The sequence below is a fragment of the Peribacillus sp. TH16 genome, from assembly GCF_016651095.1.
Lineage (GTDB): Bacteria > Bacillota > Bacilli > Bacillales > DSM-1321 > Peribacillus > Peribacillus butanolivorans.
On sequence record NZ_JAEKEM010000002.1, the window covers coordinates 2,018,504 to 2,076,174 of the forward strand.

At 35.7% G+C, this 57,671-nt stretch carries 42 protein-coding genes and 2 pseudogenes (2 of these 44 running past the window's edge); 11 read left to right on the forward strand and 33 right to left on the reverse strand.

The genetic code is table 11. The features are described from left to right. Positions 1-523, forward strand: partial view of a GDYXXLXY domain-containing protein gene (locus JFV29_RS09825; RefSeq protein ID WP_201182865.1) — the 3' portion only. The gene continues 17 nt to the left of window position 1, outside the view; only the last 523 of its 540 coding nucleotides appear in the window; its start codon lies beyond the left edge, outside the window; it ends in the stop codon at positions 521-523. Between the two features lie 101 nt (positions 524-624). Here the strand turns inward: JFV29_RS09825 and JFV29_RS09830 are convergent, their stop codons facing one another. The 4 genes from JFV29_RS09830 to JFV29_RS09845 all read right to left on the reverse strand — a co-directional run bounded on the left by JFV29_RS09830 (position 625) and on the right by JFV29_RS09845 (position 3,919). Beyond that, complete coding sequence (locus JFV29_RS09830; protein WP_201182867.1) at positions 625-1,104, reverse strand: C40 family peptidase; 480 nt, start codon at positions 1,102-1,104, stop codon at positions 625-627. Between the two features lie 213 nt (positions 1,105-1,317). Next, a complete protein-coding gene (locus JFV29_RS09835; RefSeq protein ID WP_053344448.1) occupies positions 1,318-1,590 on the reverse strand; it encodes a phage holin in 273 nt (90 codons plus the stop codon). Positions 1,591-2,145: 555 nt separating this feature from the next. After that, entirely contained in the window at positions 2,146-3,135 is a 990-nt protein-coding gene (locus JFV29_RS09840) for a zinc-dependent alcohol dehydrogenase family protein (RefSeq protein WP_201182869.1), read from the reverse strand. 169 nt (positions 3,136-3,304) lie between these two features. Then, entirely contained in the window at positions 3,305-3,919 is a 615-nt protein-coding gene (locus tag JFV29_RS09845; RefSeq protein ID WP_201182872.1) for an undecaprenyl-diphosphatase, read from the reverse strand. A 449-nt stretch (positions 3,920-4,368) separates the two neighbouring features. Here JFV29_RS09845 and JFV29_RS09850 point away from each other — a divergent pair, with 449 nt between their 5' ends. Both JFV29_RS09850 and JFV29_RS09855 read left to right on the forward strand, forming a co-directional pair. Next, positions 4,369-4,878 (forward strand): DoxX family protein, encoded by a 510-nt coding sequence (locus tag JFV29_RS09850; RefSeq protein WP_201182874.1) that lies wholly within the window; start codon positions 4,369-4,371, stop codon positions 4,876-4,878. A gap of 452 nt (positions 4,879-5,330) precedes the next feature. Next, a complete protein-coding gene (locus tag JFV29_RS09855; RefSeq protein ID WP_201182876.1) occupies positions 5,331-5,573 on the forward strand; it encodes a hypothetical protein in 243 nt (80 codons plus the stop codon). A 66-nt stretch (positions 5,574-5,639) separates the two neighbouring features. Here JFV29_RS09855 and JFV29_RS09860 read toward each other — a convergent pair whose 3' ends face one another. Both JFV29_RS09860 and JFV29_RS09865 read right to left on the reverse strand, forming a co-directional pair. Further along, positions 5,640-6,827: an LL-diaminopimelate aminotransferase gene (locus JFV29_RS09860; RefSeq protein ID WP_201182878.1), complete on the reverse strand. Its 1,188-nt coding sequence runs from the start codon at positions 6,825-6,827 to the stop codon at positions 5,640-5,642. Between the two features lie 73 nt (positions 6,828-6,900). Continuing rightward, positions 6,901-7,797: a TIGR01777 family oxidoreductase gene (locus JFV29_RS09865; RefSeq protein WP_201182880.1), complete on the reverse strand. Its 897-nt coding sequence runs from the start codon at positions 7,795-7,797 to the stop codon at positions 6,901-6,903. A gap of 393 nt (positions 7,798-8,190) precedes the next feature. Here JFV29_RS09865 and JFV29_RS09870 point away from each other — a divergent pair, with 393 nt between their 5' ends. The 4 genes from JFV29_RS09870 (at position 8,191) to JFV29_RS09885 (ending at position 12,566) form a co-directional block, all read left to right on the forward strand. Continuing rightward, positions 8,191-9,777, forward strand: a complete 1,587-nt coding sequence (locus JFV29_RS09870; protein ID WP_201182882.1) for an S-layer protein — start codon at positions 8,191-8,193, stop codon at positions 9,775-9,777. 509 nt (positions 9,778-10,286) lie between these two features. Beyond that, positions 10,287-11,111 (forward strand): amino acid ABC transporter substrate-binding protein, encoded by an 825-nt coding sequence (locus tag JFV29_RS09875; RefSeq protein ID WP_053344440.1) that lies wholly within the window; start codon positions 10,287-10,289, stop codon positions 11,109-11,111. Continuing rightward, the gene (locus JFV29_RS09880) at positions 11,095-11,799 is read left to right on the forward strand and encodes an amino acid ABC transporter permease (RefSeq protein ID WP_201183503.1); all 705 of its coding nucleotides are present in this window, start codon (positions 11,095-11,097) and stop codon (positions 11,797-11,799) included. The genes JFV29_RS09875 and JFV29_RS09880 overlap by 17 nt, the downstream gene beginning before the upstream one ends. A gap of 29 nt (positions 11,800-11,828) precedes the next feature. After that, a complete protein-coding gene (locus tag JFV29_RS09885; RefSeq protein WP_201182884.1) occupies positions 11,829-12,566 on the forward strand; it encodes an amino acid ABC transporter ATP-binding protein in 738 nt (245 codons plus the stop codon). Between the two features lie 173 nt (positions 12,567-12,739). On the opposite strand, the gene JFV29_RS09890 is transcribed toward JFV29_RS09885, so the two are convergent. Next, positions 12,740-13,909, reverse strand: a complete 1,170-nt coding sequence (locus JFV29_RS09890) for an MFS transporter (protein WP_201182886.1) — start codon at positions 13,907-13,909, stop codon at positions 12,740-12,742. Positions 13,910-14,435: 526 nt separating this feature from the next. Here JFV29_RS09890 and JFV29_RS09895 point away from each other — a divergent pair. Further along, positions 14,436-15,137, forward strand: coding sequence for a response regulator transcription factor (locus JFV29_RS09895; RefSeq protein ID WP_201182888.1), 702 nt, complete (start codon positions 14,436-14,438; stop codon positions 15,135-15,137). A 5-nt stretch (positions 15,138-15,142) separates the two neighbouring features. After that, a complete protein-coding gene (locus tag JFV29_RS09900; protein ID WP_201182890.1) occupies positions 15,143-16,573 on the forward strand; it encodes a sensor histidine kinase in 1,431 nt (476 codons plus the stop codon). Positions 16,574-16,653: 80 nt separating this feature from the next. Here JFV29_RS09900 and JFV29_RS09905 read toward each other — a convergent pair whose 3' ends face one another. The 13 genes from JFV29_RS09905 to JFV29_RS09960 all read right to left on the reverse strand — a co-directional run bounded on the left by JFV29_RS09905 (position 16,654) and on the right by JFV29_RS09960 (position 30,170). After that, the gene (locus JFV29_RS09905; RefSeq protein ID WP_201182892.1) at positions 16,654-17,007 is read right to left on the reverse strand and encodes a YxeA family protein; all 354 of its coding nucleotides are present in this window, start codon (positions 17,005-17,007) and stop codon (positions 16,654-16,656) included. Positions 17,008-17,012: 5 nt separating this feature from the next. After that, positions 17,013-18,932 (reverse strand): ABC transporter permease, encoded by a 1,920-nt coding sequence (locus JFV29_RS09910; RefSeq protein ID WP_201182894.1) that lies wholly within the window; start codon positions 18,930-18,932, stop codon positions 17,013-17,015. Beyond that, positions 18,919-19,686 carry an ABC transporter ATP-binding protein gene (locus JFV29_RS09915; protein WP_201182896.1) on the reverse strand — a complete coding sequence of 256 codons (768 nt, stop codon included), beginning with the start codon at positions 19,684-19,686 and terminating at the stop codon, positions 18,919-18,921. Before JFV29_RS09915 ends, JFV29_RS09910 begins: the two co-directional genes overlap by 14 nt. A gap of 134 nt (positions 19,687-19,820) precedes the next feature. Then, entirely contained in the window at positions 19,821-20,306 is a 486-nt protein-coding gene (locus tag JFV29_RS30315; RefSeq protein WP_242486808.1) for a hypothetical protein, read from the reverse strand. Further along, positions 20,291-20,944, reverse strand: coding sequence for a VanZ family protein (locus tag JFV29_RS30320; RefSeq protein WP_242486809.1), 654 nt, complete (start codon positions 20,942-20,944; stop codon positions 20,291-20,293). Before JFV29_RS30320 ends, JFV29_RS30315 begins: the two co-directional genes overlap by 16 nt. 517 nt (positions 20,945-21,461) lie before the next feature. Continuing rightward, positions 21,462-21,752 (reverse strand): DUF3817 domain-containing protein, encoded by a 291-nt coding sequence (locus JFV29_RS09925; RefSeq protein WP_098176115.1) that lies wholly within the window; start codon positions 21,750-21,752, stop codon positions 21,462-21,464. Between the two features lie 309 nt (positions 21,753-22,061). Further along, positions 22,062-22,745, reverse strand: a complete 684-nt coding sequence (locus JFV29_RS09930) for an RraA family protein (protein ID WP_201182898.1) — start codon at positions 22,743-22,745, stop codon at positions 22,062-22,064. Positions 22,746-22,819: 74 nt separating this feature from the next. Beyond that, positions 22,820-24,118 carry a CitMHS family transporter gene (locus JFV29_RS09935; protein ID WP_201182900.1) on the reverse strand — a complete coding sequence of 433 codons (1,299 nt, stop codon included), beginning with the start codon at positions 24,116-24,118 and terminating at the stop codon, positions 22,820-22,822. Positions 24,119-24,276: 158 nt separating this feature from the next. Further along, positions 24,277-25,230, reverse strand: a complete 954-nt coding sequence (locus JFV29_RS09940; RefSeq protein ID WP_201182902.1) for a hydroxymethylglutaryl-CoA lyase — start codon at positions 25,228-25,230, stop codon at positions 24,277-24,279. A 1-nt stretch (position 25,231) separates the two neighbouring features. Further along, entirely contained in the window at positions 25,232-26,440 is a 1,209-nt protein-coding gene (locus JFV29_RS09945) for a CaiB/BaiF CoA transferase family protein (RefSeq protein ID WP_201182903.1), read from the reverse strand. Between the two features lie 275 nt (positions 26,441-26,715). Continuing rightward, complete coding sequence (locus JFV29_RS09950; RefSeq protein WP_201182905.1) at positions 26,716-27,492, reverse strand: IclR family transcriptional regulator; 777 nt, start codon at positions 27,490-27,492, stop codon at positions 26,716-26,718. Between the two features lie 257 nt (positions 27,493-27,749). Continuing rightward, positions 27,750-28,814 carry a C45 family autoproteolytic acyltransferase/hydolase gene (locus tag JFV29_RS09955; RefSeq protein WP_201182907.1) on the reverse strand — a complete coding sequence of 355 codons (1,065 nt, stop codon included), beginning with the start codon at positions 28,812-28,814 and terminating at the stop codon, positions 27,750-27,752. A gap of 1,032 nt (positions 28,815-29,846) precedes the next feature. Continuing rightward, positions 29,847-30,170, reverse strand: a complete 324-nt coding sequence (locus tag JFV29_RS09960; protein WP_242486810.1) for a LysM peptidoglycan-binding domain-containing protein — start codon at positions 30,168-30,170, stop codon at positions 29,847-29,849. A 106-nt stretch (positions 30,171-30,276) separates the two neighbouring features. Here JFV29_RS09960 and JFV29_RS09965 point away from each other — a divergent pair, with 106 nt between their 5' ends. Beyond that, entirely contained in the window at positions 30,277-31,668 is a 1,392-nt protein-coding gene (locus tag JFV29_RS09965) for a hypothetical protein (RefSeq protein ID WP_201182911.1), read from the forward strand. Between the two features lie 193 nt (positions 31,669-31,861). Here JFV29_RS09965 and JFV29_RS09970 read toward each other — a convergent pair whose 3' ends face one another. The 5 genes and pseudogenes from JFV29_RS09970 to JFV29_RS09990 form a co-directional block, all read right to left on the reverse strand. Further along, entirely contained in the window at positions 31,862-33,283 is a 1,422-nt protein-coding gene (locus JFV29_RS09970) for an amino acid permease (protein ID WP_098176109.1), read from the reverse strand. Positions 33,284-33,332: 49 nt separating this feature from the next. Continuing rightward, a complete protein-coding gene (locus JFV29_RS09975; RefSeq protein ID WP_201182913.1) occupies positions 33,333-34,094 on the reverse strand; it encodes a dimethylarginine dimethylaminohydrolase family protein in 762 nt (253 codons plus the stop codon). Positions 34,095-34,260: 166 nt separating this feature from the next. Then, positions 34,261-35,877 (reverse strand): M20/M25/M40 family metallo-hydrolase, encoded by a 1,617-nt coding sequence (locus JFV29_RS09980; protein WP_201182915.1) that lies wholly within the window; start codon positions 35,875-35,877, stop codon positions 34,261-34,263. 79 nt (positions 35,878-35,956) lie between these two features. Next, a pseudogene (locus tag JFV29_RS09985) lies at positions 35,957-36,444 on the reverse strand (hypothetical protein). A gap of 7 nt (positions 36,445-36,451) precedes the next feature. After that, positions 36,452-37,336, reverse strand: a complete 885-nt coding sequence (locus JFV29_RS09990; protein ID WP_201182917.1) for a dimethylarginine dimethylaminohydrolase family protein — start codon at positions 37,334-37,336, stop codon at positions 36,452-36,454. A gap of 146 nt (positions 37,337-37,482) precedes the next feature. Here JFV29_RS09990 and JFV29_RS09995 point away from each other — a divergent pair, with 146 nt between their 5' ends. Next, positions 37,483-38,223: an IclR family transcriptional regulator gene (locus JFV29_RS09995; RefSeq protein WP_053344420.1), complete on the forward strand. Its 741-nt coding sequence runs from the start codon at positions 37,483-37,485 to the stop codon at positions 38,221-38,223. A gap of 374 nt (positions 38,224-38,597) precedes the next feature. Here the strand turns inward: JFV29_RS09995 and JFV29_RS30975 are convergent, their stop codons facing one another. The 8 genes and pseudogenes from JFV29_RS30975 to JFV29_RS10035 all read right to left on the reverse strand — a co-directional run. Then, a complete protein-coding gene (locus JFV29_RS30975) occupies positions 38,598-38,903 on the reverse strand; it encodes a thioesterase domain-containing protein (protein WP_201183505.1) in 306 nt (101 codons plus the stop codon). Positions 38,904-38,917: 14 nt separating this feature from the next. After that, the gene (locus JFV29_RS30980; protein WP_201182919.1) at positions 38,918-39,349 is read right to left on the reverse strand and encodes a thioesterase II family protein; all 432 of its coding nucleotides are present in this window, start codon (positions 39,347-39,349) and stop codon (positions 38,918-38,920) included. 27 nt (positions 39,350-39,376) lie between these two features. Beyond that, positions 39,377-42,247 (reverse strand): non-ribosomal peptide synthetase, encoded by a 2,871-nt coding sequence (locus JFV29_RS10010; protein ID WP_201182920.1) that lies wholly within the window; start codon positions 42,245-42,247, stop codon positions 39,377-39,379. Between the two features lie 29 nt (positions 42,248-42,276). Continuing rightward, positions 42,277-49,995: an amino acid adenylation domain-containing protein gene (locus tag JFV29_RS10015; protein WP_342366528.1), complete on the reverse strand. Its 7,719-nt coding sequence runs from the start codon at positions 49,993-49,995 to the stop codon at positions 42,277-42,279. A 54-nt stretch (positions 49,996-50,049) separates the two neighbouring features. After that, on the reverse strand, positions 50,050-53,172 hold the full coding sequence (locus JFV29_RS10020) for an amino acid adenylation domain-containing protein (RefSeq protein WP_446728241.1): 3,123 nt from the start codon (positions 53,170-53,172) through the stop codon (positions 50,050-50,052). A gap of 45 nt (positions 53,173-53,217) precedes the next feature. Continuing rightward, positions 53,218-54,770 (reverse strand): annotated as a pseudogene (locus JFV29_RS31650) (condensation domain-containing protein); the annotation flags it as partial. A 26-nt stretch (positions 54,771-54,796) separates the two neighbouring features. After that, positions 54,797-55,063 (reverse strand): phosphopantetheine-binding protein, encoded by a 267-nt coding sequence (locus tag JFV29_RS10030; protein WP_190270362.1) that lies wholly within the window; start codon positions 55,061-55,063, stop codon positions 54,797-54,799. 11 nt (positions 55,064-55,074) lie between these two features. Beyond that, on the reverse strand, positions 55,075-57,671 hold the 3' end of the coding sequence (locus JFV29_RS10035) for a non-ribosomal peptide synthetase (RefSeq protein WP_201182928.1). The gene runs 4,942 nt beyond the window's last position; only the last 2,597 of its 7,539 coding nucleotides appear in the window; its start codon lies off the right edge, out of view; it ends in the stop codon at positions 55,075-55,077.

Genomic DNA, 57,671 nt, shown 5'->3' on the forward strand with positions numbered 1-57,671 from the left:
CTTCCGACCGCTCATCGTATTTTCCATTCCAATCTTGATTCTTTTAGTCTTGGCGATTCCTCCCGTCTGGACTACCATGACCGGAGAGGAAATCAAAATCAAAACCGCCCCAGTCGACCCGACGGACCTGTTCCGGGGCAGCTATGTGGCTCTGAATTACGAAATAGAGACCGTTAAGCCTTCACAACTTGATGACTCTGTTATTTCTGAGTTTAAAACAAGAAATATGGGTGATTATAAAAAGGTATATGTACGACTAAAACAAAGCAGTGATGGTCTATATAAAGTCGATTTAGTAACGAAAGAAAAACCCAGCAAAGGTGTTTATCTAAAAGGAGAATTAGAAATTCCTTATGACTTAAAAAGAGCTACAACTGTTCAGATTAGATACGGCCTAGACAATTATTATGCATCCGAAGAAAAGGCTAAGGAAATGGAAACAGACGCTTTGGCTAAACCTTCAGTTGCTATAGTAAAGGTTAGAAATGGTAATGTTGTATTAACAGATATTATCATTGAGTAAGTGTTTTTCAACTATCCTAGACTAGCAAAAAGAGCATCAGATTTTCGATGCTCTTTTTTGCTAGTCATATTATAAAGTATCCGTTATGAATATCAGAGCTTTTACTTAATGACCCGTTTAGCCCCAATATATCGATCTTTCCAATACTTGTCGCTCATTTTAACTACCTTTACACCTTTTGTTGTGGTTCCCACAAAAGTACCTTTTCCATTATAGATACCCACAAATGATACTTTTCCTTTCGTGCCAGTTGCATAGAACACTAAGTCGCCTGTTTTTAAGTCTTTTTGCTTCACGGCTTTACCGGTTTTATACTGTTCTGCACTTGTTCTCGGAATTTTCATTTCTGTCGCTGCATTTTTATAAACATACTGAGTAAGCCCGCTTGCATCGAATCCTTTTGGTGTCGTCCCACCATATTTATATGGGCTCCCCACCTGCTTCTCCGCTAAGGCGGCAACCTCATCACCATAGTTGATTGATGCTGATGCATTAGCTGGACCGAAAATAAATGCTGCAACCAATGCTACAAGTGAAACAATTGCTACAATCCATTTTGAAACTGGTAAACTAAGACTCATTCTTTTTCCTCCCCAATCTGTAAATGAAACACAATTTTAAATATATGATGAAGTTTAGATTTGATTCCTAAAATCCTTTTTTATTTCTACCACCTTCGTTTATTCACCATAAATTCTCTATATAAAAAACAAAAAAACCACATGTTCCGTTACATAAAATAAACGGTGACATCTGGTTTCTTCTACATTTTTAGTAGAAAAAGGTTCGTCCAATTACTTAGGTTCCTCATATTTCCGAGCCTCATCACTGTCGCTTAGACCTTTAGTAGTATGATCAACCACACCGCCGACCCCAAAGAATGTAAGCGCAATAAAGTTAATAATCCCCATCGCCCCATTCAGTGCATCATCGGTAATGGTAAAACCAATCGGGTGGATAAAGTTATTAATGAACGCTGCAACCATTTGCGTTAATATTAAAAGCCCAGGGAGAAGAACTGTAAAAATAAACGTCGGATTTTTAAAACGCACTTTCCAGTTGATCATTGCTATGCCCCTTATTTATATTAAGCCCACTTCAGTTCATAAAATAGTACGGACTTGCTATATTTTATGTAGCTTGTCCTTCTAGCGTTCGGGAATCCTATGAAATTAATATATCGCTTTATACTTTGATTTCCTTACTTATAATTTAAAGAAAAATTGATAACAGAAAGTAATCTATAACAATGCGCATTTTATAGGCAAAAGGGAGAAAGATAGATAAAGCAGATAATAATAGTAGGTTTGAAATAAAGTTTGATAATTTCATTACTATTAACCTTTATAAACGTACAAAAGAAAAAGCATGTTTTGAAAAAAGACTGGTCAAATCATGCTCTTAACTTATTTAATCAAATGATACTTTTATTAATACCTTTTCCATACTTCTTAATGAACGTACGCACCCGACTGTACTTTAAATAAATATTACGAAATAGAAAACTAAAAGTAAAACTTCTTTTTTTCCTTTTCTCAAAGAACAATCCCACTATTTTTTCAAAAAAACGATCTTATTATTAAAAACTGCCGGATTTATAGTTAAAGAAGAAAAATTAGTAGCTAACTGGATAAAAAAATCTTCCCTCTATTACTCATAGGGGATTCTGTTACACGAATAGCTTCCTGTACTTCCTGTAGGCCATAGTGAGAGTCTGGCATCATAAACCTCAACTTTTTATCGTTTATAAAATTTATCAAAAGGTTAAAAGTTTCTTGCCAAGTTTGTACTGATACCTGTTGATTCCAATGCCGAAGATGAAACATTTTAACATTCACTTTTGTCCTATTTGAAATTTCCGCCCAATTTACAGGCTTTCCTGATAAAAGCCCAATAGTTAATAACATTCCATTTGGTTGAACACAAAAAGCTAGCTCTGAACCATCTGTTCCACCCACAGAATCAATAGCAGCGTTTGCGCCACGTCCATTCGTTAATTCCATCACGGTATTATGTAATGATCTATCCGAAGTATTGATTACATAAGAAGCTCCAAGTTTAAGTAGTTCTTCCGTATATTTATTGTTTCTTGTTACAGCAATCAACTGAAAACCGAGAATCTTGGATAACTGAGTAAAGATACGGCCAATAGAAGATCCGCAAGCATTCACGATTAATACATCATCCGGTTTCAATGCTAATACTTCTGTACAGGTAAGCCAAGCTGTTATCGGATTTATATATAATTGTGCTGCAATATAATCCTCAATGGAACGAGGTATAGGAACTGCCAACTCCGCAGATGTTCTAACATATTCTTGCCAAGTTCCTTCACCACGCAGAGGCAGAACACGCTTACCTATTAGTTCTTGAGAAACTGAAGGGCCCACCTCTTCTACAATACCAACCCCTTCATAGCCAGGAATGGAAGGTAAAGGGATTCGATGAGAATATACCCCACGAATTGGTAGCAAGTCAGATGGGTTAATAGGGAGAACTTTCATACGCACAAGGATTTCTCCATTAGCAGGTCGTTGAATGTTTTTACTTTCAACTTTCAATACGCTTTGCGGGCTTCCAAATTCATAGAATTTAATACATTTTGCTTCCAAAATAATAAGTCTCCTTAACTAAAAAATCTCATCTATATTTATAATATCACCTTTCACTAACCTGCCCTGTTCGTGACATAAGAAAAAGAGCTGCCGAAGCAACTCTCTTATTGAAGTAAAGCACCAGTTAGTTGAAACTTATTCATAAATTTTAAAATGTTATTATTTCTTAAATATCCTTAGATTTTTTTCCCTTCGATTTAGTTAAAGGAGATATAACCAATTGTTCGCATTTCTCATAAACCCCTAATAATTTCAGAGTCAAGCGTAACTTAGGAACAATAAGGTAAACAATTGAGCCTGAAATGATGCTTATAATAGCTCCTGCTAGTACATCTGCTGGATAGTGGACACCGACCCAAATACGAGAATAACCAACAAGGAAAGCCGGTATGACCCATAAAAACCACCATCCTCTTTTGAACATCCAAAAGGATACACAAAATGAGAAAAACAATATTGTATGGTCGCTTGGAAAAGAATTATCAACTGCTTTTTCAATTAATTTATTAACATTTGTCAACTCAGCAAATGGTTGATTATTGGAATGAAATTTTCCTGCTATCTTCCCGATTATTTCAGCAAATATAAAAGTAATGGTTGCACAAAGGACCATCATTCTACTCTTTTTATTTTGAGTAAACCAAATTACAATAACACCAAAAGCTAAGAAAAACACCATATACTCAGCAATGAAAATCATAGCAGGATTTAAGTATGTGTATTGTTTCCCTAAATCATTAATCATTCTAAATAAATTAATATTCAGTTCTAAAAAACTCATTTCATACCACCTTTTTCCTCTTTTTCTTAAATCTTAAAAGAGGGAGAGATAAATCGCCATCGATTAACCTAACAGTTTAAGGTTCACATCTTACAATTTTGTCATATTTTTGTAAGGTGGTTTAGTATTCGCATTATAGCGTTATTCTTCGGGATTGAGTGGTTAAATAACAATAATATTAGCTAGCTTCGAAATTGGGATCATCTGATGGTAATTTCAATAGAGAACTCCAATAAATTGCTGTTTACTGAGACAACTTCAACAATTGGATCAATAGCATTTTTGAATAACCGAAGAGTCTTACTGAATCCTCAGATTTACTTCCGATTGTAGAAGGAGGTTCATTATATATTCTTAATACATTTTTAATATAATTGATAATGAAAATCATTTTCGATGATGTTATTATATTCCTTAGTACTTATTATTTTGAAATACTGGAGGAAAACATGATGATTGATGCTCTAAGACAAAACAAAAACATTTCTATACTCTTAGCTGTATTACGTGTATATATCGGATATACGTGGATTATGGCTGGTTGGGGGAAGATAGCAAGTGGACAGTTTGATGCTTCTGGCTTTTTACAGGGTGCTCTAGCTAACTCAACAGGAGAACACCCGGCTGTTCAAGAATGGTGGGTGGTATTTCTAAAAAATATAGCGATTCCTAATATAGAGGTATTTAACCTCTTAGTACCTTGGGGAGAACTATTTGTAGGTGTAGGTTTATTAATCGGTTGTTTTACAAAAACAGCAGTGTTTTTTGGAATAGCGATGAACTTTTCTTATATGTTTAGTGGTACTACAAGTACCAACCCACAACTTGTTTTATTGTCAATGTTTATCCTAGTTTCTGCTATGAATGCAGGAAGGTATGGGGTAGATGGTTTGATTATGCCAACTCTTAAAGAAAAACTATTTGCTAAAAAAACAAGAGAGATAAAAAATGCTGCTTAGTTTTTTAATACGTAAATTCGAAAGATCGCCAGTATAGGCGGTCTTTTTTGCATTCTTCTTGTTGAACTCCCTCAGTTAATTAAGTATTTCTTACGAATGCTAGCTTATTCGCAGGATTTCACCACTAGATAGAGTAAGAATGAGTGAATAAAATATCATAATGAAAGGGAATTGGTACAAAGCTTTTACAGAAGCTAATTCAAGAATTACAAGGGTTATCGCAAGTTATTGCCGATGTTGAAATAGGAAACTAAGTCGGAGAAAATTACTATAAAGCTAAAGGATTTAAACGTTTCGAAGAGTTTGATGAGGACTTTATAGACACAAGCTAAGAACCAAACGAATGGCTTTAGAAATCTAATAAAAATGCACCATTTCACATTTTCCAGAAAAGTGTAAAATTAAACGAAACTTTTGTACGCTATACTCGTAATCAAATGAGGAGGTGTAAAATGAAAAAGTATCTAATTTTCACTATTAGTTTCTTATTGTTATTTACCTTATTGCAAATTTCATCTGGTCTATTTCTAACTGCTACATATACCCCTGATTTTTCAGAGTCATTGAGCATGAGTCATACACTTTCTCAAGAAGTGATTTTTGTTCAAAGTTCACAAATACCTACATTAATAATTGCTGTTTTATCTGCTATATCAGCCTATTTCATTTTGAATAAAGTCGCAAAAAAGAATTGAATGAGAAGGACCTGCAAAGAAAGAGTGCGGCTTACCCTCCGCACTCTTTCCGTTTACTTTTCATATTCAATCCTGAACCACTTTTTGATATTCTTCCAGAAACAATTGAATCTTTTCTGCAGCTTCTGTCAATCTCTCAGCCGGTTGGACCAAGGCCATTCGAACATACCCTTCGCCTTCTTCTCCAAAAGCATCCCCAGGGACGACCGTAACCCCCGCTTTTTCAATCAATTCATAAGCAAAATCGCGTGACTTCCAGCCAGCAGGAATTTGAGCCCAAATAAACATGGTAGCTGAGGATTTAGGTACATGCCATCCTCCTTTTGCAAGACCTGTTATCAAGGCATCCCGACGGGCCTCATATTTCTTAACCTGATCGGACAGCAGCGAAAGGTTGGATGTAAGCGCCATTTCTGCAGCTTTTTGAATCGGATAAAAAACTCCATAATCGATGTGTGATTTCAATGTACCTAAGATATGTAACGCATCATGATTGCCGACCACATATCCAATACGACAGCCTGCCATATTGAACGTTTTCGATAGCGAATTAAATTCAATCCCAACCTCCTTAGCACCCGGAATAGACATAAAGCTAATCGGAGGATGATCATCAAAAATTAACTCAGAGTAGGCAAAATCGTGAACAACCAGAATCTCATTCTTTTTAGCAAACGAAATAACCTCTGAAAAAAAAGCTTCATCAGCAAGTGCAGTGACTGGATTTCCAGGGTAACTGATGATCATCATTTTCGTTTTGTTCAATATTTCCACTGGGATTTGATTGAGCTGTGGCAGAAATTTATTCTCGGCAGTAAGTGACATCGGATAAATGTTACCTCCCGCAAGTTTTACACTTGCTTCGTAAATTGGATATCCCGGATCTGGTACTAACACATAATCGCCCGGATTAATCATCGCTGTTGCTAAGTGTGCAAGCCCATCTTGTGAGCCCATCAGTTGAAGGACCTCTTTATCTGAATCAAGCTCTACCCCGTAACGCTGCCGATAAAAATAGCAAACAGCCTCATGGAATTCAGTTGTACCTTTTAGCGTATAACCGTATGAGTTTGTATCCTGTGCATATTTGACCAGCGTATCCACTACAAATGCAGGCGGTGGCAAATCAGGACTACCAACGCTCAAATCGATAACATCTATCCCGCGCTTCATCGCATCCTGCTTACGAGTCGCCAACTCCGAAAAAATTCCTGTTATGAATCTTCCGACTTTTTCAGATGGAGTAATATTCATAATATGGATTCCCCTTCATCAATAATCTTTTTATCTATTATTATAGCAAATCACTCTCTAGTGTTTTATACCCTTATTTAGAACTCTTGAGTATTTGTTGAAGGGCTGCATCGAGTTTATCAAATTTAAACTCGTAACCCTCCCTTACCAATCTTTCAGGAATAACCCAGCGACTCTTTAAGATTAATTCAGTTTCGGTTCTCATAAAGAAAGCTCCCATTTCAAGCATGGCTCTTGGGCATGGCAATCCTCTCTTTCTATTCATGGCTTTTCTCAGGTGAGCCATTAACTCACGATTTGTAACTGGGTGAGACGAAGAACAATTGAATACTCCGCTCAACTCCTCGTTCTTTCTAAGAAAAAGGACAATGTTAAATAAATCATCTATATGTATCCAACTGAACTTTTGATTTCCCGATCCTTGATGACCGCCTAGACCAAATTTAACTAAATTTTTATAAGGAGTCATTACCCCACCATCGTCGCCCAACACAATCGCAATTCTTAAAGCAATTTGTCTTGTCTCAGGTAATTGAAATTCAAAAAATGAACGCTCCCACTCTTTGGCCACATGAACCGAGAAACCTGAACCAATGATTCCGTCATCCTCTGTCATTGGATTATCTTCAGCATGCCTATAAATAGTCGCCGTACTTGAGTTTATCCATAATGAAGGAGGATTTTCACATTGTTTAATCGCATTTCCGAGTATTTTAGTAGTTTCAGTTCGTGACTGTAAGATTTCTTCCTTATTCTTAGCATTGTAGCGACAGTTAACTGTTTTCCCTGCCAAGTTGATTAGCATATCAGAATTCTCAATTGATTCTCTTATCCCTTCGTTATTGCTCCAACTTATATGTGGAGATTGTCTTGAGATTATTCTTACCTCATATCCTAAACTCATGAAATGATTTTCAAAGTATTTACCGACAAACCCAGTCCCGCCAGCCAAAACTACTTTCTTCTTCATATAACCAACTCGCTTTCTTTCAAGAGTTAATAGCTAAAACTTTAACTAGATATTTCTATTTTTGTGAATTTATTCACAAAAATTATATCACCCAATTACATTAAATGGTAGGAGTATACTCTTTTTAATTTAACGTGATGGATAAAAGAATGATGATAAATAAAAAGGCTGTTGAGGGTTTCAAGACTATCTGAGGCTCAGAGTTTTTCCCTTATTTCGTCAATAAACACAGGGGTTTTTCTATAGGTTCTCGAATGAAATCCACAAAGATTATTCCAGAAATTCCCCCTCTTCATTTACAAAAACCATACTCTCCCCAAATAGCTACTTAATACTTTTACAATAAAATTGGCTTGTTCAATATTATTTCAATATTTCGGAGGTATCAGAAAGATGTTAAATAAGTTCAAATCATTCACGGTATTGGCTCTCAGCTTAGCCATCTTTTCTCAAAGTCTGCCGGTCGCTGCAAAAGATGCAGAAGGAAACAACCAGACAAATTCTGGAGGCAGATGGATGAAAGGGGAATATCATGCCCATACCACTCAGTCCGACGATGCAGAGGGGTCTCAGACCCTTGAAAACGTGCTCAACAACTCATTTGACAAGTATGGTATGGATTGGATGGGGATTTCCGACCATTTGAGAATGTCTTCACGGGATGATGAAGGACAATTGCTTCCAGGCGGTCCGATTCCGCTGTCTCAGGGAATCATTCAATATCAAGCTCCGAAAATGAAACAACTGCAGAAAAAAGGCAAATATAAAAATAAAATTATCTTTTCGGGGTTCGAATGGGACATGCCTACATACGAGCATGTCGGCATAGGAATTTTGGGAGATCAGGCAGGATCATCGAAAAGCTTAAAAGCTGGCAATCAATTCGAGTATTTGTTTACCAACCAGGATGAAAAGATGTTCAATTCAACGGATGTAGCCATCTGGAAATCACAGGATCAAAGAGCCAATAAGACACCCCAGGATGCTCGAACAGCCTTGGCATGGCTTGAGAAGAATTATAAGAATACAAGTTATGCCATCCTGAATCACCCTTCGAGAAAAAAGGTGTACACCATATCTGATTTCCGAGACTTCAACAATATCGCACCGGATGTCTTGTTCGGATTTGAAGGCATGCCCGGAAACCAGATGGAGCCTGACAGAGGCGGCTTAAACCTGACAACGCCTGAAAACAGAACTTACGGCGGTTCCGATTACATGCTTGCTAAGGTAGGCGGTGCATGGGATGCGCTTCTTGGAGAAGGACGTCAGTTCTGGAACTTTTCCAATTCGGACTCCCATTTCGAAATCAGTGAAAACCGCCTTTACTCAAGCGGATACTGGCCTGGCGAATATTCCAAAAATTACACTTGGGTGAACGGTTCCACAATGCAATCCATCTTGGACGGCATGCGGTCGGGGAAATCATTCTCTGTTTTTGGTGACTTGATTAACGCACTTGATTTCCAAGCTAAAGGCGGCAGCAGCAAGGTAGATATGGGTGGGGACCTTAAAGTGAAGGAAGGACAAATGGTCAAAATTACAATCCGATTTAAGAGCCCTAAAAAGAACAACAACGGCGATTCGGTTAAAGTGGATCACGTGGATTTAATTTCCGGTGATGTAACTGGGAAAGCTGTGCCTGGAACACCTGCTTACAGTAAAGACACCAATGATACGACAAAAGTAGTTAAACGCTTTACAAGCAAAGACTGGAAAACTGATGGCGACGGTTACCATATTATCACTTACAAAGTCAAAGCGAGTAAGGACCAATATTTCCGTTTAAGAGGTACGAATCTAGGGGAAAATGTCTCTGGAGAAACGAGCAACGGTGAGCCGCTAATCGATTCAAAGACTGATATTGAGGATAACGAATCACGTTTTGCCGAGATCAACAATCGTAACTATAAAGACCTTTGGTTCTATTCGAACCCTATCTTCGTAAGCGTAGAGGAAAGAACGCATGACAATCACTAAGCCAATAATAAAGATGCTGCAATAGTTTCGGGCGGTTCAAATCCAGAAATAACACTCCCATCCCCTGCTTAGTTCTAAAGGTGGATGGGAGTCTTTATGTTCTGGAAAGTTCTAAATCCATCGTTTCTAATCTCCTTAGTCTCCTCCAGACAAAAAAACCTTGAAACTCACTTGCGAGTTCGGTATCAGAACAGATGCCATATAAGTAGAAAGGATAGGTGGATCCCTCCTATTATCTTGAGAATAATTAGGACAAACGTTCTCAAGGATAAAAAGAAAATCTATGTAGGCATCATTTTTACGAAATGGTTGATATTAGAAATGAAAAGTTGTAGAAAAGAACAAGCTCTTCGTTATGAGTACTAATTCACTTCAATCCCTTAAAATCTGTATAATTCGCAAAGAAACATTAACACTAATGATATAAGTTGTTTCTATTGACTTTTTGCCCTTTCTAATTTAGTATCACAGAGTATCAATCCCTATCAGATTACTAGGAGGTTTATCAAATGAAAAAATCGATTGCTCTTTTATCGCTATTGTTAGCTTTCACAATTGTACTTACGGCTTGTGGTTCAAATACAAAAAATGAGGCAAATAATACCGACAATAAATCTTCTTCACAAGAAAGTCTATATGATAAAGTCAAAAAAGATGGCGTGTTAACAGTTGGAACAGAAGGTACATACCCTCCTTTCACATTCCACGATGATTCAGACAAACTAACTGGGTTTGATGTTGAAATTTCTAAGGAAGTAGCAAAGCGGCTTGGTGTGAAAGCAGAGTTTAAAGAAACACAATGGGACGGTATGTTTGCAGGATTAGATGCCAAACGTTTTGATATGATCGCAAACCAAGTTGGAATTGATGAAGACCGTCAAAAGAAATACGATTTCTCTGACCCATATATTCAATCAGGAGCAGTATTACTTGTTCACAAAGACAATTCAGATATTAAATCATTCGATGACTTAAAAGGGAAGAAATCTGCACAATCTTTAACAAGTAACTACAATGATATAGCAAAATCCCATGGTGCTGAAGTTACCGGTATTGAAGGATTTTCTCAAGCTGTACAGCTTATTGGTTCTAAACGTGTAGATGCAACGATAAATGATAAATTATCTTACCTTGATTATAAAAAACAACACCCCGATGCACCTATCAAAGTGGCTGATGAGGAAGAAAACGGTGTAGCTAGTGGGTTAATGTTTAGAAAAGACAGCGGCAAGTTAGTGGAAGAAGTAAACAAAGCACTAAAAGATATGAATGACGATGGTACGTACGCAAAAATCTCCGAAAAATGGTTTGGTGAAGATGTTTCTCCTAAGTAATATTTTCTCTGACCCAGAGCGTATGAACCAACTTGTTTCTATCGCTCAAACCTCCCTCTATCCTATGGTAGAGGGAGCTATTAAAAATACAATTCCACTAACATTAATTTCATTTGTTCTTGGCCTTATTCTCGCTGTACTAACAGCCTTAGCTCGATTATCTTCTATAAAAATTTTACAAATAATTGCGCGTGTATATGTGTCAATCATCCGCGGGACACCATTACTTGTGCAATTATTTATTATTTTCTACGGGCTGCCAAACTTAGGTATAACGATTAATCCTTTCATATCGGCTATTATAGGATTTTCTCTAAGCGTCGGAGCTTATGCATCAGAAATTATAAGGGCTGCTATTCTATCAATACCAAAAGGACAATGGGAAGCAGGTTATTCAATTGGTATGACATATACCCAAGCATTAAAGCGAATTGTTTTACCGCAAGCAGCTCGAGTATCCATTCCCCCATTATCAAACACTTTTATTAGCCTTTTAAAGGATACATCGCTTGCATCACTAATTCTTGTAGCAGAGATGTTCCGTAAAGCTCAAGAAATTGCTGCAAAAAACTATGAATTTCTATTACTTTACATCGAAGCAGCTGCTTTATATTGGATTTTGTGTACTATTTTATCTTTCATTCAAGGAAATATCGAGGACAGACTTAATCGGTATGTAGCAAAATAAGAGCTGAAGTATTAAAAGGAGATTTTAAAATGATTAACATTAAGAATCTTCATAAATCATTTGGTGACCTTGAAGTATTAAAAGGTATTGATTTGGAAGTGGAGCAAGGAAAAGTCATTGTATTAATCGGTCCTTCAGGTTCAGGTAAAACAACCTTTCTTCGGTGTTTAAATCTCCTTGAGGTGCCTACAGACGGGACGATTGAAATTGATCAGAAATTAATGGAGTTTAAAAAGCCTGTTAGTAAAAGATCCATTACTTCTTTTCGTGGTTTGACAGGAATGGTATTTCAAAACTATAACCTCTTCCCACACAAAACATCAGTAGAAAACGTAATGGAAGGTCCCATTATCGTAAAGAACATACCAAAACAAAAAGCGAAAGAAACAGCCAAGGCATTGCTTACAAAAGTGGGTTTAGGTGACAAAGTTGATTTTTATCCGTTCCAGTTGTCCGGCGGCCAGCAACAGCGCGTGGGAATTGCAAGGGCACTGGCCATGGAGCCAAAAGTAATGCTGTTTGACGAGCCAACCTCTGCTCTTGATCCTGAACTAGTTGGTGACGTCTTACAAGTAATGAAAGACCTAGCGAAAGAAGAAAGAATGACAATGGTTGTTGTGACACATGAAATGCGTTTCGCTCGTGATGTAGCAGACGAAGTTATCTTTATGGATGAAGGAAAAATTATGGAACGAGGAACCCCCGAACAAATTTTCACAAACCCTAAAGAAGAGCGTACACGCCGTTTTTTGAATATGATTCAATAAAAAGGCGCTTATATTAAGTAGAATAGAAAAACCCTATTTGCAAAATAGGGTTTTTTTGCTCATTTAAATTAAATGTATAATCTCAATTTCGACTGTACGAACTTTTTGAAAAAACCTGTAGATTTGCCCGACTTTGGACGTTATCTACAGGCTTGTTTAGGGTTGCACATACATCAAACAAATGCTTTAACTTGTTTCGTCTGGGCATGATAAATCTGATAAAGAACCAATGCAAAAACTGAAAGCATAGCTCCTGAAATAAATGGCAAATCTATCGAAATGGAAAATAACCATCCACCTATTGGAGGCCCAGCAATTCTACCGAATGAGTCAAATGAAGAAAGTAAGCCAGTAACACTGCCATGTCCAGTTGTAGAATTTTTGGTCAACAGTGCCGAAATGGCCGGCCGGATGAAACTATTCCCTAATCCGAAAATGGTTAAGAAAACTGCAGATGTCCAGAAATTATTAGAGAACAGTATTAGAATAAATCCAATGGCCGATACGATAATCCCGATTCGGATGACCGCTCCTTCCCCATATTTCTTGGTCATCCTTCCCACTAATCCACCTTGAACAATCGCACTGCCAAATCCCATGATCATAAAGATATAGCCTAATTGTACAAGGCTTATATTAGCCTTTTGAGCTGCGAAATAGGCGAAAGTCGTTTCGAGTCCAGCCATCGAAAGTGTGATTATCAATTGTAGAATAAACATAATACTCAGAGGTCCATTAAAGGCTTTCCACATTGATTCTTTATTTTTCGAATGCTGAGATCTTTTTTCTACTGTAAGTGATTCTTTCAGTATTATAAACACTAAAATTAGAGTAATTAAAGATGAAATTCCAGCAATATAAAAAGGTAAATTCAAACTTGATTTTGAGAAGATACCTCCAATTGCCGGACCAAAGATGAAGCCAAGTCCTGTAGCAGCACCAATGATCCCCATCCCTTTCCCCCGGTCCTCTGGCGTCGTAATATCAGCTACATACGCCATTGCAGTTGGCATGTTAGCAGAGGATAAAACCCCACCAACAATTCTAGCTACGAATAAAACCCATAAAGAATCTGCTGTCGCCATGATGAAAAAAGAAAGCGCTAATCCTGCGATTCCAATCATCATAACAGGCTTACGACCTATTCGGTCTGAGATACGTCCCCACATTGGGGCAAATAATAATTGCATTAACGAATAGACAGCCATTAAAAGACCAAGCTCTGTCGGACTGCCACCCACCTTTTCAGCTAGGAACGGCATTACGGGAATAATAATCCCAAAGCCGACCATCACTAAAAACATGACTAAAAAAAGAACAGGCAACACCTTTTTTGTTTCCATTATTTTTTTCTCCTTTTATTCTTTCACATTTGCTGCATACTTTTTCTAATGATCTTTGATAGAAAATGATTTTGGTCTAGAAAGAATATTATCGAAGACCTAGACTTAATTGCATAGTAAAACATAATAGCTATATCATTATCTACCTACCAATACTTTAAACAGTTTATCATACAACCTTTACCAAATCAGTATTTAGTACTATCTATATCCACCTCAAATAAATAAGCCTACAACCATAAACTACCTCATTTAAAACCAAGCCATGATCAGGCCTCTACGTTTTATGGCAACAAGGTCCTGATCCTTTCATCGAAAGTACATTTTCTTTTTTAATGGAACCTATGTGCTTTTCTCTACTTTGTTTCGCAGCCTATCTTCGCTATTAAATATAATCTTTAATGAAAAATTATGAAACGGATGCCTAAGACGCCGCTTATTCCAGAAATATCTCTCCCTTCCCCTTATTTTTTGCTACAGGGTACTCTATACTGTAGGTTAAGATTGATGTTTGGGAGGTAGAAGAGTGGCTAATGATCAGTGGATTTTAATTATTGACGATGAGGAAGATTTGGCGCGTCTCATGGAGACAGTTTTACATAAAGAAGGTATTACAAATATTGTAACGACGGGAACCGTTGCGGCTGGTTGGGCAAAGTTTCAGGAGTTTAATCCTGCACTTGTATTGCTAGATATTATGCTGCCTGATGGCGAAGGCTATGATTTATGCAAGCAAATTCGTGAAGTGTCAAATGTGCCAATTTTATTTATGTCGGCTAAGGATGAGGAAATTGATAAACTTTTAGGGCTGGCGATAGGTGGGGATGATTATATTACCAAACCATTTAGTCCGAAAGAAGTTGCTTATCGGGTGAAGGCACAGTTGAGACGGGCTGGATTTTCAGAGGAAAAAGCAGCTCCGAAAAGTTTGCAAGTTGGTCCTTTTGAGCTTAGTGCCAATGAAACAGAAGTGAAAAAGGATGGAAAAACGATTGAGCTCACAGCTAAAGAAATCGGACTGATGAGCTGTTTTATGCATCATTCGAATCAGATTTTGAGCAAGGAAACTTTGTTTGAACATGTTTGGGGCGATGAATTCTTTGGCTCCGATAATACGGTGATGGTACATATTCGCCGTTTACGCGAAAAAATTGAGATAGATCCTTCAAAGCCTTCGTTTTTATTAACTGTTAAAGGACTTGGTTATAAATTACATACCAAGGGGTGAGACAAATGAAGTGGAAATTGACACGGCGCTTTTTAGGATCCGTTGTGACAATTGTTGTAATCGTAGGGATTGTAAATACAATTTTACTCCTCTGCTTAATCTTTTTTCCTAATTTGGGGACAGAAGAAGTATCTGCGGAAAACTTTAGCCGAACATTTTCACAATATGTAGAACTGCAAGATAACAAACCGATGGTAAATGAAGAAGGGCTAGAAAAACTCCAAGACAAAAAGGCCTGGATACAATTTTTGAATAATAAGGGTGAGCAAGTAGCAGCCTTTTATACACCTCAAAATTTGCAAACCATGTATTCTCCTGTTGAAATCGTACAAATGTATAAGTATAAAGAAATTGATGCAGAGACGACTGTTTTTGTCGGCGAAGCCCATAATTTCAGCTATTTTGTAGGTGTTAAGGAACAGAAAATAGGTCGCTATGTAATAACCTATGATTATGGAAAAAGTTTTAAAAACTTTAACATCTTACTTTTATTATTTTTAATCGTCGATATTATTATTGCATTAGTCATTGGATTTTTATTTGGTAAAAGATTAACGAGTCCACTTAACTTATTAATAGAAGGAATTCAGCAGCTTCGGGAGAGACGCTTTAAGAAGATGAGCATACCAAAAGGCGTTTATGAAGATGTGTTTCGCAATATGAATGAACTTTCGGTGAAATTAGATCAGTATGAGAAAGAACGTGATCAAATCGACCAAATGCGTGAGGAATGGATTAGCAATGTTTCGCATGATATGAAGACACCACTTGCTTCTATCCATGGGTATGCAGAATTGATGAAAGATAGCTCCACAGATTTAACACCACAAGAATTGCATGAGTATACATCTATTATAAATAGACAGTCTATTTATATGAAAGATTTGTTAGACGACCTCAATTTAACGATGCGTTTGCGCAATCAACAACTCCCGTTACAATTTGAAGATGTAAATATTGTTGGGTTTATTCGTGAAATGACGATTGAGCTTTTAAATGATTCATCATTTGGGGATCGACAGGTTGAATTTGAGGCAAATGTGGACAAAGCCATGCATAAAGTGGATAAAAAATTACTGAAAAGGGCGATTTTTAACTTTATCTACAACGCACTTGTGCATAACGATGAAAATGTCGTTGTGAATATTCGAATTGATAATATTTATCTACTGGGTGGACAAGAGCAAAAGTCAAGCAACATATCCACAGCTTCAATCTTTCATACCCAAATTACCATTGCCGATAATGGCCGTGGTATCCCCTCTAAAGATTTAGAACAGGTTTTTGAACGCTACTACCGAGGCACGAATACTACCAGTACACATGGAACTGGTTTAGGTATGGCGATTGCAAGGGATATTATTCTAGCCCATAATGGGAAAATCGATTTGACTAGCGTTGAAAATAAGGGCACCGCCATTACTATTCTTTTATAATGCTAATTATATTTTTCTTAACAGGCAGAGAAAAGGGCTGTACTCCACTTACTTATTGGAGACAGCCCTTCTTTCATATTTTATTTTTTTTGTGCCTTTTCCGGAATTTCCTCAAATTTCACTTCATCATATGACGATACTTCATCACCATTTTTTACGTACATCTTCAAGTAGGCATCTTTCCGAAGATTTTTTTGTGCAGTGAATTCTAGTGGAATTGTTTCACCATCAGCATTAGTAGCGTCCAGTTTATAAGAGTAGGAGGTCATCACTGTACCATCATCCAGTTTGGTTTCATGCTCTTCCCCATCCTCTGTAATTTGTAAATAATAATTGCTGGCATTCATACGGTTGAAGTCAATATTAGTAAGCGCGAAGACTCCTACTACTCCTAGCAAAAACAAAATGCCCACTACCATTAGAAATTTTTTCATCTCGATCATCCTTCTGTTTTATTATTTTGTGTGATAATACGATTGTAAGAAGCTACCGTTAAGATATAATACAGACCGTAGATAACTGTATAAGCAATCATCCAGATCATCACAGGTTTTGCAAGGTCCATCATCAGTAAGCTAGAGAAGGCTTTTAAAGCAACAACACTGTGTAATAACCCTACTGTTAGTGGTACGAAGAAGATTACGAATACTTGTGATGCAATGGATTTCCGCATTTCTTTTGCGCTAACGCCCATTTTATGAAGCATATTGTATTGTGATTTATCTTCCTCTGCTTCAGTTAATACTTTAAAATAAATGATACTACCTGTTGCAGCTAAAAATACCAGACCCAGGAAGCTTCCGATAAAGAGCAGTGATCCCACGCCTTCAATGCTTCTCTGAAAATCTTGAGGGGCACTAGAAAATAGCGCTTCTTCAGGTATTTGTTTTGCAATTTTTTTAGATAAATCCGTAGAAGCTTTGTCCACACCAATGACACGATATTTTAGTGCTTCTCCTTCTTTTTGTAATACTTTAAATTGATCATTTGATACCACAACTGCAATACCTGCTGTGCCGGCATTTAAAACTGTTTGCGTTTTAAAGCTCTGGAATGTGATTGCAGAGTTGTTTTCTGTCGTGATGGTCTTTCCTTTGTATTTAGGTGAGAATCTTTTGTCATATCCAATATCTAAAATAACCGCATTGTCAGCATTCACATGTAGTTCTTCCTTGTTTTGTACTGCTGCTAATTTGTTATATGTTTTTTCGTTGATAACCGTATAAATTCTTTTATCTGAGCTATCGAAAACTGATGCCGAGTTTAATTCTTTTGTATTAAATGTGACTGATAGTGCTTTGATATTTTCATCGTACTTTGTATCTGACAATACATTGCTAACTTGTTGATCGCTTTTTGCATCTGTTTGCTGATACATAAAGGTATTCGGATCAGCGGTCATAACTTGGTCATTTGTGTTGTAATAAAGACCATACACTGCACCGCCTGCTGTTACAGTTGTAGCACTTAACACCGCAATTACAGTCAATGTACGTGCATTACCCCGAATACGATATAGCAGTTGTGAGATCGTCATTATATGAAGACCTTTCCATAGCCATTTTTCATTTTTCTTAATCACAGCTAACACAAAGCCTGTCACACTGTGGAACAATAAAAACGTACCGACAATTACTGTTGATAAAATAATGAGTGCTGTCATTAAAAAGCCGACTTTTTGCCACACTTTAGAAGTAAAAAGATCTTGCATCGCCAACCAATAACCGATGGCAATTAGTAATACTCCAAGAATGGCTACAATCATAGATGGCTTCGGAGCAGCTTCCCCTTTTTTCGATGCATGGAATAAATCAATTAGTTTAAATTGATAAATTAAACGATAGCCTTGGAATGATGTCACTAAGAAAATAATAAGAAATACTATAGCTGTATTCAAAGCTGCTGATCCCGAAAATGTAAATGGTGCTATGACATCATAGCCCATTAAATGAATCAAAATCGTCATAAATCCTTTTGAACAAAGGAATCCAAGAACAACCCCCATTACTAATGAAACCAAACCTAATAATAAGTTTTCAAAAAAGAGCATAAAGCCAATTTGACGATTACGTACGCCTAGTAATGCATACAATGCCACTTCTTTTTTACGTTTTTTCATAAAGAATGAATTCGAATATGCGATAAATATGGCAACGAAGAATATTAGAATGACTGCCGCACCACTCATTAGTGAATCTAATTTTTGTGATGACGCTGTTTTTTCTGCAATCGTATCACTATATTTTAATGTCACAAATGTGAAGTAGATGACAATACTAAAAACCATAGATGCGATGTATAAAAAATATTGGGAGAAGTTACGTGCAATATTTTTTCTCGCTAGACTAAATAACGTCATCTACCTCACCCCCAATTGTTGCAAGGACATCCAAAATCTGTCGGAAGAATGCTTTACGTGTTTGGTCACGACGATAAATTTCTGTTGATAGCGTACCATCCTTGATGAAAATAATACGTCGGCAGAAGCTTGCGGCATATGCATCATGTGTCACCATCATGATGGTAGAATTATTATTTTCATTTAAATTACTTAAGCTTTCAAGTAGATTTGTCGCTGATTTTGAGTCAAGTGCACCTGTTGGTTCATCCGCTAGAATCAGTGCAGGTTCTGTCACAAGAGCTCTGGCTGCAGCTGTTCTTTGCTTTTGTCCACCGGAAATTTGGTAAGGATATTTTGCTAGTAAATCTTCAATACCAAATACTTTAGCAATACGATTCACTAAGATATTAATTTCTTTAGCTGGGGTTTTCGCAATCGCCAGTGGTAATAATATATTTTCCTTCACAGTCAATGAGTCGAGCAAATTGTAATCCTGGAAGATGAAACCAAGATTGTCACGTCTGAAATCTGCTAAAGCAGCTTCCTTCAAATCGTGAATACTCGTATCATTCATATAGATTTTCCCTTCAGTTGGTGAATCAATTGTTGCTAACATATTAAGCAAAGTCGATTTCCCCGCTCCAGAAGGCCCCATGATGCCCACAAACTCTCCTTCATGAATGTCAAAAGATACATTTTCTAACGCAGTATAAACAGCGCTTAATTTACCATATGTTTTTTTAATATTTTCTACTTTTAATAATGGTTCCATGTGTTTCACCTCGTCATTTTTGCTGATACTTATACTATAAATGCCCATCCTTACAGCATCTTTGTGCCAACCTTACAGCAACCTTAAATCTATAAAAAAATCGTCTTCTATTGTATAGAAGACGATTTATTACCTTATTTTTTTCTAGTTGTATACAAATCAGATGCTTCATCGAAGTAGAAACGGCGTTTTTCTTTACCAAATACGACTAACATAACGTGAATGAATAACACGATTGTTAAAGTAACAAAGATGACCCAAGTACCCAGTGTTAAAAATACGGATGACTTATAATAAGGAGAGTCCATTGGTACTTCCATATTATTTAAAGTGCTCGCAATCACTGTTATAAAATACATGGCATAAATTGCACCAAAGCGTTTAAACAATCGCTTGTTTGTTTCTGCCCTACATACTTTACTGTCATAGCGAAAGCGCATAATCTTCTTACCAACTGTATGTCCACTCCAATGCATTGGAATGAAAAAAAACATTACAAATAATGCAATTGTACTTACAACAAATTCACTAACCTCATTAACATTGGACATGTTCAAAACAATTCGGATTACAATTTTACATATGAATAAATCAATAATTATTGCTAGCAATACAGACATTCATCATGGGCTAATAGTTTATCTGCTTTCTCCTTAACTTTCTGCTTCGACGGAAATAACGCTAGTACAGCTGGGGCAATGAAGAAGCCGAGTACGCCACCTGAAGTATTCAACATTAAATCATCTACATCAAAAATTCGATAAGCACAATTATAAATGCCATAAATGCCAGTTACCTGTGTTATTTCGTAGAATAGAGTTAATACGAATGTGAAGCCAAGAGCTTTCTTCCAATATTTTTTCTCTTGGAAGAAATAGCGTAAATAAACGCCAAAGGGCAATAATAATAGGAAATTGAAAAACGCTTGATAAAATGAAGGTTGTTTAAATAACTGCATATATGTACCTGGTTGTGTTAATACAATACCACTGTTCTCAAAGGTATTCGCCACGAATTGAAATGGCACCAGTGAAAAATGCTGTAACGAACAAGTATCGCGTATTTCTGGCAATGGCAGTAATACTAAAAACAACGCTGATAGAAAATAAAAGATAAATGAAAATGTGATAAATGTAGTAGAAAGTGGCAAGTGATTATATTTTCTATATGTATAAATGAGCCATGGAATAAATAACATAAACACCAATATGGCAAAAAAGATGGCTGCCACATAGATTGGTTGTGTATAGGCTGTCAATTTCTCTCCCTCTTTTCATGAAAATAATTTATGCTCTTCATCCTAACATGCGCTTTTCTCTCAATTATATTTTTTTATAAAATATATAACTCCTCTGAGCGGCTCTAATATTTCATCCTCATCCATCATTAAGTTCCAAAGATGTTCATCTAAGATATCTATTTGTTCTTTTAGATAGTCAAATATATTTTGCACTTAAATATCCCTTTCTAACTGTTTATTTACAATTTTCCCATTTCCTTCCTCGCCCACATCATCCCACCAAATTAACATATGGTTATTATGAGGTTATAGAAGGACCAACTATTAAGTTAGCTACGGACAAAATGAACGAGATGAAAGCATAAGAGAATCTCAAGAAGTGAAAAAACAACTTGCAGCCAATTAATTGGTGGCAATTCTGGAAATAACAAAAAGAGTAGCTATGCATTCAAGCTACTCTATCACGTAATTTTTTAATCCAATATGCCATCAAAAAGTCATTTGTTTTGATATAAATTGAATGTTTCTTTATTATTTAGCTTTGCTTCAATAGTTTTCGATCAATAACAAAATTCCCAAACGGGATAAAAGAAACGATGAAGATCATCGCCATTTTTATAAATGACCATTTTGATTTAATGCTCACATAAAGTAGTAAAAGTCCGAACAGGACAAATAGGAAACCATGAATGCTGCCTAAAATGAGTGTTGCTTCTCCAATATCCAATATGTACTTAAAGGGCATACCAATAGCCAGCAATAGAACATATGAGATTCCCTCAATTATTGTAATAAACCTAAACCATCCAAGAGCTGTAGAAAACACTTGTTCATCCCCCCTACTTTTTTTACAAGTACAAATTGATAGGAACGGTTCACATGAAAGGTTTCTATCTACTTGCTACTTTAATTTTCCAGTCTATTTCTCTATCATATTATATTGCTAGCCGCTCCACTAATAAATAGTATCCATGATTTCTTAGGTCTAGAATAAACAAACAAAGCCCAGTCCAAAGACTGAGCCTAAGTGTTTTCTAACAGCTTCAAAAGAGACTTCGGAATCGGACTAGTTTAAATGAAAAACCCGATCTTTCACCTCTAGTGTTTGTACCGCAAAATACTCCCAATTAACAATTTAAAATTTTTCTGTTTTATTTTTTAACCAAGAAGGCTCAATAGTTCTCTCTGGATCACCTTCTTTACTTTTTCGAGTATATTCTGAGATTTCTCTGAGGCGCTTTTGCTCATAAGCTAACTTTTTCTCTGCCTTGGCAAATACATCTTCAATAGTTTCCTTTGAAACAACAACTACACCATCTTCATCACCAATGATTAAATCACCGGGGTGAACAGTTACACCACCACACGAGATAGTTGTATTACATTCCCCAGGTCCATCTTTAAATGGTCCGCTAGGCGTGAATCCCTTTGCAAAAACTGGAAATCCCAATTTACAAAGAGCCTCTTTATCACGAACTAATCCATCAATTACAATACCCTCAAGTCCGACTGCATTTGCAGCTCCAGCCATTAACTCCCCTAAATAGGCATTTGCTTTGTGGTCTTTTCCATCTACGACTAATACAAAGCCTTCTCTTCCAGAATAGATGGTTTGATGAAGAATTAAATTATCTCCCGCTCTCATATTAACAGTCATAGCTGTCGCTACCACTTTCATTCCAGATGCCACAGGCTTTATCTTATAATCCATTACACCGGTACAATCCATCGCATCTGCTATAAGGGTCGTACTTAATGCTTTAGCTCTCTCTATGATTGATACAGGTAAAAGAGCAGGAACTGAGTCCAATCTAGTCATATGTTTACACCCCATTTCGTTATTTACTCGAATGAAAATGATAGTTTCTTTCAAATCGACAACTGATTACATAACTAAATTGATAATGCACCAAAAAAGATAGCTGTAATAATCATAACCAGAGCTGTTCCAACAGCGTATTTAAATGAAAATTTAATATGCTCTCTAAACTCAATACCAACAAGCCCGATTAATACGTAAACGGAACCGACCAAAGGACTTAATAAATGTAAAGGCTGCCCTAATAACGATGCTTGGGCAATCTCAAGTTTATCAATACCGAATCCCGCAGCTGTCTCAGCAATAATTGGAATTATACCAAAATAATAAGGATCATTCGCCATTACAAAAGTGAATGGCATACTTGTTAGTCCTACGATAACTGGCAATTGTGGACCTAAAAAGTCAGGAATTACTTTGACCAAAGATGATGCCATTGCATCAACCATTTCCGTTCCCTCCAAAATACCTGCGAAAATACCTGCAGCAAAAATCAAGGAAGTAACAGTTAGAATATTTCCTGCATGTGCTTCAATTCTTTTCTGTTGATCTTTTAAATTAGGGTAGTTCACGACTATGACAATGACAAAGCCAATCATAAATAGGGCTGGGAGTGGCAAAATGGCTTTAACTAATGCAAAAATTAATAGTAGTGTAAGCATTATGTTGAACCAATACAATTTTGGTTTTTTTAATGATTGAACAGCCTCGTCCTCGATTGATGCGGCTATTTCCACTTCGGCTTCCGTTTTATTGCCATATACACCTAATCTTTTACGTTCTCTTAAGCCAAAAAATACACCAAGCCCAATTACATATAATGCCCCAGCAATGATAGATGGAATAATTGGTCCAAGTAGTTCCATTGCATCGTAACCAAATATAGACATAACCCTTGCAGTTGGCCCACCCCAAGGAAGGACATTCATAATTCCCATTGACATTGCGGGGAGACAAGCAAGTATTAGCTTATTCATCCCTAATCTCTCGTATAATGGCAATAATGCCGTAACAACAATTAGGTATGTGATCGTTCCATCTCCGTCTAATCCTACCAACAAAGACAAAACTGCAGTAGTAACTGAAATTTTTAACGGATCCCCTTTTGATATTTTCACCATTCTGTTCACCAAAGGATCAAACATACCTGCATCTATTAGTATCCCAAAATATAAAATGGCAAATGTAACCATGATTGCTGTTGGTGCAATAGTTCCAATTCCATCCATCATCATAGGTCCTAGGTCAGTGAATCCACCAATTAGTGCAAAAATGACTGGAATGATAATCAGGGCATTAAGAGCACTTAAACGCTTACTCATAATTAAATACATAAAAACAACAATCATCATAAATCCTAAAATTGATAACATAAATACCTCCCCTTTATTTGAATGCGTTTTCATTTCATGTTTGGCAATAGAATAGCGCTTTCTAATTCATACTTGTTCAGATTAATTGGAACAATTTTCGATTCTAAATATTACCCTTTGAAGTTTTTTAAGGGATTCGCATGAATCCCTTTTCGTTATCATCCCAGTTTTATTTGATTTTTAGGTTTAGCGTGCAGCCTACTATTTGGACCTGCCTTAAGAATAAAGCTTCCACCATCATGCCCAATTGTATTTTTGATATCCCTAGCAACATCGAGTAATGAGTCAAGATTAATTCCTGTCTGAATTCCCATCTCATGAAAAGCATGAGTGAGATCCTCAGTGGGTATATTTCCAGCAGCGTTAGGAGCATAAGGGCATCCACCCAATCCCGTGGTAGAACTATCAAAGTCTGTAACTCCTTGCTCCAACGCTGCAACTGCATTAGCTAATGCCATCCCTCTTGTATTGTGTAAGTGCAAAGTGAACTTGAAACTAGGGAATAATTTTCTTAAAATACTTAACATTTCAGAAACCTGCTTTGGATTTCCCATTCCAACCGTATCTGCTAATGAAACCTCAGTAACCCCCATATTTTTATAACCTTCAAGAATTGATAAGATCTTTTCCAAAGGTACCTTTCCTTCATAAGGACAACCAAAAGCTACCGCAATTGAACCTCCAACTTCTACACCATATTTTCTAGCAAGTTCTACAATAGGCAAATGATCCTTTTGTGCTTCACTAACTAAACAGTTAGAATTGGATAGGCTATGCGAGTCTGTAGCCGATAATAATATTTTTATTTTTTTCATTCCTGAATTAATAGCACGTTCTGCACCGCGCAGGTTAGGAACTAGCGCCCGAAACTTTACTCCATCTAAATCCTGAACCTGTTTTACAACCTCTTCAGCATCTCTTAATTGGGGTATTGCTCGCGGATGTACAAATGATGTAACTTCAATGTGTTTAATTCCTGTACTTGCCAGACCACGAATAATACTAACCTTTTCCTCTGTAGGTATCCATTTTTCTTCCATTTGAAAACCATCTCGTGGCAGGACTTCCCATATATTCACTTGTTCGGGTACAAACTTTTTTTTATTTTGCATGTTAAATTATCCCCTTTTCCTTCAAACTTGTTAATTCCTCTTCAGATATACCAAGTTGTTCACTATATACCTGCTTGTTATGCTCTCCCAGTTCCGGTGCACGATGACGGATACGCCCAGGTGTTTCTGAAAACTTTGGCACGATGCCGGGAACTTTAACTTTGCCTAACCGAGGATGATCAACTTCCAAAATATTTTCCCTCGCTTGATAATGAGGATCTTCGAAGATATCTTTTATGCTTAATATAGGAGAAATGGGAACACCAAACTTATCCATTGTCTTCAAAAGTTCTTGTTTATTTAGAGATTTCATAAAAGTCATAACAAGTTCTTGAAGGATGTCATTGTTATTCATTCGTGCTTGGTTTGTTAAATAATCAGGATTTCCTATCAAATCCGTCCGATCCATAGCTTGAGCCAAACGTTCCCATGTTTTTTGTGTACTGCATACCATGACAACCCAATGTCCGTCTTTTGTTTGGTAAGTACCCGAAGGGCTTGAATGACCGTGAAGCATAGGTGCTCTCTCGCGTACTTTTCCGAGCTGATCATGTTCAGCAATTAAGAAATCCATCATCCTGAACATCCCTTCGTATAGTCCCATCTCAACGATTTGACCTTTTTCTTTACTCGATGTTTCACGATGAAGGAGAGCGCTTACAGTTCCAAAAGCAATATATATGCCAGATATATAATCGAGTAATGAAAATGAAGGGCTTACTGGGTGTCGGTCCTCAAATCCCTGTAGGTAGGTATATCCCGAAAATGCAGTACTAGGCGTTCCGAATCCTGCCTTTTCTGCATATGGCCCTGTCTGCCCATAACCAGATTGCCTAGTCATAATGAGACTGGGATTCACTTCCCTCAGCACATCATATCCTAGTCCCCATTTTTCCATGGTTCCAGGCCTGAAATTTTCTATTAATACATCTGCGGTTCTAATTAATTTTTTAAATATCTCCTTGCCCTCTTTAGTGCGAATGTCTAATGTTACAGACTGTTTATTACGTGCAAGCCCTGGCCACCTTAACGGTTCAGATTCTTTCCAAGGTCCCAGTCCACGCAAAGGATCCCCTTTATCTGGAAGTTCTATTTTAATAACTTCGGCTCCCAGGTCTGCTAGTAAAGTGGCTGCAAAAGGAGCTGCAATCACAGTAGATGCATCAATAACACGAATTCCTGTCAAAGGTCCATTTGTAGGATTATCCATAGTAATTACTTCCTCCTTGATGTTTTATTTCAGTATTACTGTTGCTAGACGCAATGGAAATATGAAATGTTCCTATCATCGATTACTATTAAACTGATTTGAGTTTCATTAGATGGAACAAATAATTCCATCTAACAGAACTTTATGTGTTGATTATAACAAAGCACTTTTTAGATGTCACTATAAAAATTATAAAATTCTGTTTTTTTAAAAGGTTAAAAATAAAAGACAGCGCCAGTGAGGCGCTGCCTAGTAATAGGATGGGTGTATCTTTTCTAAAATGAATGATTTTCTTTTGGATTACTAAAACATTCGGAAATTTTCAAGGCAATTGTCTTCACTTCATTTTTTATAGCATTCATACTTTCTTCCGTAAATCGTGTACCTGGGCCCGATACGCATAGACAAAAATTCACTTCTCGATCTAATCCAAAGATAGGTGATGCAACTGAATTAACCCCTGCTCCCCTCTCATCTAAACTTATTGAAATAGATTCTTTTTGAATGATCGGCAATTCATTTGTAAGACTTATGCGTAACCTTTCTGAATCTAAATCATTTAATGTGGATTCAATAAACGATGGAGACTGAAAAGCTAATAACACCTTTCCCCCTGAACCAATCTCCAACGAAAGTATCTCCCCAATACTTACAACATGACGGATTGATTGATTGCTCCCGTATCGCGCAATACACCTTCGTTTTTTATTCTCCAGCATATATAAACTTACTGATTCTCCAATTTCATTTCTTAACTTCTTCATGAATGGTTTTGCAATTTCTGTTATATCAAATGAGATGGTATTTTCTGCAATACGACCAAATTGATACATTTTGTAGCCAAACTGGTATTTTGAATTTGAGAATTTTTTTTGAAGAAGACCGTTATGTACCAAAGTATCTATTAACCTGGAAGTTGTTGATTTTGCCAAATTAATTTTATTCGAGATCTCTGTCAGAGTTAATTCAGATTCTTCCATAGTAAAGCAGTTCATTATGTTAATTGAGCGTTGAACTGTTCGTGATCCTTTCGAGCTTTCATTTTCATCCATTATAAATGCCCCCAATTACGAGTATTTAATTCCAAATCCTTTGCAATTCTGTTTAAAAATGATTACTGTTCCTTTAACGATACGTAAATAATTTTCAAGATTACATAAGCCTTACTTACCGTTTAAAACCAAATCCTGTCTCTACAGCAATCACTGTTTTGTCCATTTAATTCTCTAATCATAAAAATTCCCAGTCTTCAGCTTTGTCACAACACTCAAGACTCAAGCTATATTATCTGAATTTCCAAAGGGAGCGATCAATTCCGAAACCAATTTGCCCCCTCTTCCATATGTACAAATGGAATATCCGTATCAATTACACCTCTAATTCGGTCTAACTCAACATCTTCTCCTTCGAGCCATTTCGCAAAATCTATTGAAGTAGGTTCCTGGTTCCCTCCCAAGGCCATCCAAGCTTTCATGTCCTTAGGTAAATAAGCGGATGTATGAATCGTTCCTGCCCAGCTGCTATATAAATCTGAGAAGACACCTTGGTTGGTATCATTAAACAATCTATAAGCATCGTAGGCAGATGAAAGTTTCCCTTCATGATCTTGTATAATTTCCAATCGGCGTTTCGAATCTATAAGATGGTTACGATTTTCATTTTTCATGATTTCAAAGTGATTGGTACAGGCATTTGACCTGCGCACCTCTACATTTCTCGGAGAGGTTTCCACAATATAGGTATCACCACTTTTATCGTAGACAACGTAAGTGAATGAATGCCGATGTGGGATTTCCTTCAACATCGCGACCGCTTCCTGAACGTTCGCACAAGATTCTACAATCAATCTACCAATCATACAACAAATGAATCCATCTCCTGGATTCTTTCGATTCATAAAGTTATATCCAACCACTAGCCCTTTTTCATTCATGCCATCCATCCGTCCAGTCCCACGTTGACTTGGACCAATGCTAGCATAGCCCTGATCGGTTGGTTGAAATAGGACGTAGCGTCCCTCATATGTCTTTGGGTGGTAATCATAATTACGAATGAAATAATTCTCACCTGTCATAATGGAACATCCCGAACGAACATAATCCAATCGGTACCCTCCAAACTCCTGCAACACACGTTCAATTGGCCATTTCAGTGCTTCCTGCAGGCCAAGTAATTCTTCCCACACACCAGGGGCAAATTGTGTAATCGCTTTCTTGACCTCTTCTTCTTCAACCGTAAACCGCGGCTGCCTAATCTTCCACTGATCTTCACGATTTTTTAGCGTTAGTGAATCTTTTAACTCCTCACCTTGCATGTATCCAAACTCATAATGTGTACCCCGAAATTGTATAATATTACTATATATTTGTTTCACGACTTATCCCTCATTTACAGTAATGGCCATTCAAATTAAGGATACTTGATGTATTGTTGAAAATAAAGAAGATAAGCCTTTAAATTTATGAAACAACTTACTAGGGCCTGTTCTGCTCACCGTTGTTTTATGGGCAATTTAATCTGGGCTTGGCGTGATGATGGCTTGCAAAAGAATTTTTTCAAACGAAATGGCAATGTTGGCTTTTGATGTAGATTAAACATCTGAATTTACTTCATTAAATCCACAACATTCATAACTGGATAAATCCGATAAAATCCCCCCCTACATTCTTTATTTCGTTAAATATTACATTTGTCAAGCTCCTATATACTTACACAATAAACCAAATATGTTATATTTATCACCAATCTTATTTATTAATTATGGGTTATATGGAATTAATAGTTATTTTGAAAAGAATTCAAAAGTCCACTTTTTACAAAAAAGATAATAATTCTTACTTATGAAATACATAGAAGGAGATTTTTTGTGTTCAAGTTTGTAAAAATATTTTTTGTTATACTTCTTTATTGGTATGTTGTACGGTACCAGAAAAGTTCCCCGGTGGATTTGTAAAAAGGTTACTATGGAATATATTGATTTCAGCAAACGCAGATAAGAGGGAAAAACAAATGATGTATTTTGCACAGAGAATAATAATTTTTAGCATCACGCTAGCACTAATCATTTTCATGTTACTTGTTCTGAAGGGCAAAAATCTTATAAAATATGAAAGGTCGTTGTATTTTACCGGGTTAATTACAATTATTTGTATAGCTATATCTCCAACACTTACAGTAATTTATCCAGCATTATATACATTGTTAGTTTTACTAGTTTGTATTTCTTTAATAAGAAAAGAAGTAAAAAAATCAACAAAGTATATAAATATTCTTTCTGCTATAAATATACTGAGTATAATCATTGTACAATTTATCCTTTTCTAATTTTCAAATAAGTATCAAGCCAATAATACTTTAAATAACAAAAAAGCCATTCTCATTGAGAGGGGCTTTTTTTGTTATCAACTTATTGTACGCGCAGCTTTTTCCCAACCATGATTGTATAGCTACTATCAAGTTTATTCCAGTCCTTTACTTGTATAATTGTGCCCCCATATTTTTTAGCAAGAGCAGATACTGTGTCGCCTTTCACAACTGTGTGATAAGTAGCTTTTAATCCACTTACAACAAGCTTGTAGCCAATTTGAAGAGAACTAGGATCCACTTTAGGATTTAATGATTTCAGATTGTCCACAGTTGTTCCATACCTTTTAGCAATCGAGTAAAAGGTATCACCCTTCACAATTGGCCAAGCATTCATGTTGCTGCTTCTTGAACTCGATATTTTCATCATTAGTGAAAATAATGAAGATAAGCCCTTAAATTTATGAAACAACTCACCACCCCGATCTCCCCTCATAATCTGTAACTAGGCACATTTATGAGGGGGACGGATCATGGAGATGGAATTGACAGCACTCCATTGGATTTATGTTGTATTTATCGCATTGATAATCGGGTTTATGGTAAAACGTCGTGACACTACCCTCATTTGTATAGTCGGAATCTTCCTATTAGCATTAGTTGCTACAGGCAGTTTAGCTTCATCCATTAGCGGTATATTTAACAGCTTCATTTTCGCAATCACAGAATTAATGTCCACGATTTTAATTATTTCAATCATAGTTGCCATGAGCACGGTTTTAACAAAGTCTGGAATTAATGATGTCATGATCGCACCATTTGCTAAATTCATTAAAAATCCTACACTTGCCTTTTGGATAATCGGAATCGTCATGATGATCATATCCTGGTTTTTCTGGCCCTCACCGGCTGTTGCCTTACTTGGGGCGGTTATGCTCCCCGTTGCATTACGGGCTGGTTTACCTGCTCTCGGTGTGGCGATGGCGATGAACCTTTTTGGTCACGGAATAGCATTGTCAGGGGATTTCATCATTCAAGCTGCACCTAAACTGACGGCGGATGCCGCTTCGATACCAGTCGGTGATGTTATCGCTGCGAGCATTCCCCTTGTCATCACAATGGGCGTCGTCACCACCCTCTCCGCCTTTATCCTCTTGAAGCGGGATATGAAACTTGGAAGAATCAAGGTGGAGGATAATGAAGGTATCCTCCAAGATCAAACATTTAGTGAAGATCTGCTCACACTGGCACAAAAGAAGTTTTTTGCAGTCTTCATTCCGATCGCATTTCTGTTGGATGTTGTGGCATTATCGATTTTGAAGTTACAAGGGGGAGATGCAACCGCATTGGTTGGCGGTACTGCCGTTTTCATTTTGCTCATTTTATCCCTTGTCGCACATAAACAACAAGGACTTGAAAAATCAACGGCCTATTTAATTCAGGGATTTCAATTTGGATTCAAAGTATTCGGACCCGTCATTCCAATCGCTGCATTCTTCTATTTAGGTGATTCTGGCTTCAACCAAATCATCGGTGACTATTTACCAAAAACGTCTCTCGGCATCGTCAATGATCTCGGTGCCGCATTAGCGGCCTCAGTTCCTTTAACGAAAGAAATAGCCGCCGTTACATTAACGGGCATCGGTGCCATCACTGGCCTCGATGGGTCGGGGTTTTCAGGAATCTCTTTAGCAGGATCGGTTGCCAAACTATTTGGAACGGCCATTGGAAGCGGAACCGCCACCTTGACTGCACTTGGGCAAATAACTGCAATTTGGGTAGGCGGCGGAACCTTGATTCCTTGGGCACTCATCCCAGCCGCTGCAATATGTAATGTCAGTCCCTTCGAACTTGCACGCCGGAATCTGCTACCGGTAACCATTGGATTAGTAGTCACAACAATAGTTGCGATGTTTCTCATATAACTTTTTATACGGCCAATGTGCTTGGGTATTAAAAAACGAGAACAATACTTGATGATCTAGATTTGAATGTGTGAAGTAATTTCCATATGAAAAAGGACTGAAAAAAAAGATCAGTCCTTTTTACATTTTAAATAAAAATCGAATTTTATCCTAATCCAGTAATCCAAGGAGATAATGCCCTGTAGATTCTAAACTACATTATTTTTTCATTACTACTATCAACATTTATTGTTGACTCTACTTTCTTAGCCAGTTTAAATTTATAGAATAATATACAGGCGATTAAAAATCCTATCCCATAAAATAATCCGACTCGTTGAGTAGAATCAAAAGCAAGAAATACTAGAATCAAAAAGCAAAATCCTAAACAAAACAATGGGACAAATGGATAAAATGGTACTTTGTATTGTAATTCTTCCGTTTTCCCACCCGCTTTTAAAAACTTCCTTCGAAACATATATTGCGATAAAGCAATTCCCATCCATGAAATCGTGACAGAAATACCTGCGATTGACATAAGTAATACGAACACAGTATCAGCAGCAATAAAGCTGGTCAATAACGATAAGAGTGAAAAAGACATTGTAAAAAGAAGGGCATTCAACGGTACTTTTCTCTTAGACAAAATACCAAATATCTTAGGTGCCATTCCATCATGTGCCATCGACCAAAGTAAACGTGAAGATGCATAAAGACATGAATTTCCAACAGAAAGAATAGCTGTCAAAATAATAAAATTCATGATACCTGCTGCATAAGGGACCCCTGCAATCTTCATTAAAGTTACAAAAGGACTTTCTAATAGACCTAATTCAGAAGAAGGGAATATGGCAGAAAGAATAATAATGGACGCAATGTAGAATACAATGATTCTAAAAATTACATTTCGAATAGCTCTAGGTATGTTCTCTTCAGGATTTTCACTTTCCCCTGCTGCAATCCCTATTAGTTCTGAGCCTTGATAAGAAAATATTACATTCATCATTGTCACAAAGACAATTGCAATACCACCTGCTGGGAAAAGTCCAGAAGGAGCTAGATTCTCAAAGAATGGGGTTGGACGATCAGATAAGGAGACAAAGCCAAAGATGCCAGCGATTCCAATTAAGATAAACAAGATTACCGCAACGATTTTTATTCCAGCGAACCAATATTCTGCCTCTGCAAAACCTCTTGTCGTTAACGCATTCAATGTAAATAAAAGTACAATGAACACAGCACACCAAATCCAGATAGGAACATGAGGGAACCAGTGTTTCATCAATATTCCCGCTGCTGTAAACTCAACTCCTGCAGTTGCGGCTGAACCGACGAAATACATCCATCCGAGCGAAAAACCAGCGGAAGGTCCAATATATGTAGCAGCATATTTTTGGAATGAACCTGTAACCGGCATATGAACAGCTAGCTCGCCTAGACAGACCATTACCATATACAAAATAAGACCACCTGCTAAATAACCCACCAGAGCCCCTCCAGCCCCTGCTTGATTAATTGTATAGCCTGCATTTAAAAATAGGCCTGTCCCAATAACGCCACCAAGCGATAGCATAAATAAATGACGTCTTTTCATTGAGCGTTGCAGTTGTTCATTGTTTTCCAAACCATTCCCCATATTATCACGTCCTTTTCTTTGCTATTAATCCACCTTCTTCCTAACTAACTTAGAATCTTAATGAGAGACAACTAAGACCGCCATCTTGTTTTTGGAATTCTGACATCTCCACTTCAATCACAGTGTATCCAATATCTTCAATCTTTTTCTTTGTTCCCTCAAATCCTTTCGGGACAATAATGTAGTCGTTCATTCGGACGCAGTTACCCGAATATTCTTCGTCCTCTGTTACAACAATTTGATTATAGCTAGAAAAAGCTTCATGATTGATGAATTCTCCGGCCACTAATAAATTATTGTCTCCTAGATAATTCACACCCGTTTTTAAATGAAAGAATTTCTTAAGAGGAATGATGGTCGTATCATAGCCATACTTACCCATAATATCTTTGAACTGCCGAGCACCTGCTTCATTTGTTCTTGAAGAAAGTCCAACATAGAAGCGATCTTCAGCCTGCATGACATCTCCGCCATCTAACATACCTGGAGATTGAATATACTCAATTGTGTCATAAAAGTCTTTTAAAACTTCTTTCATTTCAATAATCTCACCATTTCGGCTTTCTGCACCAGGATTCGTTACAAGGGCACATCTTGGCGTCAACACGGCGGTATCTTCTACAAACGTAGAATCAGAGTATGTTTCATCCGATTCGAGAACAGTCACTTTCACACCACAGCGTTTTAATGCTTCTATATAAGCCTCGTGTTGTACAAGCGCTTTTTCATAATCCGGGTTTCCTAAATCCGATGTTGTTAAGCCATTTACATAACTTTTACCAATCTTTCGTACAATCGCATGTTTAAACATATTTATTCCTCCTAATATAGTTAACTTAATTTTTTTAAAATAGGGACAGTTAAACCATCTGAACCTTCCGGACCTTATTGCACTTGTGCTCCAAACTGTACAAGCAGTTTTTTAGTTATTGGATTTTCGGCACCACTAACCTTGTTGAAACGATAGGACCTATCTTTCACTTCTCAACCAAACTCTTAAACATACTCTTTATTAGTCTCTCCAGCATAACGGGCGTATGAACAAAGGCACTATCGATGTGAAGGCGCTCAGTACGCTGATGTGCATCTTTGCCGAACGGCCCTACATTGAGCACGGGTGCTTGAAGTTGAAGCATATCAGCGAAAGGAATGCTATAAGTATCGCCCCAGACTGGCGTATTCTTTTCAAAAGCAGTCCAGCCATCAGCCTCATCACTATATTGAACATAGCTTAAATCGCAAAGACCATTAAAATAATGAATTTGGCTGACTTCTTTATTAAACCTGGCTGCAGTTTCCTTTATTAATTGCACAGAATCAATGATAAGCGGATCATCGGACGTATTAACAGCTGGATAATAGGGCGGCGCAAACAGCAATACAATAGCCGGCGCAAGCTCCTGACATTGAATCATCAGTTTATCAGCGATTCGCAGTGATTTTTCCCGCTCATCCCAATCCATGTTTCCTTGGACTTCACTCTTTATTTCCGCAACAAAATTTGCACCAAATTTCCCCTCGGCATAAGAAAGTAACTTTTCGTAGCGCAATACTTTTACTTCGCCTACACCTTCAATCTGTTCACGCCGGCAAACAGCTTTATATGATTCATTGCACATTATCGCTGCTTCCTGTGCAACCTGCTCGAATATATCCATAATTTCAGCAGCGCTTCTTTTCATAATGAAAACATTATAAAGGGCGGCTGCACGATAAGGAGTCTGTGTTGAATATTGTAATTTCAAATCTTTTTGCTGAAGCGAAACGGGTAAAGGTGTATCCTCTCCGAGATCACTTTCCTGAAACAGAGTGTTCCACTCCATGAGTTGAGTAAGGAACGAGGCAATATAGTTAGCTGTAATTCCCTTTAAAGGCTCACCAACGTGAGTTTCTTTTCCATAAAAAAGAGCAGCCGGCATGATTTTCCCCAACGTTCCAGAATAGATATAATGTCTATCATCTCCCGGTTTCTGTGAAAAAGATGGTTCACTGTTAAAAAACATTTTATAAGAAAGGTCATATTTATCACGCAAAGTCACAAGTTCTTTAACTGCAGCTCTCATTCCCGCTGAATTCACTTCCTCATCTGGGACGGTTAATAGCAGAAGATTGATAGACCATTGTTCGATACTTGCTTTTTCGATGAGAGCCATATGAAGGGCAAGTCCCATTTTCATATCCATCGTTCCTCTTCCAAACAAGTATTTTCCCGATTCAAGATCAATGCGAGCTTCTTCCGGTAAATTATCTTTTCGTTCATGAAGTTTTTTTGTGAGCTCCTCTGGTTGAAAAGCAAGAGTCTCAAGATCGCCGTATTCTTCAGTCTGGACCGTATCAAAATGGCTAATTAATACGACTGTCTCCTTGGCTTCAGGATGTTTGTAAAAGGCATTGACAAAGTTTCTCCCTAGATCAACTTCGTGAAGTGATAAGTGCTCTGGATTCCTTTTAAAATAATCAAGCTTACTTAATTTCTCTTGAACTTTATAAGGAAACATGCATTCCCCTTCAGTAAGAGTACGGCTTTCCCAGCTAACAAGTTCACATAATAAAGCACGAAGAGTTTCAGGTGTACCCCATAGTGATCGACTCATCGAAATCCCCCTTCCGGTTTTTAATAAATGTAAGAATATAGGGAAAACCAACCTTCTTTTATCTAAATTTTCTGTTTTTTTAAAAGCGTAGTGACAAACAGCTCAATCCACCGTCCTGCTTTTGGAACTCAGACATTTCCAGTTCAATCGTTTTAAAACCAACTTCATTCATTTTACGTTTCGACTCTTCATATCCCTTTGGAATAATCACATAATCATTTACAAGGATACAGTTTGCTGAGTATTCGTCTTCAGTTGAAACCGTTATTTTCTTGTATGGTGAAAAATTATGATGATTGATAAATTCACCTGCAGCTACAATCAAGTTTTCCCCAAGGTAAGAGATTCCTGTTTTCAGACAGCGGTATCTTCGACGAATGTTGAATCTGGAAATTCCTCACTTGCTGGCAAGTGTGTAACTGAAACCCCGCATTTTTTTAATGCTTCCACATAAGCAGCATGCTTCTCTAATAATCTTTCATAATCTGGCTTGCCTAGGTCGGAGGTTGTTAAACCATTTACATAACTTTCTCCCAGTGTTTTTACAATTACATGTTTATACTTAATTTCCCCCTCAATATTTGATATTCGTACGTACAACTGGACAGGTTAAACAAGTTGGTCCTCCAGTGCCTTTATAACTGATTTCAGTTCCCTTGTATTCATATACTGTGGCTCCAGCATCAAGAAGCTGTTGTTTTGTGTAAGCGTTACCAGAAGACATTACACAAACACGCGGAGCTAATGCAAGCACATTGCAGCCTAAGTTCATGTACTCATCATCCGGCACTTCAATAAACTGAATACCGCGATCAATAAGCAGTTTTCTGAAAAATACTGGCATAAGACGAGAATGGACTACTGCTAAATCATGGTCTACCATGCTGATAAAGGACATAAGATGGAGGCACTCTGCCTCGCCTTGATCATGTGTAAGCTGGACTACGATGAATTCATCGACAAGATGAGCGGTCATTTCTTTTAATTGCCGAATAGCTTCAGCGTTTGTACGATAACCATGTCCGACAACAAGTGTCCGATCATCAAGCCAAACGATATCACCGCCATCTGCGACAGCATCACCAGTTAAAACACCAATAATCGGTATGTTCTTCTCCTTACAAAACTCCTTGTATACATTTGCTTCAGGCTGTCTCAATTCTTTCCCAGACTTTAAAATAATGGCTCCTTCACTCGTGAATTTTACAGGATCATGCGCATATAAGGAATCCATTCCGACTTCCGAAGATGCGGGCAAATAATCGATGTTTGGAACATATTTCTCCAAAATAGAAATAAAGTCACCATACTCTGTTAGGGCTTCTTTGAAATCTGGCTCTTCTACATAGTTGAAATTCTGCCATTCTTGGCTTATATGCTCTTGACTAATAAAAGCGTCGTTCGGATGTTTTACAATGACACGTTCTAATGGTTGGTACATAGACGAACAATATGTCATTACCTTTCCTCCTTTTTCCGCATATCGGAAAACGTTTCCGACAATAGGAAATTTTCTTAAATTATAAAATTAAATATGGTATAATGTCAATATGTTTTAAATCTTCAGTTTTTTGTAACTCGTAATGAAAGATAGGTGGTAAGTTTATGCAATCAATTGACCGGGCCATGAACGTTATTAAGGTGCTAGTTTCCGATTCATCGGAAAACTGGCTGTCTATTACGGAACTATCTCAAGAATGTGAACTTCCGGTTAGTTCCATGCACCGTTTGTTAAAAGCAATGTCCAAGCATGGCCTAATTCAACAAGACGAACAATCCAAACAATATGGTTTAGGAAATATTTGGCTCGAATATGGTTTGCGTATGTATGACAAAATGGATTACATAAGTCAAATAAGGCCTGAACTAGAAAGGCTTATGAACAAAGTGGAGGAAAGCGTCTATCTCAGCCAGCCAGTAGGAATTGAGTCACTCATTATCGAACGAATCGACAGTGAAAAAAGCCAAATCCGTGTTTATGACCAGCTTGGCTCACGAGTCCCTATGCATATTGGAGCTGCTAATAAGGTAATGCTCGCCTATATGCCATATAATCAAGCGAAAAAAATCGTAGATGCTCTTTTGCCAGTTCAAGAAAGAGCAGCTTTTTGGGATATATTGAAAGAAACTAAAATGAAGGGACATGGAATCAGTCACAGTGAAAGAACAGAAGGAACATCTTCTGTAGCTGTTCCGGTCTTAAACCATTTTGGAGAAGTGCATGGGGCAGTGAGTATTGGTTTTGTCAGCTTTAACTTGACAGAAGACAGACTTGATTTTCTCATTAAAAATGTGATTGAAACCGGCAATCGAGTTTCTTCAAAATTGGGGTATAGAGGACCATGAATATGAGACCAGTGGATGAACGGTATTCACGAAACGATTCATCCATTAATATCTTGTTGTTTTATAATAAACCCTGAAAATTTTAATAAGTCGTCACTTCTTTTCCGAATTAACCTTTTCGTTAAAATTTCAGTCTTTCCCTTGCGATTAACGCAAATAATCAAAGCGGTCAATATGGTAGATTGTTATTCCACCAAACCAATTATAAGGATAGTAGGCCTCAGATCCTAAGCAGATAGAAACGGGTGTCACGTTACTTCAAAACCTTGTCTCTGAAACCGATGGCATAATAAAAAAGGACCCAAAAGTGTCTGAAATCACCACAACTTTTGGGTCTTATTCTTTTTTCTCACAATTTTTCCTAATCGAAGGTTTTAACTTGATACGACTGTACTTAAATCAGAATTTTCACAATGACTACTGAGTAAATAATCTTGAATAATTTTTAATACGATATCTTGATTTTGATTTAAGTAAAAATGATCTCCCTTTAAAATATGCAATTCGTTAATATGTTCAATGTATTGATTCCAGCTTTCAATACTTTCCTTCGTCACAGAATCCTCAGAACCTAATAACAAAACAGCCTTATTATTCAACTTTTTTTGACGTCTATTTTCACCATGATAGTTTGCTAATATATTTAAATCTGATTGGATAATCGGAAGGAATATATTCATGAAATCTTCTGTTTCTAAGAGCTCCTTGTTTGTTCCCCCGATTTTTTTAGTGATTGTTTTAAATTGTTTGAATTAGAACAATCGATTTGATCTACCTTATAATCTGGAGACGATTTGCTAGATATAAATAATTGTTCTACCTTATTTCCGTATCTCTCTTCTAATTTTGCCGCAATTTCATATGCTACTATCGCACCCATACTATGTCCAAAAAAGGAGATATTTTTTAGTGAATTTATTTGATATTTTGTTTGCATTTCTTCCATTAAGATATCCGTCAGAGCAGACATACGATCACACAATGGTTCACAGTATTTACTTCCATGTCCAGGGTATTCTAGCGGGATTACCTCAATCTCATTGTTATCAAATTTCCACTCTCTATAAAAAGATGCACTTCCCCCAGCATAAGGAAAACAAAAAAGTTTTTTATTCAGTCCTTTCATCCCCTTACTCCTCCACCTAAATAAGAATTAATTCAACATAAACTTCATAAAGTTTTCAACATATCTCGAATCAATTTCTGGCATTCTCATTGACAGCAGATCTAATTCCTTTTTGGTTTTGGATTGTAGAATTTCTGATTCTTTTAATTTTGTTGATTCGTCAATTAATTGGGACAAAGCACTTAATGAATGAATCTCATTAGATTGTGTCTTTTCTTTTAAAGATTGCAGCCATTCATCTAAGTCCATATTCGAGTAAGATATATCATTCTTTTCAAAGAAAGAGGTTACGAATTCACTTGAAACTTTCTGATCATTGAACATATGGTAGATTCCGAGTTTATTGTTCTCATCTAATCTTGATATTTTGTAAATAAACTCACTTACAAAATCGACTGGCATTAATTCAAAATGAATTTCTTCTTTAAATGGTAATATCTTTTGATCAATAAATGATTCAAAAACTTTGTACAACATATCCTTCTCGTTCCAGACCCCATTTGATGAATTAGATGAAATCCTACCTAATCGGAAAATATCGACTGTTAGTCCATAATCTCTTGCTTGGAGAAGTAGTTTCTCTGCAACCCATTTTGACTGGCTATACCCGATCATTAAATCGGATGAATAAACTAATTCGTCTTCTTCGTCCCATTTTCTTTCTCCAGTTAATACAGAAAGCGTTGATGCGTAATAAATATTTTTCCGAGTGTTGGAAGAAGCAAACTTAACAATCTCTACTACACCATCTACATTCGAAATTTTTGATTTACTATACGGTTCGAAGAAGTTCGTTTCTGCACCTACATGATACACCTGAGAAACATCATTGCTTAATTTCTCATATGTCATATCATCTAAACCAAATTGATGTTTACTAAAATCCCCTTCAATTACCACTATTCTGCTTTCGAACTCATCCTGCCAAAGACCATATTTTATTAATGTATCTTTTAATCTATTTTTCGAAGGAAATCTAACCAAACAATAGATTTTGACATGATCTATTTCCACTAACAATTTGTTTAATAGATGTGCTCCTAAAAACCCTGTTCCTCCTGTAATCAACATGTTTTTTTCAAATTGAACTGGTTGAGCACATATTTCTCTTATTTTCTCCTTCAAAGAGTGATCGAGCGTAGAATCGTTTTCCATCACGACTTCTATACTGCCAGATGAATCCATTTCAAGTGCATCAACAAATTTATTTACTGTATTATTTGCTAATAATATTTGTAAAGTGGCTTCTGGTAATACAGTTTCTTTCATTACATAGATCAGTTTGGTAGCTAAAATGGAATGCCCTCCATTTTCAAAGAAGTTATCGTCTAATCCTAAACTTTGATTTCCTAATACCTTTTTCCAAATCTCTAATACTTCTTTTTTCTTTCCATCTTCTTGAATAGCTACGGAAGTTTTATTTTGCATTATATCCATTTCTAACAATTTCTCTTTATCCACTTTACCGTTGGCATTAAGAGGAAAATTATCAACTCTAACAAAGAAGTGTGGAATCATATAATTCGGCAATTCATTACTCAAATAATCTTTTATATCATTCTCGACGTTTTCCGTGTTCTCACCCTTATGTGTGTAATAAGCGGTAACGTAATTCTCATTATTGATGTTTTTAACAGCTACTACTGAACTTTCAACCTTTGTATATTTATCAAGTTTTTCTTGAATTTCATTTAACTCAATTCTAAAACCGCGTATTTTTACTTGGCTATCTTTTCGTCCTTTATACAGAATCTCACCATTATTTAAACGGATGCCATGATCACCTGTTTTATACCACTTCGTCTGATTTAAATCATCTATAATCAAAGCTTGTTCTGTTAATTCTGGTTGATTTAAATAACCTCTCATAACTCCTTGACCGCCAATGTAGATCTCTCCTATTTCTCCATCGCCAACCTCAACTTGTTCTTCAGATAGAATTTTTATTTCAACATTACTCAACGGCTTTCCAATAGGAATAACATCTACATCTTTGTCTTCAACTTCATGACAAATAGCAAAGGTTGTGCATTCGGTTGGCCCATACCCATTAATTAAAGAAACATGACCGATCGTTTGTTTCAATCTATTTACATGAGAAATGGAGATTTTATCTCCACCAACCACGATTTTCTTTAATCCTTCAAAAATAAATGGATCCTCATCTACCATTGCATTGAAAAGACCAGTTGTAAAAAACGCTACATCTACCTTTCCAACTGATATTGCTTCTTTCCAATCATCAAAAGAAGTAAATTCATTTGACATCAAGAATAATGTAGCTCCATTTAGTAACGCTCCCCATATCTCAAAAGTTGCGGCATCAAAGCAGGGGTTAGAAAATTGAGCCACTCTATTATTTTCGTTTATTTCAAGCATTTTAGAGTTCAATACTAAATTAACTACACTACTTTGTTCTATCATTACGCCTTTTGGCTTTCCAGTTGTTCCAGAAGTATAAATTACATACGCTAGACCATTTTCTGATGAACGGTTGACAGAAGTGTGTCCTTCCTTACTTAGCTCATTAAGCTCAAATAGAATTGGTTGAATACCTAATTCACTAAACTTCCCTTGAGGGCCATTAGATAAGAAGAACTTCATATTCGTATCTGCAAGCATATATTCTAATCTTTTTAATGGATACTTTTCGTCTATTGGAACATAGCAACAACCTGACTTTAAAATTGCAAGCATCCCTATGACCAGTTCAATGGATCTTTGGCTTGGAATCCCTATCATTGTTTCCTGTTGAATTCCTAAATCAACGATTTTTTTGGCAAGATTATCTGAGAGAATATCTAATTCTTTATAGGTAATTTGCCGTTCATTTTCACAAAGTGCAACTTTTGATTGATTATCCTCTACTATTTTTCTAAAAGCTTCAGTTATTGACATCAATTTATTCGTCGCCATCAATTTACTTATCATAGTGCCCCAACTTTCAAGTTATTTATTAATTTACCAATAGATAACGTTTCATCTTCTGTTAGATTTAAGAATATCCTTTGCATCGAATCCATAAAACGTAAGATCTCATTTTCATCATACATACTGTCTTTATAAATAATTTTATAATGGAGCTTTGACTGCACTAAAGCGGCAGAAAACGTAAGATCGAAATTAGTCGATTCATTTCCAACAGAATTTTCAATCATTATTCGCGAATCCTCTGCTAGTTCTGTGCTCGGGTAATTTTCGAACACAAATATATGTTGAAATAAATCTTTATCCCATGGAATTTCAGCATATCGCTTAATATCCGTTAGTGAACTAAACTCATACTCTCTCATTTGTAATTGCTTATTTTGAATAGCGGTGAAATAAGATTGTAAATCATCTTCCCAATCGATTTTCAAAGAAAATGGAAGTGTGTTGATTAATAAACCTACAGCTGATTCGATATGTGGAATGCTAAGGTTCCTTCCTGAGCTTGTCACACCATAGCATACTGACTTGCTTTCGCTAAGGTAGGATAGGACGATGCCCCAAACTCCTTGAACCACTGTATTAATTGTTTTCCTGTGTCGCTTGGATATATCTATTAATTTTTCAGTAAGATCCTCAGATAAGCTATATTCAATAACCTTATCGGATGAAAAAGATTGTTTATTTTTTTTCGTACTTGCTAGTGCTTTTACTTGTCCGAAATCCTCCAACTCTTTATTCCAGAAAGCTGCTTCATCTTTTTTATTAACATTCTGAACATGATTCATGACTTGTTTATAAGCAAGCTTATGCTCTTCACCGTCTTTTGACATACTGGATGCATTTAGATAATTATCTATGAAATGATTAATAACAATTTGCAGACTCCAGCCATCTATTAGGGCATGATGATGTGTCCAAATGAATTTATAGCGATGACTCGATAGTTGAATTAATGTTATATTCATGAGTGGACCATTCTCTAACTCAATTTGTCTACCCCTGCATTGCACTAACAGATTATCTATTTTCTCTTCTAACTCGTCGCCATTAAACATCGTTAGATTCACATGATTAAACACATAATAAATGTCATTGAGTATAATTTGATAGCGGTCTCCCATTTGATTTCGCCTAAAAACTGACCTTAGAACGTCATATTTTCTACAGGTATCATTCCAAGCTTCTTCTAATTTATCCAGGTCAAGATTCCCTTTTAAATCAATAGATAGCTGTGAAATATATTCAGAACTTTGATTCACTTCACTATGGAATAACATCCCTTCTTGAAGTGATGTCACTGGGTAAATCTCTTCAATATTATTAAACTTATTAATAAAATGGGTGATCGTACTTCCATCAATTATTTTCTCGGATTCGAAATCCGTTTCAACAATGGAATCATTTAAATCTACACTTCCGCTTAAAACTTTGTTTATTTGCGATTCAACTTCTTTACATATTATTTGGAAATTCTCATTTTTTCTATCCCCAATAATATTCAGAATGAGTCTATTGTTTACGATGCTTGCGACGAAATTCAGTTTATATGGAAACTTGTAGTTTAAATCAATATTGCTACTATTGGTTTGTTCCATATCACCTGTGTTGTTAAACTGACCTAGATAGTTATAACTCACAAGGCTATCTGGATAGCTATAATTCTTATTAGAAATATACTTTAGGATACCAAAGTCAAACCCTTTGTTTGGCACACTTCTTAATGTGTTTTTTGTATTTCTCAACGTTGACCCCAAAGACGATTTTCCTTCAATCCTTACTGGATAGATAGAGGTGAACCATCCTACCGTCCTTGATAGATCAATACCATCCTCAATATCCTCTCTTCCATGGCCTTCTAAATCGAGCCAAAATTCATGGATTCCTATTCGATTGGAAAACACATGAGCGATAACAGATAATAAAACTTCATCAATCGACGTTTTATATTTTCTTAATATATTTTTAATGAGGTTTTGTGTTTTGGCCTCATCCACTTCTATTTTATACATGCCTTCAAAATCACACGTTTCTCCTAAACTTTTCGTCTGCGGAGAAACGGTCTTATTCATTTCCTTCTCCCAATATAGGACGGCTTCTTCTGATCGTTCAGTATTCTGATATTCGTTAAGTTTCTCGGACCATTGTTTATAAGAAGTCGTTTTTAAAGGCAGTGATAGTTCTTGTTCATTCTTTATCTGTTGACAACATCTTTCGAAATTTTCAAGAAGTATCCTCCACGAAACACCATCAACTACGAGGTGATGGATTACCCAAAAAATTCTTACTTCTCTTTGATCCTTAAAAAGAAGAAACTTCATCATAGGTCCATTGTGAATGTTTAAACTTTGTTGGGCACTTTCTTCTAGTTCTTTAATTTCCTTCAAACTATTTTCATCTTTAAAACTTGAAACATGATACTCATAAAAACCACATACTGTATCTACATTCCGAATATTGCCTATATATGAATCACCTTGTTTTTCAAATAATGTCCTTAAAACATCGTGATGATCAATTAATTTCATAATGATTTTTTTATATTGTTCAGTTGACATTGTATTATCCTTCATTAAAACGACAGACTGATTCCAATGATGAATATTCTCATGATTTTCATTAAAAAACCAAGATTGAATAGGCGTTAACGGGACATAACCTGATATTGTTTCTTGAACCACTTGGCTTTGCTCCTGCTCATTTACAATACTCGCTAACTCTCGTACCGTTTGATATTCAAATAAATCTTTAGGTGTTATAAATAAATGTTTCTCATTTGCAGCAGAACATATTTGAATACTGATGATTGAATCACCACCACATTCAAAAAAGTTATCATCTGGACCTATTAATGGATCGTTTAAAACATTTCTCCAAATTGTCAAAAGCTCTGTTTCAGTTTTAGACAATCCTTTCACATCTAGCATGTTTTCCTTACGTTCATCCATTTGTTCCGTCCATTTAGGAAGTGCTTTTTGATCTACTTTTCCATTCGGCGTCAAAGGAAACGTATCTAATTTCATAAAATGAGAGGGAATCATGAAAGTAGGCAGAGTCTCTCTTAATTTTCTTCTGATTATTTCTACCGAAACCTCATTATTCACCGTATAGTAAGCAATTAGCCTTTTATTCTCAAATCTATCTTGCATTACCGTTACAAAACTATCTTTTATTTCTTCTATTTTTCGTAATGAAACATTAACCTCTGATAGTTCAACACGATATCCTCTTATTTTCACTTGATCGTCTGCTCTACCTATATAAACTAATTCTCCAGCTTTATTAAACTTAACTAAATCCCCAGTTCTATATAATTTTTCTGTAGGGTTGAATGGATTGGGTACAAACTTTTCATTGGTCAGACTCTCATTGTTCAAATATCCTCGTGCTAACCCAAGTCCTCCCACGTAAAGTTCACCCACAGATCCTACCGGTACTATTTTTTTATGTTTATCTAATACAAGTACAACAGTGTTAGTCAGAGGCTTTCCAATTGAAACAACGAATTCATTTGTTACATCTTCATTCGGAGGAAATATTTTATAACTTGTACACACCGAATATTCTGTAGGCCCATAACCATTAAAAAACGATATATGTTTAAACTTTGAAACGAGTTCAACTGGACATTCAGAACCTGCAGACCCTAACACTTTAATACTACTCAATTCAGTGATTGGGAGTTCCTTCAACACAGCAGGTGGTAAAATAATATGCGAAATCTCTTCGTCCTTTATTTGTTCAACAAGTTTATTCATGTCAAATTGGTTTTCTTTATCTACACTTATATGTAGTTCAGCACCAAATAAAAGTGAACTAAAAATCTCAATAACGGATGCATCAAAATTAAACGTAGCGAATTGCAACACTTTAGCTGAAGTATCTAAACACATCATTTTATTTTGATTAAAAACTAAGTTAATAATTCCTCTATGTTCTATCATTACTCCCTTTGGTCTACCTGTTGTTCCGGAAGTATAAATGACATATGCTAGATCTTTATGATCAGCAATGTGAAGATTTTCTTCCATTAACGTATTCGATTCTTTCTCAATATCTTCAAAGTATATTGTTTTAGATTGATCGATTAATCCGTTCTCTTCAAGTTCTTTGTGAGTCAAACAATATGAAATGGACGAATCATGAACCATGTAGCTTAATCTATCGTTTGGATAATGAGGATCCAATGGAACATAAGCAGCTCCAGCTTTAATTACTGCCAACATCCCGACTACCATATCAATCGATCGTTTCACATATATTCCAATCTTCTCTTCTTTAGAAATTCCTTTGCTTAGTAAATAGTGTGAAAGTCGATTACTCTTTTGATTTAATTCCCTATATGTAATGGTTCTCGAACCATCAACAATGGCCATTTTATCAGGAAATTGTTCAACAATTTTATAGAAAGCTTCTGGAATGGAATCATTGATCCCCTCAAAACAAATAGTTTCCCCTTGCCAATCCTCTAATAATATCTTCTCTTGTTTCTTACTCACAACAGATACAAGATCAATTGATTGTTCAGGCTGATTTGTAATTGTTTTAATCCACTCTAAAAAATTTTCACCTAATAATCGAATGGTTTGTTCATTGAAAATCTCTGAATTATACTCAAAAGCGAATAATAGTTTATCTTCAAATTCTTCCACAGCTAAACTTAAATCAAATTTTGCTACCTTTGATTTTATAACTTCAGGCGTTATGTTTATGTATTCACTTTGAAATGCTGCTTTAGCATTGTTTTGTAAAATAAAGACCGTTTGAAATAATGAGGTGTTCGCCAAATTTCTTTCAGGATTAATAACTTCAACAATTTTTTCTAATGTCATTTGTTGATGATCATAGATGTCAACGATATGATCCGTATTTCTATGTAGAATCTCTTCAAATGTTTCCTCAGATTCTATCTTTAATCTAAAGGGTAGTGTATTGACAAAATAGCCTATTGATTTCTCTGTTCCAGAAATCATTCTATTCGCTAAAGAACTTCCAACAATTACATCATTTTGTCCTGTATATTTTGCTAGAAAAGACTGATACATAGTTAGTAGAGTCATATATAGTGTTGAATTTTTTTCAAGTGACATCCGCTTTAGGCTTTGGAGCTCTTCCCTTGTTAGCTCCACTATGAAACTACTGCCATTATTGCGATTTTCTTTTTTTCGAATCGTATCTAAAGGAAGCTCTAATTTAGGTAAATCGCCTGATAAATTTCTTTTCCAAAATAGCATTTCTTCTTTAAAATTACGTTCCAACCAGCTTTTTTGTTCTACGGCAAAATCCTTATATTGTATAAAATCGTTTCCAAGGATAAGTTCTTTTTTATTCACTTCACTGTCATAAAACGATAACCATTCATCTAAAAATATACTCACTGACCATCCATCAAAAACAAAATGATGAAGATTAACAAATAGTACAAACTCTTTTTCACTCAATTTAACAAGTTTTATCGTCAAGAGAGGACCTTTTTCTATTCCAAAAATTTCCGATTGTATGTCGTCTTCTATTTGCAAAACATGAGTTGTTTGCTGTTCTGCTTTTAACTCAGTGAGGTCTATTTCACCTATTTTAACGTACAAATCTTCTCTTATTTCTTGATAGCCTATACCATCTTTTTCACGAACGATAGTTCTTAAAATTTCATGTCTATTAATGACATGATTAACGGCTTTTTCTAGAAGTGTAATGTCCACTTTCCCAGTAATTTTATATTTCTGAGGTATATTATAATTAGTCGTTTTACCATTTAGTTTTTCGTTAAACCACAAAGCTTCTTGGTTACTAGATAGAACATAATTTTGTGGTTGCGTTTCTTTGTGTTCACTTGCAGTATCTGAAATTTTATTAATGATGAAGTCAGACAACGATTGGACCGTTGAATTTTGAAAAATATTTTTTAAAGTTAGAATTTGATTAAATTCTTTGTTTAATTTTGTTAATAACTTCATGGCTAATATCGAATGGCCGCCTATTTCAAAAAAATCGGCGTTTTTATCGATTTGACTTGTTGATAAAACTTCCAAAAAAGTCTTTTCTACAAATGATATAACTATTTCTTCAAATTGAGTTTCATCTTTAGTGGATATCATTATTTCTGGAAACATCTTATGACTTAGCAATTTCAAGGTAGGATTTTCAAACAAATCCTTTAATTTTATATTGGTATCAAGTTTTTTATTTATTTTTGACACCAATTTCATAGCTGTTATCGAATGCCCACCTAGCTGGAAGAAATCAGAATCCTCATTAATCTCTCTGTTCAAGAAAAACTCTTGCCAGATTTCTTTAAGATCTTCATTAACAGTTGAGGTAGAGACAGAACGGTTTCGTATAGCTTTAAAGTCATTACTGACATTATTTTTTGTTTTTGGAAAATCAACTTCCACAGAAATTTCATTGATGTTTTGAGCCTTTGTAATTTGATTAGCAATTTGCATAAAGGCTTCTTGAATATCATGTACAAGTGAAATTTCTAAAAAGCTTCGATTAAAATACAATTTACATTTTATTGTTTCTTTATTATCCTGGGCTTGTAATGATAAAGGAAAGCTGTGTGATTCTGTTCCACCTTGTACTTCCCAATTAATACTCGATCCTTCATCTTTAGCTTCTGGATAATTTTCATAAACAAATAAAGTCTCAAATAAAGGATCTTCCTTCTTTAATTTCGTATGATTTTTGATATCTACTAAAGAAATTTGGGAGAAATCTAACATGTTGTTTAATGTTTCTTGAAATTGTTTCAATAAATCAGCAATGCTATCTGTATCTTCTATTTTTGCTATCATAGGAATCGTATTAATGAGCAGTCCAACAATTTCTTCTGATTTGAATAAATTATTCGACCTACCAGAGCTCACAATCCCAAAAACTATTCGATTCTGATGAGACATTTCCTTTAGCACCATCGACCAAATTAATTGCAATAATACATTAATCGTTACATGGTTTTTAGCTGAAAAGTCTCTTAATAGTTTACTTTGTTCTTTATCTAACTCCCAAAAGAGACTATCTCCCTTCTGGTTTTCCTTCGCTTGTTTTATAACAGGAAATGTGATCGTTGGTTGTTCAATATCCTTTGCTAGCACTTTCCAAAAACGGTTTAACTCTTCCGTATTGGTTCTATTCATAAACCGAATAAAGTCGCCATATTGTTTTGGTTTTTCAATAAGCCCTTTTGTGTCTTTTCCTACTATTTGGCTGTAAATTTCAAAGAGTTCATTGAGGACAATACTTGTGCTCCAGCCATCTAAAATAATATGGTGATGAGTCCAAATCATTATAAATTGATTTTCTTCGATTTTTATCAACTGGAATTTCATCAAATTCGAGTTATTTACGTCCATATCACGGGATTCATTGGATATCCTCTGTATTTCCTTTAATTGTTCATGTTCATTTAGCGATGTCATGTCGAATATTTCTGGTTGATAATCGATTGAATTGAATACAACCTGAACATTGTTTTCTATATTTTTAGAGATGACCTTCATTCTTAATGCTTCATGACGATCTACAACCTGATTCCATGCCTGGAATAATGCGTTTACTTCTAGAGTGCCTGTTATTCTGATTTGCATTTGAGAAATGTACAGATTTTCTGTTTGTTTATTCATTTCAAGTTCATAGAGAATTCCTTCTTGAAGCGGAGTTAATGAGTAGATATTTTGTATTGATTTCTCCAATTTTGCGCCTCCCGATCCCATTATCATTGTGTTCCATCCATATCTACTTACTTCTTTCCTTCTAGGAAACTAGTAATCATCTCATTTATTAGAATTTAATATATGAAACAAGTCTTCCTCAGTAATCATGGCATCTGGAAAATCACTTTCTATTAACGAACTTTGTTTAGATTCAGTGCCCACGATTTCCATTACCACTTTATCAATAGCTTCTATTAATAGATCTATCTTATTCTTAGCTAATTTTGATATTATCTTTATGGTTAGTTTTCCGTCTTGAATCAAGGCCAGGAAATGTAGTTTCGGTTTATTTTCAAATTCACCAAAATCCTTGCTATTAGATGATTCAAATTGAGAGTCCAATTTTCCTAAATAATTAAAAGTAACATGGATATCTGGCTCCTGGATGACTCCGGGTCTTAAATACTTGATCACACCATAATCAAAACCTTTATTTGGAATTTCCCTTATTGCATTCTTTGTGTTTTTTAACGTATTATTAAATGTCGCATCTGAATGTAATAATATTGGATACATCGCAGTAAACCAGCCAACTGTTCGTGTAACATCTATTGTTTCGTCTACTATTTCCCTGCCATGGCCTTCCACTTCTATCCAAAAATTCTCTACTTCAAAAGATTTGTTCACACTCTTTGCGATTAATGACAACAAAACTTCTTCTACAGTTGCTTTAGATTGACTTGTTAATTCATGGATCAAAAACTCAGTTTCTTCTTCACTAAATGACTTCTCTATTGTTCTTTCTTCTTTTGCTATAAAGTCTTCTATTATCTTAAAATCAGCTATTTTATTTTTTATTTTTTGCTCCCAATAACGGATTGTTTTAGAATCCATTAACGTTTCATTGTATTTCTTTAAGAAGTTTGACCAATCTTTAAATGATGAAGTTTTAGTTGCCAGCTTTCCTGTTTGATTGTTTAATACTTGATCATGGAGATAATTAAAGTCTTCAAGTAAAATTCTCCAAGAAACAGCATCAACTAATAAATGATGGATTACCCAAAGGAAGCGATACTTGTTCGATTGTTCTTTCAAAACTAGCATTTTCATTATCGGCCCATTTCTTATGTCCAATGAACCTTGTATCGTCATTTCCCATTCATCTCTTGTTCTTATTCGTGTTTCCTCATCTAAATGATGAATATCCTTATAGACTAACTCCCATGTTTTATGATCAGAGTCTATATTCCCTAAATATTTATTGTTATGGTTTTCAAATAGGGTTAACAATCCATCATGATGTTCTACTATCTGAGATAGAATTTTTTCAATGTCCTCTAATTGAGCACAAATATTTTTACTAAACACAATAGACTGATTCCAATGACTGATAGCAGTCGTGTGTTCTGCAAAGAACCATTCTTGGATTGGGGTCAGTTCCACATTCCCTCTGGTATCAATAGGTTGAACCATGACTTTATTTTCAGTTCTCGCAATCGCAGCTAACTCAGCTACCGTTTGATTTTCAAAAATTGATTTCGGACTAATGATAATGCCTTCTTGTCTTGCTAGAGAGCATATTTGAATACTCTGAATAGAATCCCCACCAAGTTCAAAAAAGTTATCTCGGATACTTAAGACATCTATTCCTAAGACACTTTTGAAAATTTGAAGAAGAACTTTCTCATTATTCGTCTTAGGTACTTCTAAATCGGTACTACTTCTAGTGTCCGGAACCGGAAGAATAGCTGAATCAATTTTCCCATTTGCGTTTAACGGAAATTTGTCCACTTGTATAAAGAATGACGGGATCATGTAATTTGGTAATCTCTCTTTTAAAAATGCTTTTAACTGATTGGAATCGACTTGTTGTTTTGATGTGAAATAGGCAATTATTTGTTTATTTAAGTTTGGCTGATCTTGAATTTTAATGAATGAATCAATTACTTGCGGATACGTGCTGAGAGTGACCGAAATCTCATCAACTTCAACTCGAAATCCTCTTATTTTCACTTGATTATCCTTGCGCCCTAGAAAAATCAACTCGCCATTGCTCGTGAATTTTGCAAGGTCACCACTACGATATAAACGCTTTCCAACTTTAAAAGGGTGTTCAATAAACTTCTCTATTGTTAAATCATCATTATTAACATATCCAACTGCTAACCCTTCACCACCAATGTATATTTCACCAGTAGCACCTATTGGGACAAGCTTTTGCTCAGGACTTAATAAATAAATGTTAGTATTCAGTATTGGTTTACCTATCGATACTTTATTATTTTGAATCCTATTGTTTTCAAATGCCTTAAACATTTCGAATGTAGTCCATACAGAGTATTCTGTCGGGCCATACGCATTATAAAAGTTTATCTTTTGATATCGATTTAGCAAGTCTATTGGGCATTCTGACCCCGCTGAACCAACGAACGTCACATCAGAATCCTCTATATTTAGCTCTTGTAATACCGCCGGCGGTAATACAAGGTGCGTTAACTTTTCACTTATGATTTGATTTTCAAGTGCGAATAAATCAAACATTTCCTCTTTATTATTTCCGATATGCAACTCTGCACCATTTAATAAGCTTCCAAATATCTCGTATATAGAAGCATCAAAATTAAAGGTAGCAAATTGTAATACCTTTGATGTCTCATTAAGTTGTAAGTATTTGTTTTGACTTATTACTAAATTCACTACACCTCTATGAGATAACATGACCCCTTTCGGTTTTCCTGTAGTTCCAGAAGTATAAATAATGTAAGCTAAATCTGAAGGTGCAAGCAATTTAGAAAAGCTTTCTGTATCTATGTAATCTACGGATTCAAGATTTATCACATTTGCTATCTTTTTAATCTCAGGTTCTTCTTCTTGATTCGTAATACATATATCTATTTTCGAATCATTAATGATATATTCTAATCTTTCAGTTGGCAGCATAGGATCAAGCGGTACGTATGCACATCCAGCTTTAATGATCCCCAACATACTGATTACCATATCAATAGATCTGTATACATGCAGACCTACCTTATTTGAACCATTCTTCATATGGTTTCTAACCAAGTTTGCAATCACATTTGATCTTTCATCTAATTCTAGATAGGTTATACTTTCTCCATTATCAGTAACGGCTAATTTGTTCGAATGGTTCTCTACGATCCTTTCAAAAATGGAGATGATTGTCTCATTTTGATATGTATCCGAAACTTCACCTTGCCACTCAGATAATAATTGATTCATTTGACTGTCATCTAAATAATCTAAATGACAAATAGGAATATTTGTATTTTGACAAATTTGGAATAACCATTTTTCGAAACTCTTCATGAGTCTTTCGATTGTTTCCCGATGAAATAGTTCATCAGAATACTCGAATTCAAGTACTAGCTTTTGAGAACCCTTTACTTTTATAGTAAGATCATAATTTGAAAAAGGAATGTCGAATTTATCTTTTTCAAGAGTGAAAAATGAATTGCTAAAGTTTCCATCGAAGCTTTCTTCCATTGCCAAAGCTGTTTGGAACAATGGAGAATAACTCAAGTCTCTGTCTGGATTAATGATCTCAACAATTTTTTCAAATGGAAAAGCCTGATGTTCTAATACATCCAAAATCAACTTACGATTTCTGGTTAAGATGGTGTGAAATGATTGTGTATCATCTACTGTTAACTTAAAAGGTAATGTATTAACAAAGCAGCCCACTGTACGAGCAAATTCTTCTTGGCCTCGGTTTGCGACGGTACTCCCGACAATGATTTGATTCTTCCCGGTATACTGACTTAAAAACACTTGATAAGCGGTCATCATAAAAGTATATAAAGTTATACCATTCTTCTTTAAAATCGTGTCTATCAATAAACGAAGTTCATCCGTTATATCCATTTCTAATCTGTCACCTGAATAAGAAGGTGATTTTGGGCGTTGAAAGTCAAATGGAAGTTCTAATACTTCTTCCTCTTGATTCAAATAACTTCCCCAAAACTTTCTTTGACTGGGCGTGCTCTCTTTGACCCACTCCTTATGCCAGGCAGCATAATCTAAATATTGCATTTCAATAGGGGGAATATCCTCAATCCGTCCCGTTTGAATCAATTCATAAATCCCCATTAACTCCTCGAAAAATGTCAAAAACGATACTCCATCAAAAATAATATGGTGAAAATTACATACTAAATAATATTTTTTTCTTCAATTCGAAATAGCTTCATATTAAATAACGGATCATTTTCTAGATTAAAACATCTTTTCATTTCTTCATTTAGATGGGAGGCAACCCTTAAGTTAATCACTTCGGGGTCTACTTTTCGATAGTCTTCATATGCTATTACACTACGACAATCTTTCATAACGAACTGAAGAATTTGATGTTCTTCACCTTTAAAATTCGTCCGCAAAGTTTCATGGCGTTCAATCATAATATCTAGTGCCTGTTGTAAGGCATCGATATCTACTACGCCATTTAAAATAAATTTAAATGGCATATTATAAAGCATTTTCTTTTCCTCGAGTCTATCAAACAGATACATTCGATCTTGATTATGCGAAAGTAATCCTTCACTTTCTCCTCGTTTGAAAGGTTTGTTTTCCTCGTCTTCTCTCATACTGAGAAGCATATCTATGAAACTCGCTAACTTTTCAATATTCGATTGACTTGAAATAATCTCAGGTGTTAACTGAATACCAAACTCTCTTTTTATTGAAGACAAAAACTCATGATGTTTTTCATTTGTTATTAACAATTCATTTATGTTTTCTAACAGTGTTATTTTAAGAGGATCGATAACATTTGAAATCATGTTTACTAGCTTCTCTTCTGTTCCACTAATTTTCCTGTTCATAGGAAATCACCTCAATTCTTTTCCATTCAACTTAACTTATTAATATCATCTAGTTGTTTGATGAGTACTGAAAGTTCCTTAATAGTCGATTGTTCGAACATCACTTTGATTGGTAATTTTACTCCCATGTTATTCTTCACCATTTGAATAAACTGCATTGCTAAAAGAGAGTTTCCTCCTAAATCAAAGAAGCTAGAATCTGTACTAAGGGTTTCTTGATCTAAAATTTCTTTCCAAAATCCAATAAGCTTTTCCTCAATTAACCTTTCCTTAACGACTATGGTAGTTTCCATATATCTTCGCCTCACTTAACTTTTATTTTTTCTAACATTTCATTGAGTAGTTGATTAAATACCGAAATGACTGATGACCTTAACTTCGGATTGACTACTGTCTCATTAAACTTAATTTGAACACTTGAACCAGGAGTAATGATAATGACGATTGGATAATGCGTTGTTTCCCTTCCTTCTTTCAAACTCACCTTGATTTCACTAGTACTAGGTAGTGTCATTGGGTAATTTTCGAAAGCATACAAAGAATCAAACAAGTGATCTTTAGCGTTCGCCCACTCATAAATATCTGATAATGGTGTATTTTCATAGGCACTTAATTCTAAAAACTCTTTTTGAACTTCTTTTAGTAGTTCCTTGTAAGACTTCTCTTGGGTGATTTTCTTAATAAACGGGACAGTATTGATAAATGGACCAACCATAATCTCAATATTTTCAACGGGGATATTTCTACCCGATGTCACTACTCCACAACACACATTATCTGTTCCTTTTACTTCCTTTAATGTAGCAAGCCAAATAGTTAGAAAGAGAGTATTAATGGTAATCTTATTTTCCTGACAGAATCGTTGAATGGAAGTACTCAATTCCTCATCTAATACTTTCAAGTAGCAATTCTCAATATATTCCTCGCTTACTAATGCTCCTGTTAAACTAGGCCCTGGAACTTGAACATCTTGCAGTTTCTCCGCCCAATACTCTTGTAGTTCTTTATGCTTCGTATAATCTTTCATATATTCAACATACTTTTTAAATGAGGTACTCACGGATGAAGAAGGTGTTTTTGAATGATAAGTATTAAAAATGTCATTAATCACCATCGAGTAGCTCCAACCGTCCATAATAATATGGTGGAATGTCCATATTAATTGGTACTCATTCTCCGCTAGCTTAACGATCATGAAGCTATTTAACCTATTGTTCTCGATATCTATGCTCTTGTATTGATCTGCTAACAACTTTTCCAGCATCACATGATGATCATTCATTTCTTCATATTGAACTTCGATATCTAGAGAACTCATTAATAGTTGATAAAATATTCCTTTTCTACTTGAATATAATTTGGTTTTTAAAATATCATGTTTCCCTACTATTGTTTTAATGGCATTCTTTAATTTTCGGACATCCAAACAACCTTTGATATCAAAAATGAGTTGTACTTTATACTGGCTGCTCTCACTATCAAGCAAACTATGATATAACATCCCTTTTTGTAGAGAAGTCAGATCATAAATATCAACAATTCGTGATTCGCTGATTAGGAGTTGGTTAAGTTCCTCTTCAGGCATTTTTACTAATGGAAAGTCTTCCGACAAATACGTTGATTCTTTCAATTTTGTCTCTGCTTCTAATGTTCGTAGCAATTCCAGCAAGTTTTTTTCTATATAATTCTCAAAATCTTCTCTTGCAAAATGTCTGTTGTAATTTATTTTTATAGTTTGCTCATCATTTACTACAAGTAATTCAATATCTACTTCATGTTCAGTATAGGAGTTATGTTGAATATCTTGTTCACTAAAAAAGATAACTTCCTTCGCAACTAATTGATTGCTTTGATGAAACCTACCTAAATTATTAAAACTAATAATTGGCTTATTTTGTTTCACATGTGTTTCACCACATAGTTCTGTTATAATTCCATATTCAATCCCTTTATTAGGCAAAGCTCTTAACTTTTGCTTTGTAACTTGAATCGTTTTTGACAATGATTCTGTATTTTCTAGATAAACCGGGCACATCGTCGTAAACCATCCTACTGTTCTAGACAAATCGACATCGTCGAATAATTCTTCGCGACCATGTCCCTCCAAAGTAAAATGAATATCTTTTTTATTGAAATAATTCCCGATTATCCTAGCAAACAGAGATAAATAGAGTTCATCAATAGATGCTTTATAAGCTCTTGTCATTTGATTATAGATTTTGCTTGTGATCTCTTTATTTAGCTTCATTTCAAATGATCTTCCATCGTATACATTCTCTGTTTTAACTAATGGGCTTTCATACACTTCACTTTTTTCGTTTAGCCAGTACTCTTTAATACCTACAGGAATACTCTTTTTATATTCTTTTAGTTTGTTTGCCCATTCTTTAAATGATGTTGTTTTGTTATCCAGTTTTAGTTCTTGATTGTTGATATCTTGAATATATAATCGATCAAAGTCTTCGATTAAGATTCTCCAAGAAACCCCATCAACAATTAAATGATGAATAATCCAAATGATTGTATGCTCATCTTCGTCTGTTTTTATACAAACAATTTTCATCAGTGGCCCGTTTGAAATATTTATACCCTGCTGTGCAACGTTCTCGAGTTTAGAAATTTCTTGTTCTTGTAAGTCCTTATTCATGTTTGATAGATCTACGTATTTTGTACTCCACATTTCGTTGTGGTTCACATTCTTTTCAACTTTTGAAAATGCTTCTTTACTATCAAACCTTGATCTCAGCCCATCGTGATGTTTAACGATATGTGTCATGATCTTTTGAAGCTTTTTCTCACTCATTAGCGGGTAGCCTTTTAACGTTACAGATTGATTCCAATGATTATAATTATCAATTTGTTGAGAGAAAAACCAACTTTGAATGGGTGTAAATGATGCCT

What these genes read in the sequence shown, in the direction of transcription:
- JFV29_RS09830 (WP_201182867.1), bottom strand. Translation starts at nt 1,104, where the DNA reads ATGAGTCTTAGTTTACCAGTTTCAAAATGGATTGTAGCAATTGTTTCA.
- JFV29_RS09835 (WP_053344448.1), bottom strand. Translation starts at nt 1,590, where the DNA reads ATGATCAACTGGAAAGTGCGTTTTAAAAATCCGACGTTTATTTTTACA.
- JFV29_RS09845 (WP_201182872.1), bottom strand. Translation starts at nt 3,919, where the DNA reads ATGAGTTTTTTAGAACTGAATATTAATTTATTTAGAATGATTAATGAT.
- JFV29_RS09850 (WP_201182874.1), top strand. Translation starts at nt 4,369, where the DNA reads ATGATGATTGATGCTCTAAGACAAAACAAAAACATTTCTATACTCTTA.
- JFV29_RS09855 (WP_201182876.1), top strand. Translation starts at nt 5,331, where the DNA reads ATGAAAAAGTATCTAATTTTCACTATTAGTTTCTTATTGTTATTTACC.
- JFV29_RS09860 (WP_201182878.1), bottom strand. Translation starts at nt 6,827, where the DNA reads ATGAATATTACTCCATCTGAAAAAGTCGGAAGATTCATAACAGGAATT.
- JFV29_RS09865 (WP_201182880.1), bottom strand. Translation starts at nt 7,797, where the DNA reads ATGAAGAAGAAAGTAGTTTTGGCTGGCGGGACTGGGTTTGTCGGTAAA.
- JFV29_RS09870 (WP_201182882.1), top strand. Translation starts at nt 8,191, where the DNA reads ATGTTAAATAAGTTCAAATCATTCACGGTATTGGCTCTCAGCTTAGCC.
- JFV29_RS09875 (WP_053344440.1), top strand. Translation starts at nt 10,287, where the DNA reads ATGAAAAAATCGATTGCTCTTTTATCGCTATTGTTAGCTTTCACAATT.
- JFV29_RS09880 (WP_201183503.1), top strand. Translation starts at nt 11,095, where the DNA reads ATGTTTCTCCTAAGTAATATTTTCTCTGACCCAGAGCGTATGAACCAA.
- JFV29_RS09885 (WP_201182884.1), top strand. Translation starts at nt 11,829, where the DNA reads ATGATTAACATTAAGAATCTTCATAAATCATTTGGTGACCTTGAAGTA.
- JFV29_RS09890 (WP_201182886.1), bottom strand. Translation starts at nt 13,909, where the DNA reads ATGGAAACAAAAAAGGTGTTGCCTGTTCTTTTTTTAGTCATGTTTTTA.
- JFV29_RS09900 (WP_201182890.1), top strand. Translation starts at nt 15,143, where the DNA reads ATGAAGTGGAAATTGACACGGCGCTTTTTAGGATCCGTTGTGACAATT.
- JFV29_RS09905 (WP_201182892.1), bottom strand. Translation starts at nt 17,007, where the DNA reads ATGAAAAAATTTCTAATGGTAGTGGGCATTTTGTTTTTGCTAGGAGTA.
- JFV29_RS09910 (WP_201182894.1), bottom strand. Translation starts at nt 18,932, where the DNA reads ATGACGTTATTTAGTCTAGCGAGAAAAAATATTGCACGTAACTTCTCC.
- JFV29_RS09915 (WP_201182896.1), bottom strand. Translation starts at nt 19,686, where the DNA reads ATGGAACCATTATTAAAAGTAGAAAATATTAAAAAAACATATGGTAAA.
- JFV29_RS30315 (WP_242486808.1), bottom strand. Translation starts at nt 20,306, where the DNA reads ATGTCTGTATTGCTAGCAATAATTATTGATTTATTCATATGTAAAATT.
- JFV29_RS09930 (WP_201182898.1), bottom strand. Translation starts at nt 22,745, where the DNA reads ATGACTAGATTGGACTCAGTTCCTGCTCTTTTACCTGTATCAATCATA.
- JFV29_RS09935 (WP_201182900.1), bottom strand. Translation starts at nt 24,118, where the DNA reads ATGTTATCAATTTTAGGATTTATGATGATTGTTGTTTTTATGTATTTA.
- JFV29_RS09940 (WP_201182902.1), bottom strand. Translation starts at nt 25,230, where the DNA reads ATGCAAAATAAAAAAAAGTTTGTACCCGAACAAGTGAATATATGGGAA.
- JFV29_RS09945 (WP_201182903.1), bottom strand. Translation starts at nt 26,440, where the DNA reads ATGGATAATCCTACAAATGGACCTTTGACAGGAATTCGTGTTATTGAT.
- JFV29_RS09950 (WP_201182905.1), bottom strand. Translation starts at nt 27,492, where the DNA reads ATGGATGAAAATGAAAGCTCGAAAGGATCACGAACAGTTCAACGCTCA.
- JFV29_RS09960 (WP_242486810.1), bottom strand. Translation starts at nt 30,170, where the DNA reads ATGAAAATATCGAGTTCAAGAAGCAGCAACATGAATGCTTGGCCAATT.
- JFV29_RS09965 (WP_201182911.1), top strand. Translation starts at nt 30,277, where the DNA reads ATGGAGATGGAATTGACAGCACTCCATTGGATTTATGTTGTATTTATC.
- JFV29_RS09970 (WP_098176109.1), bottom strand. Translation starts at nt 33,283, where the DNA reads ATGGGGAATGGTTTGGAAAACAATGAACAACTGCAACGCTCAATGAAA.
- JFV29_RS09975 (WP_201182913.1), bottom strand. Translation starts at nt 34,094, where the DNA reads ATGTTTAAACATGCGATTGTACGAAAGATTGGTAAAAGTTATGTAAAT.
- JFV29_RS09980 (WP_201182915.1), bottom strand. Translation starts at nt 35,877, where the DNA reads ATGAGTCGATCACTATGGGGTACACCTGAAACTCTTCGTGCTTTATTA.
- JFV29_RS09990 (WP_201182917.1), bottom strand. Translation starts at nt 37,336, where the DNA reads ATGACATATTGTTCGTCTATGTACCAACCATTAGAACGTGTCATTGTA.
- JFV29_RS09995 (WP_053344420.1), top strand. Translation starts at nt 37,483, where the DNA reads ATGCAATCAATTGACCGGGCCATGAACGTTATTAAGGTGCTAGTTTCC.
- JFV29_RS30975 (WP_201183505.1), bottom strand. Translation starts at nt 38,903, where the DNA reads ATGAATATATTCCTTCCGATTATCCAATCAGATTTAAATATATTAGCA.
- JFV29_RS30980 (WP_201182919.1), bottom strand. Translation starts at nt 39,349, where the DNA reads ATGAAAGGACTGAATAAAAAACTTTTTTGTTTTCCTTATGCTGGGGGA.
- JFV29_RS10010 (WP_201182920.1), bottom strand. Translation starts at nt 42,247, where the DNA reads ATGTCAATAACTGAAGCTTTTAGAAAAATAGTAGAGGATAATCAATCA.
- JFV29_RS10015 (WP_342366528.1), bottom strand. Translation starts at nt 49,995, where the DNA reads ATGATAATGGGATCGGGAGGCGCAAAATTGGAGAAATCAATACAAAAT.
- JFV29_RS10020 (WP_446728241.1), bottom strand. Translation starts at nt 53,172, where the DNA reads ATGAATCAATTATTATCTGAGTGGCAAGGTGAAGTTTCGGATACATAT.
- JFV29_RS10030 (WP_190270362.1), bottom strand. Translation starts at nt 55,063, where the DNA reads ATGGAAACTACCATAGTCGTTAAGGAAAGGTTAATTGAGGAAAAGCTT.